Annotated in this window: 55 protein-coding genes and 1 riboswitch (2 of these 56 only partly in view); of the genes, 11 read left to right on the plus strand and 44 right to left on the minus strand. The window is 65.8% G+C overall.

What is annotated here, in order from left to right:
• The 4 genes in view from thiE to JYG32_RS12765 are tightly spaced (at most 38 nt apart) and all read right to left on the minus strand, a layout consistent with a single transcriptional unit that may run on beyond the window.
• On the minus strand, positions 1-504 hold the 5' end (the start) of the coding sequence (thiE, locus tag JYG32_RS12750) for a thiamine phosphate synthase (protein ID WP_213263741.1). The gene continues 621 nt to the left of window position 1, outside the view; the window shows 504 of its 1,125 coding nt (coding positions 1-504); the start codon lies at positions 502-504; the stop codon falls past the left edge of the window.
• A complete protein-coding gene (locus JYG32_RS12755; RefSeq protein ID WP_034183640.1) occupies positions 501-1,316 on the minus strand; it encodes a thiazole synthase in 816 nt (271 codons plus the stop codon). Before JYG32_RS12755 ends, thiE begins: the two co-directional genes overlap by 4 nt.
• A gap of 38 nt (positions 1,317-1,354) precedes the next feature.
• Positions 1,355-1,552 (minus strand): sulfur carrier protein ThiS, encoded by a 198-nt coding sequence (gene thiS, locus JYG32_RS12760; protein WP_027783340.1) that lies wholly within the window; start codon positions 1,550-1,552, stop codon positions 1,355-1,357.
• Positions 1,553-1,584: 32 nt separating this feature from the next.
• Positions 1,585-2,721 carry an FAD-dependent oxidoreductase gene (locus JYG32_RS12765; RefSeq protein WP_213263742.1) on the minus strand — a complete coding sequence of 379 codons (1,137 nt, stop codon included), beginning with the start codon at positions 2,719-2,721 and terminating at the stop codon, positions 1,585-1,587.
• Between the two features lie 234 nt (positions 2,722-2,955).
• Positions 2,956-3,078: riboswitch (TPP riboswitch) on the minus strand.
• A gap of 270 nt (positions 3,079-3,348) precedes the next feature.
• Between JYG32_RS12765 and JYG32_RS12770 the strand changes: the two genes are divergently transcribed.
• The 4 genes from JYG32_RS12770 (at position 3,349) to JYG32_RS12785 (ending at position 8,614) form a co-directional block, all read left to right on the plus strand.
• Complete coding sequence (locus tag JYG32_RS12770) at positions 3,349-5,121, plus strand: ABC transporter ATP-binding protein/permease (RefSeq protein ID WP_213263743.1); 1,773 nt, start codon at positions 3,349-3,351, stop codon at positions 5,119-5,121.
• Positions 5,118-5,885, plus strand: coding sequence for an SDR family NAD(P)-dependent oxidoreductase (locus JYG32_RS12775; protein ID WP_213263744.1), 768 nt, complete (start codon positions 5,118-5,120; stop codon positions 5,883-5,885). The genes JYG32_RS12770 and JYG32_RS12775 overlap by 4 nt, the downstream gene beginning before the upstream one ends.
• A 157-nt stretch (positions 5,886-6,042) precedes the next feature.
• Positions 6,043-7,305, plus strand: coding sequence for an MFS transporter (locus JYG32_RS12780; RefSeq protein WP_174380579.1), 1,263 nt, complete (start codon positions 6,043-6,045; stop codon positions 7,303-7,305).
• 25 nt (positions 7,306-7,330) lie between these two features.
• Complete coding sequence (locus JYG32_RS12785) at positions 7,331-8,614, plus strand: D-amino acid dehydrogenase (RefSeq protein ID WP_213263745.1); 1,284 nt, start codon at positions 7,331-7,333, stop codon at positions 8,612-8,614.
• Positions 8,615-8,699: 85 nt separating this feature from the next.
• Here JYG32_RS12785 and thpR read toward each other — a convergent pair whose 3' ends face one another.
• Complete coding sequence (gene thpR / locus JYG32_RS12790) at positions 8,700-9,266, minus strand: RNA 2',3'-cyclic phosphodiesterase (RefSeq protein ID WP_213263746.1); 567 nt, start codon at positions 9,264-9,266, stop codon at positions 8,700-8,702.
• Entirely contained in the window at positions 9,263-10,753 is a 1,491-nt protein-coding gene (locus JYG32_RS12795) for an alanine/glycine:cation symporter family protein (protein ID WP_213263747.1), read from the minus strand. Before JYG32_RS12795 ends, thpR begins: the two co-directional genes overlap by 4 nt.
• A 539-nt stretch (positions 10,754-11,292) precedes the next feature.
• Between JYG32_RS12795 and JYG32_RS12800 the strand changes: the two genes are divergently transcribed.
• Positions 11,293-12,426 carry a lipid II-degrading bacteriocin gene (locus tag JYG32_RS12800; protein ID WP_213263748.1) on the plus strand — a complete coding sequence of 378 codons (1,134 nt, stop codon included), beginning with the start codon at positions 11,293-11,295 and terminating at the stop codon, positions 12,424-12,426.
• A gap of 77 nt (positions 12,427-12,503) precedes the next feature.
• Entirely contained in the window at positions 12,504-12,887 is a 384-nt protein-coding gene (locus JYG32_RS12805) for a hypothetical protein (RefSeq protein WP_213263749.1), read from the plus strand.
• Between the two features lie 69 nt (positions 12,888-12,956).
• Here the strand turns inward: JYG32_RS12805 and JYG32_RS12810 are convergent, their stop codons facing one another.
• From JYG32_RS12810 to JYG32_RS12820, 3 genes are all read right to left on the minus strand, one after another.
• The gene (locus JYG32_RS12810; protein ID WP_174380573.1) at positions 12,957-14,423 is read right to left on the minus strand and encodes a glutamate synthase subunit beta; all 1,467 of its coding nucleotides are present in this window, start codon (positions 14,421-14,423) and stop codon (positions 12,957-12,959) included.
• Between the two features lie 85 nt (positions 14,424-14,508).
• Entirely contained in the window at positions 14,509-19,212 is a 4,704-nt protein-coding gene (locus JYG32_RS12815) for a glutamate synthase-related protein (RefSeq protein ID WP_213263750.1), read from the minus strand.
• 289 nt (positions 19,213-19,501) lie between these two features.
• Positions 19,502-20,215 carry a transposase gene (locus JYG32_RS12820; RefSeq protein ID WP_027783329.1) on the minus strand — a complete coding sequence of 238 codons (714 nt, stop codon included), beginning with the start codon at positions 20,213-20,215 and terminating at the stop codon, positions 19,502-19,504.
• 193 nt (positions 20,216-20,408) lie between these two features.
• On the opposite strand from JYG32_RS12820, the gene JYG32_RS12825 reads away from it, so the two are divergent.
• Positions 20,409-21,140: an OmpW/AlkL family protein gene (locus JYG32_RS12825; RefSeq protein ID WP_174380571.1), complete on the plus strand. Its 732-nt coding sequence runs from the start codon at positions 20,409-20,411 to the stop codon at positions 21,138-21,140.
• A gap of 164 nt (positions 21,141-21,304) precedes the next feature.
• Here the strand turns inward: JYG32_RS12825 and ugpQ are convergent, their stop codons facing one another.
• The 12 genes from ugpQ to JYG32_RS12885 all read right to left on the minus strand — a co-directional run bounded on the left by ugpQ (position 21,305) and on the right by JYG32_RS12885 (position 33,445).
• A complete protein-coding gene (ugpQ, locus tag JYG32_RS12830; protein ID WP_213263751.1) occupies positions 21,305-22,069 on the minus strand; it encodes a glycerophosphodiester phosphodiesterase in 765 nt (254 codons plus the stop codon).
• A gap of 27 nt (positions 22,070-22,096) precedes the next feature.
• Positions 22,097-23,182: a sn-glycerol-3-phosphate import ATP-binding protein UgpC gene (locus tag JYG32_RS12835; RefSeq protein WP_213263752.1), complete on the minus strand. Its 1,086-nt coding sequence runs from the start codon at positions 23,180-23,182 to the stop codon at positions 22,097-22,099.
• Between the two features lie 32 nt (positions 23,183-23,214).
• Positions 23,215-24,060 (minus strand): sn-glycerol-3-phosphate ABC transporter permease UgpE, encoded by an 846-nt coding sequence (ugpE, locus tag JYG32_RS12840; protein WP_213263753.1) that lies wholly within the window; start codon positions 24,058-24,060, stop codon positions 23,215-23,217.
• A complete protein-coding gene (gene ugpA, locus JYG32_RS12845) occupies positions 24,057-24,941 on the minus strand; it encodes a sn-glycerol-3-phosphate ABC transporter permease UgpA (protein ID WP_213263754.1) in 885 nt (294 codons plus the stop codon). Before ugpA ends, ugpE begins: the two co-directional genes overlap by 4 nt.
• Positions 24,942-25,037: 96 nt before the next feature.
• Complete coding sequence (ugpB, locus tag JYG32_RS12850; RefSeq protein WP_174380566.1) at positions 25,038-26,372, minus strand: sn-glycerol-3-phosphate ABC transporter substrate-binding protein UgpB; 1,335 nt, start codon at positions 26,370-26,372, stop codon at positions 25,038-25,040.
• Positions 26,373-26,462: 90 nt separating this feature from the next.
• Complete coding sequence (locus JYG32_RS12855; RefSeq protein ID WP_213263755.1) at positions 26,463-27,671, minus strand: deoxyguanosinetriphosphate triphosphohydrolase; 1,209 nt, start codon at positions 27,669-27,671, stop codon at positions 26,463-26,465.
• A gap of 41 nt (positions 27,672-27,712) precedes the next feature.
• Positions 27,713-28,792, minus strand: coding sequence for a 3-dehydroquinate synthase (gene aroB, locus JYG32_RS12860; protein WP_213263756.1), 1,080 nt, complete (start codon positions 28,790-28,792; stop codon positions 27,713-27,715).
• The gene (gene aroK, locus JYG32_RS12865; protein WP_174380585.1) at positions 28,789-29,343 is read right to left on the minus strand and encodes a shikimate kinase AroK; all 555 of its coding nucleotides are present in this window, start codon (positions 29,341-29,343) and stop codon (positions 28,789-28,791) included. Before aroK ends, aroB begins: the two co-directional genes overlap by 4 nt.
• A gap of 40 nt (positions 29,344-29,383) precedes the next feature.
• The gene (gene pilQ, locus JYG32_RS12870; RefSeq protein WP_213263757.1) at positions 29,384-31,018 is read right to left on the minus strand and encodes a type IV pilus secretin PilQ; all 1,635 of its coding nucleotides are present in this window, start codon (positions 31,016-31,018) and stop codon (positions 29,384-29,386) included.
• A complete protein-coding gene (locus JYG32_RS12875; protein ID WP_213263758.1) occupies positions 31,015-31,881 on the minus strand; it encodes a pilus assembly protein in 867 nt (288 codons plus the stop codon). The genes pilQ and JYG32_RS12875 overlap by 4 nt, the downstream gene beginning before the upstream one ends.
• The gene (locus JYG32_RS12880; protein ID WP_249744631.1) at positions 31,878-32,522 is read right to left on the minus strand and encodes a fimbrial protein; all 645 of its coding nucleotides are present in this window, start codon (positions 32,520-32,522) and stop codon (positions 31,878-31,880) included. The genes JYG32_RS12875 and JYG32_RS12880 overlap by 4 nt, the downstream gene beginning before the upstream one ends.
• Complete coding sequence (locus JYG32_RS12885; RefSeq protein ID WP_213263759.1) at positions 32,522-33,445, minus strand: competence protein ComA; 924 nt, start codon at positions 33,443-33,445, stop codon at positions 32,522-32,524. Before JYG32_RS12885 ends, JYG32_RS12880 begins: the two co-directional genes overlap by 1 nt.
• Before the next feature lie 226 nt (positions 33,446-33,671).
• Between JYG32_RS12885 and JYG32_RS12890 the strand changes: the two genes are divergently transcribed.
• Positions 33,672-36,059: a penicillin-binding protein 1A gene (locus tag JYG32_RS12890; RefSeq protein ID WP_433960826.1), complete on the plus strand. Its 2,388-nt coding sequence runs from the start codon at positions 33,672-33,674 to the stop codon at positions 36,057-36,059.
• An 83-nt stretch (positions 36,060-36,142) separates the two neighbouring features.
• Here the strand turns inward: JYG32_RS12890 and cyaY are convergent, their stop codons facing one another.
• Positions 36,143-36,469, minus strand: coding sequence for an iron donor protein CyaY (gene cyaY / locus JYG32_RS12895; protein WP_174380556.1), 327 nt, complete (start codon positions 36,467-36,469; stop codon positions 36,143-36,145).
• A 36-nt stretch (positions 36,470-36,505) separates the two neighbouring features.
• Here cyaY and lptM point away from each other — a divergent pair, with 36 nt between their 5' ends.
• Positions 36,506-36,784 carry an LPS translocon maturation chaperone LptM gene (gene lptM / locus JYG32_RS12900; RefSeq protein ID WP_174380554.1) on the plus strand — a complete coding sequence of 93 codons (279 nt, stop codon included), beginning with the start codon at positions 36,506-36,508 and terminating at the stop codon, positions 36,782-36,784.
• Positions 36,785-36,866: 82 nt separating this feature from the next.
• Here lptM and msrQ read toward each other — a convergent pair whose 3' ends face one another.
• The 5 genes from msrQ to JYG32_RS12925 form a co-directional block, all read right to left on the minus strand.
• The gene (gene msrQ, locus JYG32_RS12905) at positions 36,867-37,553 is read right to left on the minus strand and encodes a protein-methionine-sulfoxide reductase heme-binding subunit MsrQ (RefSeq protein ID WP_213263760.1); all 687 of its coding nucleotides are present in this window, start codon (positions 37,551-37,553) and stop codon (positions 36,867-36,869) included.
• Positions 37,554-37,573: 20 nt separating this feature from the next.
• Positions 37,574-38,569 carry a protein-methionine-sulfoxide reductase catalytic subunit MsrP gene (gene msrP, locus JYG32_RS12910; RefSeq protein ID WP_213263761.1) on the minus strand — a complete coding sequence of 332 codons (996 nt, stop codon included), beginning with the start codon at positions 38,567-38,569 and terminating at the stop codon, positions 37,574-37,576.
• Between the two features lie 159 nt (positions 38,570-38,728).
• The gene (gene ccsB / locus JYG32_RS12915; protein WP_213263762.1) at positions 38,729-39,919 is read right to left on the minus strand and encodes a c-type cytochrome biogenesis protein CcsB; all 1,191 of its coding nucleotides are present in this window, start codon (positions 39,917-39,919) and stop codon (positions 38,729-38,731) included.
• A gap of 4 nt (positions 39,920-39,923) precedes the next feature.
• On the minus strand, positions 39,924-42,140 hold the full coding sequence (locus JYG32_RS12920; protein ID WP_213263763.1) for a cytochrome c biogenesis protein ResB: 2,217 nt from the start codon (positions 42,138-42,140) through the stop codon (positions 39,924-39,926).
• Between the two features lie 122 nt (positions 42,141-42,262).
• Positions 42,263-42,916 carry a c-type cytochrome gene (locus JYG32_RS12925; RefSeq protein ID WP_089444803.1) on the minus strand — a complete coding sequence of 218 codons (654 nt, stop codon included), beginning with the start codon at positions 42,914-42,916 and terminating at the stop codon, positions 42,263-42,265.
• 214 nt (positions 42,917-43,130) lie between these two features.
• Here JYG32_RS12925 and yihA point away from each other — a divergent pair, with 214 nt between their 5' ends.
• The gene (gene yihA, locus JYG32_RS12930) at positions 43,131-43,790 is read left to right on the plus strand and encodes a ribosome biogenesis GTP-binding protein YihA/YsxC (RefSeq protein ID WP_047899588.1); all 660 of its coding nucleotides are present in this window, start codon (positions 43,131-43,133) and stop codon (positions 43,788-43,790) included.
• A 254-nt stretch (positions 43,791-44,044) separates the two neighbouring features.
• The gene (gene hemB / locus JYG32_RS12935; RefSeq protein WP_034209736.1) at positions 44,045-45,043 is read left to right on the plus strand and encodes a porphobilinogen synthase; all 999 of its coding nucleotides are present in this window, start codon (positions 44,045-44,047) and stop codon (positions 45,041-45,043) included.
• Positions 45,044-45,199: 156 nt separating this feature from the next.
• On the opposite strand, the gene dsbD is transcribed toward hemB, so the two are convergent.
• The 17 genes from dsbD to rpsN form a co-directional block, all read right to left on the minus strand.
• Positions 45,200-47,041 (minus strand): protein-disulfide reductase DsbD, encoded by a 1,842-nt coding sequence (dsbD, locus tag JYG32_RS12940; protein ID WP_213263764.1) that lies wholly within the window; start codon positions 47,039-47,041, stop codon positions 45,200-45,202.
• Positions 47,042-47,045: 4 nt separating this feature from the next.
• On the minus strand, positions 47,046-47,372 hold the full coding sequence (gene cutA / locus JYG32_RS12945; protein WP_213263765.1) for a divalent-cation tolerance protein CutA: 327 nt from the start codon (positions 47,370-47,372) through the stop codon (positions 47,046-47,048).
• Between the two features lie 202 nt (positions 47,373-47,574).
• On the minus strand, positions 47,575-47,970 hold the full coding sequence (gene rplQ / locus JYG32_RS12950; protein ID WP_006477175.1) for a 50S ribosomal protein L17: 396 nt from the start codon (positions 47,968-47,970) through the stop codon (positions 47,575-47,577).
• A 137-nt stretch (positions 47,971-48,107) separates the two neighbouring features.
• A complete protein-coding gene (locus JYG32_RS12955) occupies positions 48,108-49,085 on the minus strand; it encodes a DNA-directed RNA polymerase subunit alpha (RefSeq protein WP_006477176.1) in 978 nt (325 codons plus the stop codon).
• A gap of 124 nt (positions 49,086-49,209) precedes the next feature.
• Complete coding sequence (gene rpsD / locus JYG32_RS12960; protein WP_124501696.1) at positions 49,210-49,833, minus strand: 30S ribosomal protein S4; 624 nt, start codon at positions 49,831-49,833, stop codon at positions 49,210-49,212.
• A gap of 154 nt (positions 49,834-49,987) precedes the next feature.
• Positions 49,988-50,389 (minus strand): 30S ribosomal protein S11, encoded by a 402-nt coding sequence (gene rpsK, locus JYG32_RS12965; RefSeq protein WP_004197937.1) that lies wholly within the window; start codon positions 50,387-50,389, stop codon positions 49,988-49,990.
• A gap of 28 nt (positions 50,390-50,417) precedes the next feature.
• Positions 50,418-50,783, minus strand: coding sequence for a 30S ribosomal protein S13 (gene rpsM / locus JYG32_RS12970; protein WP_047899584.1), 366 nt, complete (start codon positions 50,781-50,783; stop codon positions 50,418-50,420).
• 38 nt (positions 50,784-50,821) lie between these two features.
• Positions 50,822-50,938: a 50S ribosomal protein L36 gene (gene rpmJ, locus JYG32_RS12975; RefSeq protein ID WP_004199844.1), complete on the minus strand. Its 117-nt coding sequence runs from the start codon at positions 50,936-50,938 to the stop codon at positions 50,822-50,824.
• 20 nt (positions 50,939-50,958) lie between these two features.
• Positions 50,959-51,177 (minus strand): translation initiation factor IF-1, encoded by a 219-nt coding sequence (gene infA, locus JYG32_RS12980; RefSeq protein WP_004521905.1) that lies wholly within the window; start codon positions 51,175-51,177, stop codon positions 50,959-50,961.
• A gap of 8 nt (positions 51,178-51,185) precedes the next feature.
• On the minus strand, positions 51,186-52,535 hold the full coding sequence (gene secY, locus JYG32_RS12985) for a preprotein translocase subunit SecY (protein ID WP_174380542.1): 1,350 nt from the start codon (positions 52,533-52,535) through the stop codon (positions 51,186-51,188).
• Between the two features lie 42 nt (positions 52,536-52,577).
• Positions 52,578-53,012 (minus strand): 50S ribosomal protein L15, encoded by a 435-nt coding sequence (gene rplO / locus JYG32_RS12990; RefSeq protein WP_059759907.1) that lies wholly within the window; start codon positions 53,010-53,012, stop codon positions 52,578-52,580.
• Positions 53,013-53,038: 26 nt separating this feature from the next.
• The gene (gene rpmD / locus JYG32_RS12995) at positions 53,039-53,221 is read right to left on the minus strand and encodes a 50S ribosomal protein L30 (protein ID WP_006400644.1); all 183 of its coding nucleotides are present in this window, start codon (positions 53,219-53,221) and stop codon (positions 53,039-53,041) included.
• A 15-nt stretch (positions 53,222-53,236) separates the two neighbouring features.
• Positions 53,237-53,755 carry a 30S ribosomal protein S5 gene (gene rpsE / locus JYG32_RS13000; RefSeq protein WP_006482895.1) on the minus strand — a complete coding sequence of 173 codons (519 nt, stop codon included), beginning with the start codon at positions 53,753-53,755 and terminating at the stop codon, positions 53,237-53,239.
• 14 nt (positions 53,756-53,769) lie between these two features.
• Positions 53,770-54,135 carry a 50S ribosomal protein L18 gene (gene rplR / locus JYG32_RS13005; protein ID WP_006477183.1) on the minus strand — a complete coding sequence of 122 codons (366 nt, stop codon included), beginning with the start codon at positions 54,133-54,135 and terminating at the stop codon, positions 53,770-53,772.
• A 12-nt stretch (positions 54,136-54,147) separates the two neighbouring features.
• Positions 54,148-54,678: a 50S ribosomal protein L6 gene (gene rplF, locus JYG32_RS13010; protein ID WP_006477184.1), complete on the minus strand. Its 531-nt coding sequence runs from the start codon at positions 54,676-54,678 to the stop codon at positions 54,148-54,150.
• 18 nt (positions 54,679-54,696) lie between these two features.
• Entirely contained in the window at positions 54,697-55,092 is a 396-nt protein-coding gene (rpsH, locus tag JYG32_RS13015) for a 30S ribosomal protein S8 (protein ID WP_034183605.1), read from the minus strand.
• Between the two features lie 14 nt (positions 55,093-55,106).
• A protein-coding gene (gene rpsN / locus JYG32_RS13020) for a 30S ribosomal protein S14 (protein WP_006482884.1) crosses the window boundary here: on the minus strand, positions 55,107-55,360 show its 3' portion. It continues 52 nt past the right edge of the window; 254 of the gene's 306 nt are visible here — the last part of the coding sequence; its start codon lies off the right edge, out of view; the stop codon is at positions 55,107-55,109.

Here is a 55,360-nt window from a genome sequence, read left to right on the forward strand (position 1 = left end):
GCATGGCGCGAACGCGGGCTCGGGCGCGGCCGGCAGCCCGGCGACGCGCGGAAACCGCGTGGCATCGACCGGCCATGCGTCGTCCGCGCGCGTCTCGTCGCCGTCGCACCATGCCAGCGCGAGCACCAGCGCGTCGACCGGCGCGAAACCGCAATCGAGGAAGGCGGCGAGCGCCGCGATCCAGTCGTCCGCGAGCGGATGCGCGGCTTCGAGCGCGTAGCGCGCGCCCGCCGCATGCAGCACCGCGCCCTGCTCGTCGAATTCGATCGCGACCGCGTCCGGCGAAGCCGGCCGCGACGCGGCCGACGCGCGCGCCAGCGCGGTACGGTCGCCGGCCGAGACGATCAGCACGTCGCCGTCGGCCGGCGCGTCGGGCGCCGCCACGCAGAGCCGCCACGGCGCCGCGCCGCCCGGCCAGTCGCCGAGCCGTGCGCGAATCCGCTCGGCCGCTTCGGCCAGTTCGTCGGCCGGCGGCCAGAACGTATCGGCGAAGCGCGCGCTCATGCGCCGCCCCCGTCCTGGTGCCAGAACGGCATCCCGACGACCGGCGTGCTCGCGTGCGCGGTCTCGCGCGCGTCCATCGGCCCGGCGAGATACGCGGCGCGGCCGGCCTCGACGCCCTGCGCAAAGGCGCGCGCCATGATCTCCGGATGCGTGGCCTGCGATACGGCCGTGTTCAGCAGCACGCCGTCGAAGCCCCATTCCATCACCTGGCACGCGTGCGACGGCACGCCGAGCCCCGCATCGACGATCAGCGGCACATCGGGCAACCGTTCGCGCAGCACGCGCAAGCCGTACGGGTTCACGACGCCCTTGCCCGTGCCGATCGGCGCGCCCCACGGCATCAGCGCCTCGCAGCCGACATCGAGCAGGCGCCGGCCGATCACGAGATCCTCGGTGCAGTACGGCAGCACCTTGAAACCGTCCTTCACCAGTTGCGCGGCGGCCTCGATCAGCCCGACCGGGTCGGGCTGCAGCGTGTAGTCGTCGCCGATCAGCTCGAGCTTGATCCAGTCGGTGCCGAATACCTCGCGCGCCATGTGCGCGGTCGTCACGGCCTCCGCGACGGTCTGGCAGCCGGCCGTGTTCGGCAGCAGCGGCACCGCGTGGCGCTTGAGCAGGTCGAAGAAGCCGGCTTCGGCCGTGCCGCCCGTCATCTGGCGGCGCAGGGCGACCGTCACCATCCCGGGGCGCGACGCGGCGATCGAATCGGACAGCGACTGCAGCGACGGATAGCGCGACGTGCCGAGCAGCACGCGGCTTGCGAAGGTTTCGCCGTACAGCGTCAGCGCGTCGGCGGATGTGAGGGACGTCATGTCGTTTTCCTGGAAGAGCGGGGACGAACCGGCGGCGCTCAGCCGCCCGCGACGGGGTGCACGACGTCGAGCTTGTCGCCCGCCGCGAGCGCGCGCGCCGCATGCTGCGTGCGCGCGACGAAGTTGCCGTTCAGCGCGACCGCGTACGGCGGACGCGCGCCGTACGCGGCGAGCGCGTCGGCCACCGTCGCGCCGTCGGGCAGCGTCAGGGTCTGTTGGTTGATCTGGATATCCATGAGGCTTCGTCGGATTCGGTCGGCGGCACGCGTCAGGCCGGCTGGCGCGCGTCGTTGCGGTGATGAAGGAGCGTCGGCCAGCGCGCGGTGTCACGCCACGCGGCGAACGCGTCGGCATCGCCGAACGCGCCGCCGAGCGCGGCTTCTGCGAACGCGACCGCTGCGTGCGCGACTTCCGGCGCGATCATGAAGCCGTGCCGGTACAGGCCGTTGACGGCGAGCGTCGACGCGCCGTCCCAGATCACCGCCGGGCGATGATCGGGCAGCGTCGGCCGGCACTGCGCATTGAGTTCGAGGATGCGCGCCTCGCCGAACGCCGGATGCACGGAGAACGCCGCGCTCAGCAGTTCGAGCGCCGAGCGCACGCTGACGGGCGACATGTCCTCGCCCTCCACCTCGGTCGCGCCGATCACATAAAGATCGTCCTGCTTCGGCGCGATGTACAGCGGATAGCGCGGATGCAGCAGCCGCACGGGCCGTGTGAGCCCGATGCCGGGCGCATGCACGCGTGCGACTTCGCCGCGGATGCCGCGCAGCGCGGGCAGCACAGGTTTCGCGCCGAGCCCGCGGCAGTCGATCGTGAAATGCGCGTCGGGCAGGTTCGCATCGTCGATCGCGACGTGCCAGTGCGCGTCGACGCCGCGTTCGGCGAGGCCCGTCGCGAGCGCGCGCAGTGCCTGGCGGTTGTCGAGCTGGCCTTCGCGCGGCAGCAGCAGCCCGCGCGCAAAGCGGCCCGCGAGCGCAGGCTCGGCCGCGTCGACCTGCGCGCCGGCGAGCGTGACGAAGCCGCCGTCGAACAGTTCGGCCGGCGCGTTCGCGCGCACGCGCCGCTCGAACAGCGGCGCCTCCGCGCGGTCCGCGTGATGCCAGACGACGAGCGTGCCGTGATGCTGGAAGAACACGGGTTCGGGCAGCTCGGCGAGCCATTGCGGCCAGCGCGCGAGCGACGCGGCGCCGAGCTCGGTGATCAGCAGCTCCGCGCTCGCCGCTTCCGCGAGCGGCGCGAGCATCGCGGCCGCGATCCACGCGGCCGACTGCTCGCCGTCCGGGCCGCCGCGCTCGTAGAGCGCGACCCGATGCCCGTCGCCCGCGAGCCGCCATGCGATCAGTCGGCCGACGAGGCCGCCGCCGAGCACCGCGAAATCGGGCCGTGAATCCTGGACGTTCATCGCGCACCCTCCTCGCGAGCCGCGCGAGCGCACGCGACTAACGTCGACGCGCACGCGCCGTCCCGTGCGAACGCACGCGACATCGGGCCGGGAGCCATGCAAAAGACTGAAGATTGTGCGGTCATCATTCCTTCCGTAACGCGCAATGCGCGTACCCAAAAGGACGAAACCGGCAGCAAAGGCCGGCCGGGCGGGACTCGGGCGCTGACCATGTGGGATGGCAGCCAGCGCGGCCCGGCGGGATCAGAAACTTCCCTCGCCGGTATTACCCGGATCGGGTGCGAAGGGTCTTTCTCAGCCTCGCCGCGCCGCCTGGAACATCTGCCGGCCGCGCACGAAGCACCCCTGTTTCGTCGTCGGCCATTAGACCATAAAAGCGGAAAGCGCCGCAAACTGTCCCCCTTGCGGCAAATTCGCCGTCGCGCTTCGCCGCTCTGGCACAATGCCCGCAGGCCGGCCGCACGAGCGGCCGGTTGCCGCGTCACCGCCGGCCCTTAAGTGCCGTTTAAGATGCGCGGGCGACCATCCGGACGCCCGCCGTCAGTCGGCGCCGCGCCCCGGCATGCCGTATCGCGGCGCGCGCCCGGCTTCGCCCGGCCCGCGCGCCGGCTACTCATCAGGAAGCACATGACCCAATCGATCGATCCCGTCCGCTCCGCCGCCTCCGACGCGCCGCAGGACGAGCGCCCGGTATCCGCATGGAGCCTCATCAAGCCCTACTGGGTATCGTCCGAATGGAAATTCGCGTGGGGCCTGCTGGTCACGATCATCGCGATCAACCTCTGCGTGGTCTGGATCAACGTCCGGCTGAACAAGTGGAACGCCGAGTTCTACAACGCGCTGCAGTCGAAGGACGTCCACGACTTCCCGGGCCTGATTATGCAGTTTTCGGCGCTCGCCTTCGCGTTCATCATCCTCGGAGTGTATGGGCTCTATTTGCGCCAGATGCTCGGATTTCGCTGGCGACAATGGATTACCGAACGATTCCTTACAGAATGGCTAAGCGATCGTGCGTTCTACCGGATCGAGCGTGACCGCCTTGCCGATAACCCGGACCAGCGAATTGCCGACGACCTTGCGTCGCTCACGACAACGACGCTGGCATTGTCACTCGACCTGTTGTCAACGGTCGTCACGCTTGTGTCGTTTATCACGATCCTATGGTCACTCGGTGGCGCACTCACGTTCGCGCTCGGCGGGTCGCCCATCACAATTCCTGGCTACATGGTCTGGGCCGCGGCGCTTTATGCTGTCGCGGGCTCGCTTCTGGCGCAAAAGTTCGGCCACCCCCTCGTGTCGATCAATTACCAACAACAGCGTGTGGAAGCAGATCTCCGTTTCGGTTTGATTCGCGTACGCGAAAACGCCGAGCAGATCGCCTTTTACGACGGTGAAGCGACTGAGAACGAAAACGCGAAAAATCTCTTCAAGCGTGTCCGCGACAACTGGTGGCGAGTGATGAAGTACACGAAGCGCCTATCGTTCGTCACGTATTTCTATGGACAGATCGCGATCATTTTCCCGCTCATTGTTGCTGCGCCCCGCTACTTTTCGGGTGCGCTAACGCTCGGCGTACTGATGCAGGTTTCATCCGCATTCAACACGGTCAGTGACTCGTTCTCGTGGTTCATCAACAGCTATCGATCGCTCGTCGAATGGCGCGCCACCGTCAACCGTCTGCGCGAATTCAAGCGCGTGATGGGCACGTCGCACCTGAAGGAAAGCATGTCGCCCGCGACCGAGCACGGCGGCATCAACCTGCACTACGTCGATGCGGCGAAGCTGTCGACGTCGTCGCTCAAGCTCGCGCTGCCGAACGGCAATGCGCTCGCGAACATCGGCAACGTCACGATCGAGCCGGGTTCGCGCTGGCTCGTGATCGGCAAGTCGGGTTCCGGCAAGAGCACGTTCATGCGCGCGCTCGCGGGGTTGTGGCCGTTCGGCGACGGCGCGATCGACGCGCCGGTCGGCGCGCGGATGATGTTCGTGCCGCAGACGAGCTATTTGCCGATCGGCACGCTGAAGGCCGCGCTCACCTATCCGGCGACACCCGATACATTCAGCGACGACGCGTGCCGCGACGCGCTGCGCGCATGCCGCCTCGAGGATTACGTCGAGCGCCTCGACGAAACCGCGCACTGGACGCGCGTGCTGTCGCCGGGCGAGCAGCAGCGTCTTGCCGGCGCACGCGTGCTGCTGCACAAGCCCGACTTCCTGTTCCTCGACGAAGCCACCAGCGCGCTCGACACCGACAACGAGGCACGCCTCTACCACCTGTTCGCCGAACGACTGCCGAAGGCCGCGATCGTCAGCATCGCGCACCGCGAGTCGCTGGCCGCGTTCCACGTCGGCACGATCAACATCGAGCGCGTGAACGTCAGCGACAAGGTCGCGGCGTGAATGCACGCGCCGCGCGCATCGCGCTGATCACCGGCGCAGGCTCGGGGATCGGCGCGGCACTCGCGCGGCGGCTCGCGGCGCCCGGCATCGCGCTGGCGCTGCACGCGCGCGGCGCGGACGACGTGGCGCGGGCGCGGCTCGCCGACGTCGCACGCGCCTGCACGGCAGCCGGCGCGCAATGCATCACGCTCACCGGCGACCTCGCCGCGCCGGGCGTCGCAGCCACGCTCGTCGATGCAACCGCCACGCGCTTCGGCGGGCTCGACCAGCTCGTCGCGAACGCCGGCTTCGCCGCGCGGCAAGCCTTTTCCGATCTTTCCGCGGACGCGCTCGCGTCCGCCTTCGCGGCGATGCCCGGCGCGTTCTCCGCGCTCGCGCGCCGCGCGCGACCGCTGCTCGACGCGTCGGCCGCGCCGCGAATCGTCGCGGTCAGTTCGTTCGTCGCGCACCGCTACCGCGCCGATGCGCCGTTCGCGGCCACCGCCGCCGCGAAGGCCGCGCTCGAATCGCTGGTGCGCACCGCGGCTGCCGAATTCGCCGCGCGCGGCATCACCGTCAACGCGGTCGCGCCCGGCTTCACGCGCAAGGATCACGGGCCGAGCGCCGGCAACGCCGCCGCATGGGCACAGGCCGAACAGGCGACGCCGCTCGGCCGGATCGCCGAACCCGACGACGTCGCCGCATTGATCGCCTTCCTGCTGTCGGACGCGGCGCGGCAGATCACCGGCCAGGTCATCCATGTCGACGGCGGCCTGACGCTCTGACGCGGCATCGACCGCCGCGCCCCTCCCCTGCGTCTCGGTCGAACACGCGCCTTCCCGCAAGAACCTGCATCGGCCTTTTTGGCCGCTCGCATCGCGACCGTAGAATAACCGCCACGCGGCAGCGCGATACGAGACAAGCCAAGAGGGGGCGGCAAGCATGCAGGCATTCCAGTGGTTCAACGAATTGTCGTCGCGCGAGCGCAAGACGCTGTATGCCGGATTCGGCGGCTACGCGGTCGATGCGTTCGACTTCATGATCTACTCGTTCCTGATCCCGACGCTGATCGCCACATGGGGGATGACGAAGAGCGAGGCCGGGATGATCGCGACGAGTTCGCTGATCTCGTCGGCAGTCGGCGGCTGGGTCGCCGGCATCCTCGCCGACCGCTACGGCCGCGTGCGCGTGCTGCAGTGGACGATCGCGACGTTCGCGCTGTTTACGTGCCTGTCCGGTTTCACGCATTCGTTCTGGCAGTTGCTCGCGACGCGCACGCTGCAGGGCTTCGGCTTCGGCGGCGAATGGTCGGTCGTGACGATCATGATGGCCGAGACGATCCGGTCGCCCGAGCATCGCGCGAAGGCCGTCGGCACCGTGCAGAGCAGCTGGTCGTTCGGCTGGGCCGCGGCCGCGATCCTCTACTGGGCGTTCTTCGCGCTGCTGCCCGAGCAGGTCGCATGGCGCGCGTGCTTCTGGATCGGCATCGTGCCCGCGCTGTGGATCCTGTACATCCGCCGCAACGTCAGCGATCCCGATATCTACACGGCCACGCGCCGCGCGCGCGACGAAGGCCGCGTGTCGGGCCACTTCCTCGAGATCTTCTCGCCGCCGCACCTGCGCGCGACGCTGTTCGGCAGCGCGCTATGCACCGGGATGCTCGGCGGCTACTACGCGATCACGACATGGCTGCCCACCTACCTGAAAACCGTTCGCCACCTGTCCGTGTTCAACACGAGCGGCTATCTCGTCGTGCTGATCGTCGGCTCGTTCGTCGGCTACGTGGTCGGCGCGATCCTGTCCGACCGGCTCGGCCGCCGCGCGTCGTTCATCCTGTTCGCGATCGGCTCGTTCTCGCTCGGGATGGCATACACGATGCTGCCGATCACCGATACCGCGATGCTGCTGCTCGGCTTCCCGCTCGGCATCGTCGTGCAAGGGATCTTCGCCGGCGTCGGCGCGTACCTGTCGGAGCTGTATCCGGGCGCGATCCGCGGCTCGGGCCAGGGCTTCTGCTACAACCTCGGCCGCGGGCTCGGCTCGTTCTTCCCGATCCTCGTCGGCTCGCTGTCGCAGTCGATGTCGCTCGTGAAGGCGATCGGCCTCGTCGCGGGCAGCGGCTACCTGCTCGTGATCGTCGCCGCGCTCGTGCTGCCGGAAACGCGCGGCAAGTCGCTCGTCGACGATCCGGCCGTCGCGTCGTGAGCGCCCTCTTCGTTCCGGAAACCGCATGCACGTGATCGTTCTCGGCGCCGGCGTGATCGGCGTCACCACCGCGTGGCACCTGCGCGAAGCAGGCTGCGACGTCACCGTGATCGAACGCGAGGCCGATGTCGCGCAAGCGACGAGCCTCGGCAACGCGGGCGTGATCGCGCCCGGCTACGTGACGCCGTGGGCCGCGCCGGGGATGCCCGGCAAGATTCTCAAGTACCTGTTCAAGCCCGCTTCGCCGCTGATCTTCCGGCCGACGCTCGATGCCGCGCAATGGCGCTGGATCGCGCGCTGGCTGCGCGAATGCGAGTTCGAGCGGTTCCGCGTGAACAAGCAGCGGATGCAGCGCATCGCGTATTACAGCCGCGCGTGCCTGCATGCGTTTCGCGACCGCTATCCGTTCGACTACGGCGCGAGCCGCGGCTACCTGCAACTGTTGCGTGGCGCGTTCGACGTCGAGATGGTGCAGCCCGCGCTGAAGGTGCTGCGCGATGCCGGCATCGCGTTTCGCGAACTCGACGCGGTCGGCTGCACGGCGATCGAGCCGGGCCTGCGCTGGGCGCGGCAGGCGCCTGTCGGCGGCATCTACCTGCCCGACGACGAAGCCGGCGACTGCGCGCTCTTCACGCGCAAACTGCGGGCGCTGTGCGAAGCGAACGGCGTGACGTTCCGTTTTCGCACCGAAATCCGCGCGCTCGACGTCGCTAGCAGCAGGGTACGCGGCGTGCGAATCGATTCACCAGACGAAGGCGCCGCCGCACGACGTGACGCTCCGCTCGCCGCCGACGCGATCGTCGTCGCGCTCGGCGTCGACAGCGCCGCCCTGCTGCGGCCTCACGGCATCGACGTGCCGCTGTATCCGGTGAAAGGCTATTCGGCGACCCTCGCGGTCGTCGACGATGCAAAGGCGCCGCGCGCCGCGCTGATGGACGAATCGCTGAAGACGGCGATCACGCGCTTCGGCCCGACCCTGCGCGTCGCGGGCACCGCGGAACTCGGCAACCGGCACGCGGCGCTGCGGCAGCAGGCGCTCGATACGCTGATGAAGGTGCTCGACGACTGGTTCCCGCACGCGGCCGATCGCGCGTCGGCGCGCTTCTGGGTCGGCCGCCGGCCGATGACGCCCGACGGGCCGCCGCTCCTTGGCGCGAGCGGAATCGACGGACTCTGGCTCAACGTCGGGCACGGCTCGACGGGCTGGGCGATGTCGATGGGTTCGGGAAAGGTGGTGGCGGATCTCGTTACCGGACGCGAGCCGGAGATCGACCTGTCGGGCCTGACGCTCGCGCGCTACGACCGGTAGGCTCGGCGCCGGGCGACACCGTCGGCGCGATGCTCTGGCGCAATACGCGCAGCGCGCGGTCATCGCGATGCATCGCGAGTGCCGCTTACCGCGCCGCCCGGCCTTCCGCCCAGGCAATCGGCGCCGATACGATCGGCCGATGCGACACGCCCTCGTGCGACAGCCGGCTTTCGAACAGCGTCAACGCTTCGATGCGCAGCACGACCGGCCGCGCGGGCGCGCCGCCGTGCGCGGGCTGCCCGACCGCATCGCGCGGTAGCCGCGCGAGCGTCACGTGCGGCCGAAACGGCCGCCGGTCGACCGGCACGCCGAGCTTACCCGGCAGCGCCGCCAGCCCCGTATTCAGCGAGACGCAGGCGGGATCGGCCTCGAGTTCCGCGACGATCAACCTCGCACGCGGCAGGCTCGGCCACCACGCGATCCGCTCGACCGGCAGCAGCGGCAGCGCATGCGCGGCTGCGAGCGCGGGCAGGTGCGAGGCCAGCGCGTCGCACCGTTCCCGTTCGATCGCGCCGATGAACGCGAGTGTCATATGCAGTTGCGCGGGCAGCGTGCGCCGCGCACCGCGGGTGACCGGCAACGCGTGCAGCGCGTCGCGCGACGCCGCATCGGGTATCAGCGCGACGAACGCACGGAGCCGGTCGCCGTTCATGACTCGCTCACCGCGGCACGCGGCGCGCTCGCCGTCTCGGCCGAAACCGGACGCTGCGGCAGCGGGCCGTGCTCGCCCCACACGTCGGCCGGCAGCACGCGCGCGAGCTCCGGGATCGTGTTGCGCGTGAACACCGGATCGGCGATACCTGCCGCGCGCTGGCGGCGATAGTCGACCCACGCGGCGTGCGCATACTTGCCGAGCGCGAGGATCGCGATCAGGTTGACGATCGCCATCAGCCCCATGCTCGTATCGGCCATCGCCCACACGAGCGGCAGTTGCCCGACGCTGCCGAACATCACCATCCCGAGCACCGCGACGCGGAACAGCGGCAGCACGCCGCGCCGCTTCGTGATGAATTCGACGTTGCCTTCCGCATACGCGTAGTTGCCGATCACCGACGAGAACGCGAGGAAGAAAATCGCGACCGCCATGTAGATGCCGCCCCAGTCGCCGACGTGGCTCGAGATCGCGCGCTGCGTGAGCGCTGCGCCTTCCATGCCGGTGCCGAGCTCGTACTGGCCCGACAGCAGGATCACGAACGCGGTCGCGCTGCAGATCACGATCGTGTCGACGAACACGCCGAGCATCTGGATCAGCCCCTGCGTGACGGGATGCCGCGTGCTCGCGGTCGCGGCCGCGTTCGGCGCGCTGCCCATCCCTGCTTCGTTCGAGAACAGCCCGCGCTTCACGCCGATCGCGATCGCCTGGCTGACCGCATAGCCCGTCAGGCCGCCCGCCGCCTGCTCGAGGCCGAACGCACTCTTCACGATCAGCACGATCATACCGGGCACCAATGCGATGTGCGTCGCGACCGCGTAGACCGCGAGCGCGAGGTAGCCGATCGCCATCAGCGGCACGATCACCTGCGCGACCGTCGCGATGCGGCGGATGCCGCCGAAGATGATCGGCGCGCTCAGCAGCACGAGACCGAGGCCGACCGTCTCGCGGCTCCAGCCGAACGACGTATGGAACGCATCCGCGATCGCGTTCGCCTGTACCGCGTTGAACACGAAGCCGAACGCAAGGATCAGCGACAGCGAAAACAGCACGCCGAAGCCGCGCGAGCGCAGGCCGGCCTGGATGTAGTACGCGGGGCCGCCGCGATAGCTGCCGTCCGGGTGCGACACCTTGAAGATCTGCGCGAGCGTCGCCTCGACGAACGCGGACGACATCCCGACCAGCGCCGTCATCCACATCCAGAAGATCGCACCCGGCCCGCCGACCGTCAGCGCGACCGCGACGCCGGCGATGTTGCCGGTGCCCACGCGGCTCGCGAGCCCGGTCGCGAATGCCTGGAACGACGAGATGCTGCCCGGCTCGCCCTTGCTGCCGACCAGTTTCATGCTGAGGAACAGCGCCTTCAACTGGATCATCCGGAACCGCAACGTAAACCACGCACCGGCGCCGAGCAGCAGCGCGATCAGCACGTAGTTCCACAACACGCCATTGACGGCGTCGATCAGCCCATGCGCGAATGCTTCCATCCAGAGTCCTTGTAAATAGGGTCAGTCATATGCAGTCACCGCGAACGCGGCCTGAGGGGCGACATGATATGACAGTTTCCAAGAATAATTACAAAATGAAAGGATTCGGCATCATGACAAATCAAGGGGCCGATCTCTCCTGATCAGATGCGTCAACACGCCCCCGTCACCTTAGACAATCTCCCGTGACTGTTTGACACATTGCTCAGTCAACAGGACACGCAGAGAAAAGTGTTTCCGCATTTCGACTTTTCTCGGCCCTTACCCGGACGATACACAGCGGTAGCCGATCGGTAGACCGACCACGCGTCCTCAGCATCCCCACATCCAGAGCCGGCGCCCGGCTAGTTCCGAGACAAGGAAGCGCGGTCGCATGCTCTCGGGAATCTCTTTTGATTGCGCTTCGTAGAAGCGTTCCGGATGACTCCCCCACGAGTACGTGCCGGACAAACTCCTTGCACACAGCATAAAAAAATATAACCGTCTCATTCTCAGGCATGCGAATCAATCATCTAAATCAACACTGCACGGGATATGAAATGACGAAGCATAACCCTTTGAAACAGACAAGCCACGCCTCTGAAGAACAACAACAGCCTTTGATGCGACGACGTCTTCTGGTCGCGTCAACCGTGCTCCCGTTTGGCACGCTGCTGAAGCATGCGACGGCCATGGCTCAGAACAACGTCCTCCCGCCCATCGAGATCACTGCACCGAGGCCGCCCGACTTTAATTTTGGCGATTTCGGTATCAAGGTAAACGAAATTCCCGGCGCCAACCCCGGCGCCGGAATGCCGGCACCTTCGATTTGCTTCAATCAGTATTGCACATCGAACTTCATGTTGCTTTTTGCAAACACGGGCAACATGATCCGCGCCACCGAGATGTTTCTCAAACATCTCCAAGTCTTCGGGGGCAACGACACAAAATTCTGGCGTAATCAATTAATGCTGGTGGGCGGCTTCACTCCTTGGCTGGCCATCGGTGGCTACAAATATTTGCCCGGCGCCAATCAATACGGATTCAATTTCGAACCAGGAACATATGCCAACATCACTGCGCTATTCGGCATCTATATCGGACAATCAAGCGGCATCCAGCCAACGAGCACATTCGCGTCGTACGGCAATCCGCTGATGTTCGTCGAAGCACTCAATCATTGGATACACGGAGACGGAACTCAACGAACCGTCCATATTGAATCACTCAACTTGAAGATGAGCATCCTCGATTTCTCGGAAATATCGAGAGCCATTGAAAATCCCGGATATGGCCCCGGCATCTACTCGTTCGACACCGGTTTCAGCACCAACATCTTCAATCACGGGACAAAGGATCTCTGGAGTGCCGCAGTCTTCGGGCGAGTATCCGGCAGGGTACGTGGCACGCTTGAAATGCTGGAGGACGATACATATCGATTCGTCGGTTACTACTCACTCAATCCCGACAAGTTCGATGCAGATCCTTCAAACCGGCCATTTCTGCAGGAGGCTGCGACGACGATCCTGTCCAAGCTCGGCGCCACCCTGGGACATAAGGACTATCAAATCAACTTTTTCGGTGAAAAAAGTCTTACGTTCTCTGGCCAACGACCTGTCAAGAATGCAGGCACACGCCCCCCGCAGGCAGTCCATAGGCCGTCGTTCGGTGGACTGATGCGACCGACTCGCTAGCAGGCCCCCGAGAGGCTCCGGAAATTCGACTGCCCGGGTCAACCCCGCATTTTGTTCATACCCACATTGAGCGCCTCATGATTTCCAGAGTCATACGCGGAATCCTCCGGCTAGTTCTCTGGCTAGTTATCGCAGCGATCGGCACCTATGCGCTACTGTTCGTCGTCGTTGCGACTTCCCGATATGAGCGGACCGAAGGCAGTTGCCCTGACATGTCTCTCGATACGCTACGAAACAAGGTCCTGCTACGTCTCGAGGAACAAGGAATACCGCTGGACAGCATCCGGTTCGACGGTGCGCCGCAGTATCACGCGTGGAAACTGGGCATGTGGGAATTCCCGCTGCTCATTGACGAAACCAGATACATCGCGATGATCGACTGCAACGAACAGCTTTCAAGCTATTGGCAAGTCAAAGATCAGCCAGTCGACAAAACCGGACAAGCTCACGATCGCCGATAACTTCACAAAAAAAACCGGGCGCCCTTTCGGACGCCCGGCTCTCATCGAAACCCGCTCGCGCTATTCAGCTCAGCGCGGCAGTTCCGTATGCCCCATCAGGTACGCATCGACCGAGCGTGCGCACTGGCGGCCTTCGCGGATCGCCCACACCACGAGCGACTGGCCGCGACGCATGTCGCCCGCCGCGAACACCTTGTCGACCGACGTGTAGTACGAACGATCGCCTTCGGTCGCCGCACGCGCATTGCCGCGCGCGTCTTTCGCGACGCCGAACGCGTCGAGCACGGGCGCTGCCGGCTGCGTGAAACCCATCGCGAGCAGCACGAGATCGGCCTTCATCTCGAATTCGGAGCCCGGCACTTCCTGCATCTTGCCGTCCTTCCACTCGACGCGCACCGCGATCAGCTTCTCGACCTTGCCGTTCTTGCCTTCGAGACGCTTCGTCGCGACCGCCCAGTCGCGCTCGCAGCCTTCCTCGTGCGACGACGACGTGCGCAGCTTGATCGGCCAGTACGGCCACACGAGCGGCTTGTGTTCCTCTTCCGGCGGCTGCGGCAGCAGTTCGAACTGCGTGACCTGCTTTGCGCCGTGACGGTTCGATGTGCCGACGCAGTCCGAACCCGTATCGCCGCCGCCGATCACGATCACGTGCTTGCCCTTCGCGAGCAACTGGTCGACGAGCTTGTCGCCCGCGTTCACGCGGTTCTGCTGCGGCAGGAAGTCCATCGCGAAATGGACGCCGGCGAGCTCGCGGCCCGGCACCGGCAAATCGCGCGGCGTTTCCGAACCGCCCGCGATCACGACCGCGTCGAATTCTTCCTTCAGCGTGTCCGGCGAAACGGTTTCCTTCGCGAGGCTGCCGATCGATTCGGGCAGCGGATCCTTGCCGATGAACACGCTGGTGCGGAACGTCACGCCTTCCGCTTCCATCTGGCGCATGCGGCGGTCGATCAGCCACTTCTCGAGCTTGAAGTCGGGGATCCCGTAACGCAGCAGGCCGCCGACCCGGTCGTTCTTCTCGAACACCGTCACGTCGTGGCCCGCGCGCGCGAGCTGCTGCGCGGCGGCGAGGCCCGCGGGGCCCGAACCGACGACCGCGACCTTCTTGCCCGTCTTGTACTCGGCCGGCAGCGGCTTCACCCAGCCTTCCGCCCAGGCCTTGTCGATGATCGCGTGCTCGATCGACTTGATGCCGACCGGGTCGTCGTTGATCCCGAGCGTGCACGCGGCCTCGCACGGCGCCGGGCAGATGCGGCCGGTGAATTCCGGGAAGTTGTTGGTCGAGTGCAGGACTTCGATCGCCTGCTGCCAGTCCTGGCGGTAAACGAGATCGTTGAAGTCCGGAATGATGTTGTTGACCGGGCAGCCGTTGTTGCAGAACGGGATGCCGCAATCCATGCAGCGCGCGCCCTGGACCTTCGCGTCCGCGTCGGTCAGTGCCGCGACGAATTCCTTGTAGTGCTTCACGCGCGTGAGCGGTGCTTCGTACGCCTCGTGGCGGCGTTCGAACTCCAGAAAACCGGTTGCCTTGCCCATAAGGTGCTCTTCTGTTCGGTGTATCGGGTGGGGGAGCCGCGCGCGGCAGTCATGCGCGCGCGGCATTCGCTATGTCGTTCGTCGCTCAGGCGGCCAGCACTTCCTTCGCCGCCTTCTTCGCACCGATCTCGCCCAGCGCGCGCTTGTATTCGTGCGGGAACACCTTCACGAACTGGCGGCGCGCCGCGTCCCAGTTTTCCAGCAGCGACTTCGCGCGCGGCGAACCCGTGAACTGGAAATGACGCTCGACGAGCCCCTTGAGCAGCGCTTCGTCCGTCGTGCCCGCGTGCCAGAGCGCGCGGTCGACCGTACGCTCCTGCTCGGCCTGCTGCAGCACCGGCTCGAGCGCGACCATCGCCTTGTTGCACTTCGCCGCGAACGTGCCTTCCGGATCGTAGATGTACGCGAGGCCGCCCGACATGCCGGCCGCGAAGTTGCGCCCCGTCTCGCCGAGCACGACGACCGTGCCGCCCGTCATGTATTCGCAGCCGTGGTCGCCCGTGCCTTCGACGACCGCCGTCGCGCCCGAGTTGCGCACGCAGAAGCGCTCGCCCGCGACGCCGCGGAAGAACGATTCGCCTTCGATCGCGCCGTACATCACCGTGTTGCCGCAGATGATGTTTTCCTCGGACTTGCCGCGGAAGTCGTTGGTCGGGCGGATGATGATCCGGCCGCCCGACAGGCCCTTGCCGACGTAGTCGTTGCCGTCGCCGACGAGGTCGAGCGTCACGCCCTTCGCGAGGAACGCGCCGAAGCTCTGGCCGGCCGTGCCCTTCAACTGGATGTGCACCGCGTCGTCCGCCAGGCCGTCGTGGCCGTGCTTCTTCGCGATCACGCCCGACAGCATCGCGCCGACCGTGCGGTTCACGTTGCGCACCGGCTGGATGAACGACACATGCTCACCGTTCTCGATCGCGGCCTTTGCCTTCTCGATCAGCACGTGGTCGAGCGCGCGCTCGAGGCCATGATCCTGCACGTCGACGTGACGCGGCGCGACGTCCTCGCACTCTTCCGGCTGGTAGAACACGCGCGAGAAGTCGAGGCCCTTCGCCTTCCAGTGCTCGATGCCCTTGCGCGTATCGAGCAGGTCGGCGCGGCCGATCAGGTCGTCGAACTTCGCGATGCCGAGCTGCGCCATGATCTCGCGCACTTCCTCGGCGACGAAGAAGAAGTAGTTCACGACGTGCTCGGGCTGGCCCTTGAACTTCGCACGCAGCACCGGATCCTGCGTCGCGACGCCGACCGGGCACGTGTTCAGGTGGCACTTGCGCATCATGATGCAGCCTTCGACGACGAGCGGCGCCGTCGCGAAGCCGAATTCGTCCGCGCCGAGCAGCGCACCGATCACGACGTCGCGGCCCGTCTTCATCTGGCCGTCGGCCTGCACGCGGATACGGCCGCGCAGGCGGTTCAGCACCAGCGTCTGCTGCGTTTCGGCGAGGCCGAGTTCCCACGGCGTGCCCGCGTGCTTGACCGACGACAGCGGCGATGCGCCCGTGCCGCCGTCATGGCCGGCGATCACGACGTGATCGGCCTTCGCCTTCGCGACACCGGCCGCGACCGTGCCGACGCCCACTTCGGACACCAGCTTCACCGAGATGCTCGAGCTCGGGTTCACGTTCTTCAGGTCGTGGATCAGTTGCGCCAGATCCTCGATCGAATAGATGTCGTGGTGCGGCGGCGGCGAGATCAGGCCGACGCCCGGCACCGAGTAACGCAGCTTGCCGATGTACTCCGACACCTTGTGGCCCGGCAACTGGCCGCCTTCGCCCGGCTTCGCGCCCTGCGCCATCTTGATCTGGATCTGGTCGGCCGAAGCGAGGTACTCGGCGGTGACGCCGAAGCGGCCCGACGCGACCTGCTTGATCTTCGAGCGCAGCGAATCGCCGTCCTTCAGCGCAATGTCGCTGACGATCTCGTCGCCGATCACCGACTTCAGCGTCTCGCCGGCCTTGATCGGAATGCCGCGCAGTTCGTTGCGATAGCGCTTTTCGTCCTCGCCGCCTTCGCCGGTGTTCGACTTGCCGCCGATCCGGTTCATCGCAATCGCGAGCGTCGCGTGCGCTTCGGTGCTGATCGAACCGAGCGACATCGCGCCCGTCGCAAAGCGCTTGACGATGTCCTTCGCCGATTCGACGTCGTCGATCGGGATCGCCTTGGTCGGCTCGACCTTGAACTCGAACAGGCCGCGGAACGTCATGTGACGCTTGGTCTGGTCGTTGATCAGGTGCGCGTATTCCTTGTACGTCTGGTACGAGTTGCTGCGCGTCGCGTGCTGGAGCTTCGCGATCGAATCCGGCGTCCACATGTGGTCTTCGCCGCGCACGCGGTACGCGTACTCGCCGCCCGCGTCGAGCATGTCGCGCAGGACCGGGCTGTCGCCGAACGCATCGCGGTGCAGGCGGATCGCCTCTTCCGCGACTTCGAACAGGCCGATGCCGCCGACCTTCGACGCCGTGCCCTTGAAGTACTTCTCGACGAGGTCGCTCGACAGGCCGAGCGCTTCGAAGATCTGCGCGCCCGTGTACGACATGTACGTCGAGATGCCCATCTTCGACATCACCTTCTGCAGGCCCTTGCCGACCGCCTTCGTGAAGTTGTAGACGGCCTTCTCCGGCGACAGGTCGCCCGGCAGGCCCTCGGCCATCTTCGCGAGCGTTTCCATCGCGAGGTACGGGTGCACGGCTTCCGCGCCGTAGCCCGCGAGCAGCGCGAAGTGGTGCGTTTCACGCGCGGAGCCCGTCTCGACGACGAGGCCCGTGCTCGTGCGCAGCCCTTGCTGGACGAGGTGCGTATGGATCGCCGACGTGGCGAGCAGCGCCGGAATCGCGACGTGCTCGGCGTCCGTCTTGCGGTCCGACACGATCAGCATGTTGTAGCCCGACTTGACCGCGTCGACGGCTTCCGCGCACAGCGACGCGAGGCGCGCCTCGATGCCTTCCTTGCCCCACGCGACCGGGTAGCAGATGTTCAGCTCGTACGCGCTGAACTTGCCGCCCGTGTACTGGTCGATCGCGCGGATCTTCGCGATGTCCTTGAAGTCGAGCACCGGCTGCGACACTTCGAGACGCATCGGCGGGTTGATGTTGTTCGTGTCGAGCAGGTTCGGCTTCGGGCCGACGAACGACACGAGCGACATCACCATGTTCTCGCGGATCGGGTCGATCGGCGGGTTTGTGACCTGCGCGAACAGTTGCTTGAAGTAGTGATAGAGCGTCTTGTTCTTGTTCGACATCACCGCGAGCGGCGAGTCGTTGCCCATCGAACCGACGGCCTCTTCGCCCTGCTGCGCCATCGGCGCCATCAGGAACTTCAGGTCTTCCTGCGTATAGCCGAACGCCTGCTGGCGGTCGAGCAGCGCGGCGCCCTGCGTGCGGCCGGCCGCGACTTCCTCGGCCTTCGGCTCGATCTCGTCGAGCTTGATGCGCACGGCGTCGATCCAGCTCTTGTACGGCTTCGCGTTCGCGAGGTTGTCCTTCAGTTCCTTGTCGTCGATGATGCGGCCGTGTTCCATGTCGATCAGGAACATCTTGCCCGGCTGCAGGCGCCACTTCTTGACGATCTTCGATTCGGGGATCGGCAGCGTGCCGGCTTCCGACGCCATGATGACGAGGTCGTCGTCCGTGACGATGTAGCGCGCCGGGCGCAGGCCGTTACGGTCGAGCGTCGCGCCGATCTGGCGGCCGTCGGTGAACGCGATCGCGGCAGGGCCGTCCCACGGCTCCATCATCGCGGCGTGGTATTCGTAGAACGCGCGGCGGTTCTCGTCCATCAGCGTGTGCTGTTCCCACGCTTCCGGGATCATCATCATCACCGCGTGCACGAGCGGGTAGCCGGCCATCACCAGCAGTTCGAGACAGTTGTCGAACGAAGCGGTGTCCGACTGGCCCGGGTAGATCAGCGGCCACAGTTTCGGCAGGTCGTCGGCGAGCACGTGCGACGCGATCGCGCCGGTACGTGCGTTCAGCCAGTTCACGTTGCCCTTCACGGTGTTGATCTCGCCGTTGTGCGCAATCATCCGGTACGGGTGAGCCAGCTCCCATGCCGGGAACGTGTTGGTCGAGAAGCGCTGGTGCACGAGCGCGAGCGCCGACACGACGCGCGGGTCCTGCAGGTCGCGGTAGTACACGCCGACCTGGCCGGCCAGCAGCAGCCCCTTGTAGACGACCGTGCGCGCCGACATCGACGGCACGAAGTACTCCTTGCCGTGCTTGAGCTTCAGCGCCTGGATGCGGTGGCTCGCCGTCTTGCGGATCACGTACAGCTTCCGCTCGAGCGCGTCTGTCACCATGATGTCCTTGCCGCGGCCGATGAAGATCTGGCGGATCAGCGGCTCGCTCGCCTTCACGGTCGGCGAAATCGGCATCGCATGGTCGACCGGCACGTCGCGCCAGCCGAGCACGACCTGGCCCTCGGCCTTCACCGTACGCTCGAGCTCCTGCTCGCACGCGAGACGCGATGCGTTTTCCTTCGGCAGGAAGATCATCCCGACCCCATATTCGCCGGAAGGCGGCAGCATCACGCCCTGCTTCGACATTTCCTCGCGATAGAACGCGTCCGGAATCTGGATCAGGATGCCCGCGCCGTCGCCCATCAACGGATCGGCGCCGACCGCGCCGCGGTGATCGAGGTTTTCGAGGATCTTCAGACCCTGCTGAATGATCTCGTGGCTCTTCTTGCCCTTGATGTGAGCGACAAAGCCGACGCCGCAGGCGTCGTGTTCGTTTTGCGGGTCGTACAGACCTTGTGCGGCGGGCACCGCGGCGAGCGGCTGCTGGTGGTCGTTCATGGGGACACCGTCGTAAAGGGGGCCTGGAGGGCCGTTGAACCGTTTTTTGTTGCCGTCGATCCCGCTCCCGACGGGAGACGGCGCGGCCGACAGTGGGCGGGCATGCTTCGCCCGGGCCACCGGAATTCGGAATATACGCGACGAATCAAAGGAATAGCAACAAAAACCGCTTGATCGAACCCCAATTAAAACAATGCTTCGATCTGGTGCCATTTTATTGGGGTCGCATCATTTTGGTGCAAAAAGAAGCGGCGCCCGCAGCGCCGCCTCCTCGACCGCCGTTCCCGCACTACTGCTGGATCGGCGGCGTGTTCTCGCGCACCTTTCTGGGGCGTCCGCGCGGCAGCGGCGATACGCGGCGGTTCGCGGTACGCGCCGCCCACTCGCGGTAGTTCTCGCCGCCGAGCACCCAGCCCTTGAGCGTTGCCTGCTGCAACTGGTCGGCCTGTCGCTCGTCGAGCGGCTGCTCGCACAGCTCCTTGTACGCACGCTGGCGGTCGAACGGCGTGTTGCCGAGCGCCCAGTAGAGCGGATGGTCGGTGATCAGGCTGTCGACGGTGAGCCCGACGTGATGCCGGTAGCTCGACCAGCGATAGGCTTCGGGCGTCGCGACGAGCTGCGAGCGCACCGGGCTCATCTCGACCACGCGGCTCGCGAGCAGGAAATAGCGCTCGCCTTCGATCACGGTCGCGCGATAGCGGCCTTCCCACAGGGTGCCGCGCCGCGAATAGCGCCGGTTGAAATGCGCGACGTAGCGGCGGCCGACTGCCTGCATCGCCTTCGGCAGGCTCGCCTCGTCGCTCGGCGTCACGAGGAGTTGCACCTGGCGCGGCAGCAGCACATAGGCATGCACCGACAGGTGGTGATCGCGCGCGGCGGCCTTCAGGCAGTCGATGAAGAGTTCGTAGTCCTGGTCGTCGACGAACGCGGGTTGCTGATCCAGGCCGCGCAGTATCACGTGCTGCGGCTGGTCGGGAACGTAGAGTCGTGCTAACCGTGCCATGCTGAATGTCCGTTTGAACGCGTTAGGAAATACCCGGGGGTCCGAAAGTGCGCACCTGCGTAGAATGCCTGCCCTGTCGGTGCCCGGATGCGTACGGTCGTACTAATCCTAGGGTGAAAACTCTAACTTACGAGCTTGTTTGGTTTTAAACGCAGTCGTCATAATGAGCACGCCTTAGATCGGAGGAGACACAATGAAACGAAAACTGGCCATTACGGGGGCTGCAGCGCTCGCATTCACGTTCGCGGGCGGTACGGCACATGCACAATCCGCAGGTGATTTCTACGTCAGCACCGGCTGGCTGCACCTCGCGCCGCAGGACAGCAGCGACCCGTTGTTCCTGTATCGCGTCGGCGGCACGCCCATCAACCAATCGATTCCCAACACGGGCGCCGGCATCAACGACGCCGATACGCTCGGGCTCGCAGCTGGCTACTTCGTCACCGACCACATCTCCACCGAGCTCGTCATGGGGATACCGCCGAAGTTCGACATTACCGGCAAGGGTCAGTTCGAAAAGTTCGGCGTACTCGGCCGTGCGTACCAGTGGAGCCCCGCCGTGTTGCTTCGCTACCACTTCAACGACGCCAACGCGAAGTTCCGTCCGTATGTCGGCGTCGGCGCGACGTATGTCTGGTTCACCGGCGCAAAGATCACGAACAGCAGCTTCGAGAACGGCGTGCTCGGCGGTCCGACCAGCGCTACGACCAGCAACCAGTGGGCGCCCGTGTTCAACGCCGGCTTCACGTACAACTTCACGAAACACTGGTTCGCGGGCCTGTCGCTCTCGTACATCCCGGTCAGCGTGACCGCGACCTTCACGACGGCCCGCCGGACGCCGGTCGGCACCCTGACCGAAACGTCGAAAGCGAAGATCTCCCTCAACCCGATCGTGACCTACCTGAACGTCGGTTACCGCTTCTAAGCGTAGTCGAATATTTGGGGAATGGTTAATCCTGCTGCAATTTGTAGCGGATTTTTCGTGACGTAACGTCTCCACGATGTAAAACGCCCCGGCGGGAATCCCGTCGGGGCGTCGTTTTTTTGTCTCAGGGTCTTCCCGCACCCGCCGTCGCGCGGGACCGGCCGCTACGCGATGTCGTCCAGCGCATCGGGGCCGATCAGGTCGATCCGGTCCGTGCAGACCGCGTCGACGCCCCAGCGGGCGAGTTCGCGCGCCCGTTCGAGGTCGTTCACCGTGTACACCAGGATGCGCAGCCCGGCCGCCTTGATCGCCCGCACGAGCGGTTCGTCGAGCCTTTTGTGGTCCGCATGCAACGATACGCAGCCAAGCGCACCGACGACCTGCGCATGCCAGTCGTCCGGCACGGCCTCGTAGAGCATCCCGCGCGGCAGCGCCGGCACGGTCGCGCGCGCCTGTTGCAGCGCATCGAACGAGAACGACGACAGCAGCGGCGGGACCGCCGCACCACGCCAGTACGCGGCCGCGTCCGATGCCACGCGCTGCCCTGTCTCGCGCTCGCGCCCCGGGCACGGCTTGATCTCGACATTCGCGGCCAGGCCGTGGGCGATGCAGCGCGCCGCCGCCGCCTCGAGTGTCGGCATCCGCTCGCCCGCGAAGCGCGCGTCGAGCCACACGCCCGCGTCGAGCGCGGCCAGCGCCGCATAACGCATGCCCGCCGCCGCCCCCTGGCCGTTCGACGTCCGGTCGACCGTGTCGTCGTGCAGCAGGAACGTCACGTCGTCGGCCGACAGCTTCGCGTCGAACTCGACCATCCGGTGTCCGCGCCGCGCGCCCTCGTCAAGCGCGGCGAGCGTGTTCTCCGGCGCGAGCGTGCCGCCGCCGCGATGGGCGACGACGCGCGGATAGGGCCAGTCGGTACGGGAAGTCATCGTCGGTCTCTCGGCAAGTGCGCAGGTTCAACCGGCACGCTTGCCGGTCTCGGGATCGAAGAAATGCAGCCGGTGCGCGGGCAGCGCAGCCGCCAGCGCCGTGCCGCGCGCGGGACGATCCGCGTGCGGCAGGCGCACCGCGACGTCGTGATTGCCCCAGCGGCCGTGCACGAGATTGTCCGCGCCGAGCAGTTCACACGAGTCGACGGGCAGCGTCGCCTGCGCGACGCCCGGCTGCGGCGTCATGTGTTCGGGACGCACGCCGAGTACCCAGTCGCGCCCGGTGGCGATCGCCGTGCCGATGCCGGGCGCACCGGCGACCGGCAGCGCGGGGCCGCCGCCCGTGACCGTGAAGGTCGCGCCGTCGTCCGACAGCCGGCCGTGCATCAGGTTCATCGCGGGCGAGCCGATGAAGCCCGCGACGAACACCGTCGCCGGCTTCTCGTACACGTCGACCGGCGCGCCGATCTGCTCCGCGTAGCCTCGGTTCATCACGATCACGCGCTGCGCGAGCGTCATCGCCTCGATCTGGTCGTGCGTCACGTAGACGCTCGTCGTCGCGAGCCGCGCATGCAGCCGCTGGATCTCGAGCCGCATCTGCACGCGCAGCTTCGCGTCGAGGTTCGACAACGGTTCGTCAAAGAGGAACACCGACGGCTCGCGCACGATCGCGCGCCCCATCGCGACGCGCTGCCGCTGGCCGCCCGACAACTCGCGCGGCCGCCGTGCGAGCAATGGATCGAGCTCGAGGATCTTCGCGGCCGCAGCCACCCGCGAATCGATCGTCGCACGTTCGATGCCGCGGATCTTCAACCCGTAGCCCATGTTCTGCGCGACCGTCATGTGCGGGTACAGCGCATAGTTCTGGAACACCATCGCGATGTCGCGATCCTTCGGCTCCAGCGCGTTGACGACCCGGTCGCCGATCGCGATTTCGCCGTCCGTCACGGACTCGAGCCCCGCGATCATCCGCAGCAACGTCGACTTGCCGCAGCCCGACGGGCCGACCAGCACGATGAATTCGCCGTCCGCGATCTCCACGTCGATGCCATGCAGCACGTGCTGCTTGCCGTCGTAGGATTTCCTGACGCCCTTCAAGCTCAGCGCAGCCATACTTGGTCCTTCTCCCGGTTGCCGTCCGTTATTTATTTCTCGGAATCGACGAGGCCGCGCACGAACCAGCGCTGCATCGCCAGCACGACGACGAGCGGCGGGATCATCGCCAGCAGCGTCGCCGCCATCACGTATTGCCATTCGGTCGCGGCGTCGCCGCTCGCGATCATCGTCTTGATGCCCACCACCGCCGTCGACAGCGACGCCTCCGTCGTGATCAGGATCGGCCACAGATACTGGTTCCAGCCGTAGATGAACGTGATCACGAACAGCGCCGCGATGCTCGTCTTCGACAGCGGCAGCACGACGTCCCAGAAGAAGCGCAGCGGCCCCGCGCCGTCGATGCGCGCGGCGTCCATCAGCTCGTCGGGCAGCGTCATGAAGAACTGGCGGAACAGGAACGTCGCGGTCGCCGACGCGATCAGCGGCAGCGTCAGCCCCGCATACGTGTTCGTCAGGTGCAGCGTCGACACGACCTGCACGGTCGGGAAGATCCGCACTTCGACCGGCAGCATCAGCGTGACGAAGATCAGCCAGAACGCCGTGTTGCGGAACGGGAAGCGGAAGTAGACGATCGCGTACGCGGACAGGATCGACATCGCGATCTTGCCGACCGCGATGCCGAGTGCCATCGCGAAGCTGTTCACGAGCAAGCGGCCGAACGGCGCCGTCGTGCCGCCGCTGCCGTGCCCCCAGATGTACGCGATGTTCTCGAACAGGTGCGTGCTCGGCACGAGCGACAGCGGCACCGCGAACACTTCCTGCGCGTTCATCGTCGCCGCACAGAACGCGACGTAGACGGGAAACACGATCAGCACGACGCCCGCGATCAGCACCGCGTGGCAGAACAGGTCGAAGCCCTTGCGATTTTCGATCATGCGTATTGCACCCTGCGTTCGACGAAGCGGAACTGGATCACCGTGAGCCCGACGACGATGATCATCAGCACGACCGACTGCGCGCCCGAGCTGCCGATGTCGAGCCCCTGGAAGCCCTCCGCGAAGATCTTGTAGATCAGCGTCTTCGTGCTCTGCGCCGGGCCGCCCCCGGTGGCCGCGTCGATCACCGGGAACGTGTCGAAGAACGCGTAGACGAGGTTCACGACCAGCAGGAAGAAACTCGTCGGCGACAGCAGCGGCAGCACGATGTTGACGAAACGCCGCACCGGCCCCGCGCCGTCGATCGCCGCCGCCTCGATCAGCGAGCGCGGGATCGCCTGCAGGCCCGCATAGAAGAACAGGAAGTTGTAGCTCACCTGCTTCCACACCGATGCGAGCACGACGAGAAACATCGCCTGCCCGCCGTTCAGCGCGTGGTTCCAGACGATGCCACCCTTCGCGAGCGCATAGGTGATCAGGCCGATGCTCGGGTTGAACAGGAACGCCCACAGCACGGCCGCGATCGTCGGTGCGACGGCGTACGGCCAGATCAGCAGCGTGCGGTACGCGCGCGCGCCGCGGATCACGCGGTCGGCGCACGCGGCGAGCAGCAGCGACACGACGAGCCCGCTCACCGTGACGAGCGAGCTGAACACGAGTGTCGTGCGAAACGAATCGAGATACAGCGGATCGGCGAACAGGCGCGTGAAGTTCGCGAAACCGACGAATTCGCTCGACGTGCCGAACGCGTCCTGCATCTGCGTCGACTGCCACAGCGCGACGCCGGCCGGCCACAGGAAGAACACGGAGGTGATCGCGAGCTGCGGCGCGATCAGCAGGTACGGCACCAGGCTCGTACCGAAGCGGGAACGGGATTGCATCGCGGATATCCGGTCAGGCGAAACGGAAAGGAAACCGCGCCGCCGGACCGCACGCGCGCATGCGCGGCGCGGCCGGCGGCACGAAGCGATGCGTGCTCAGCCGCCCGACTTCTCGAAGCGGCGCAGCAGCTCGTCGCCGCGCGAGGCCGCCGAATCGAGTGCGTCCTTCGGCGACTTCTTCTGCGCCCAGACCTGTTCGAACTCCTCGTCGACGATCGTGCGGATCTGCGGCATGTTGCCCAGACGCAGCCCCTTCGTGTAAGGCAGCGGCGGCTTGTTCAGCATCTGCTTGATCGCGGTTTCGGCGCTCGGGTTCTTCGCGTAGAAGCCCTGTTCGCGCGTGAGGTCGTACGCGGCGGTCGTCACCGGCAGGTAGCCCGTGTCCTGGTGCCACTTCGCGGCGACGGCCGGCGACGCGAGGTACGCGAGGAATTTCGCGACGCCCTTGTAGGTCGCCGGATCCTTGCCGGCCAGCACCCACAGGCTCGCGCCGCCGATGATCGCGTTCTGCGGCGCGCCCTTCACGCTCGCGTCGTACGGCATCATGCCCGTGCCGTAGCTGAACTTCGCGAATTTCTGCACGTTCGCGAGCGCGCCCGACGACGTCGTCATGATCCCGCAGTCGCCGCTGTAGAACTTCGCCGACGCTTCATCCTTGCGGCCCGCGTACGTGAACGTGCCGTCCTTCGCCATCTGCTGCAGGAACGAGACGTGCGCGATCTGCTGCGGCTTGTTGAATTCGAGCGCGGCATCGGTGCCGTCGAAACCGTTGTTGCGACTCGCGAACGGCAGCCCGTGCCATGCGCTGTAGTTCTCGAGCTGGATCCAGCCCTGCCAGCCGGTCGTGAAGCCGCACGCCATCCCCGACTTGCGCAGCTTCTCGGCATCGGCCTTCACGTCGGCCCACGTCTTCGGCGGCTGGTTCGGGTCGAGCCCGGCCTTCTTGAACGCGTCCTTGTTGTAGTACAGCACCGGCGTCGAGCTGTTGAACGGCATCGACACGAGATGGCCCGTCTTCGCATCGCTGTAGTAGCTCGAGATGGTCGGCACGAACGCCTTTTCGTCGAGCGGCACGCCGGCCTGCTTGAACACGTCGTAGACGGGCACGACGGCCTTCTTCGCCTGCATCATCGTGGCCGTGCCGACTTCATAGACCTGCAGGATCGCCGGCGCGTTGCCGCTGCGATAGGCGGCGATACCGGCCGCGAGCGCCTGGTCGTAGGTGCCCTTGAAGACCGGCACGATCTTGTAGTCGCTCTGCGACGCGTTGAACTGCTCGGCAATCGCGTTGACCCGCTCGCCGAGCGCGGCCTCCATCGCATGCCAGAACTGGATCTCCGTCGCGGCGAACGCCACGTGCTGTACACCGAACATCAGCGCGCCGCCGAGCGCGATCGAACGAACCATGGTCCCCGCAGGCTTCTTCTTCATCGACCTCTCTCCTATGAAAACGTTACCAACAGCGTGTGCAACATTCCCATCGCCATTGAACCGGCGAAGTCTAGTGATCGTTTGTGACAGTCAGTTGTCGCTGACGACGAACAGGCGCTGATATTCCTTCAGCGCGAAGCGGTCGGTCATTCCGGCGATGTAGTGCGCGACGAGACGCGGCTGCTGCGCTGCATCGTCCGACTGGTACGGCGGCGGCAGCAGCCGCGGATCGTCGATGAACGCGTCGAACAGCCCCGTGACGACGCGCTGCGCCTTGCTCGCCATGCGCATCACCTTGTAGTGGCGATACAGGTTCTTGAAGAGGAAACGCTTGAGGGCGGCCGCCTGCGCGGCGACCGTCGCGCTGTGCGACACGAGCGGCGGCGCGGCACGCACGTCGTCGAGCGACGCGGGTGCAGCGCGCGCGAGATTACGCGTCGTCTCGTCGATCAGGTCGACGATCAGCGTGTTGATGATGCGGCGCACCGTCTCGTGCACGAGACGGCGGCCTTCGAGGTGTGGGAATTCAGCGAGCGCCGCCTCGTAGTGGCGCTGCCACAGCTCGACTTCCGCGAGTTGCTCGATCGTGATCAGGCCGGAACGCAGGCCGTCGTCGACGTCGTGGTTGTTGTAGGCAATTTCGTCCGCGATGTTCGCGATCTGCGCTTCGAGCGACGGCTGGTGGCCCTGCAGGAAGCGCTCGCCGAGCGCGCCGAGCTTGCGCGCATTCTCGCGCGAGCAGTGCTTCAGAATGCCTTCGCGCGTCTCGAAGCACAGGTTCAGCCCGTTGAACGCGCCGTAGTGCTCCTCGAGATCGTCGACAACGGCAAGGCTCTGCAGGTTGTGCTCGAAGCCGCCGTGGTCGCGCATGCACGCATTCAGCGCGTCCTGGCCGGCATGGCCGAACGGCGTATGGCCGAGATCGTGCGCGAGCGAGATCGCTTCGACGAGATCCTCGTTCAGGCGCAGGTTGCGCGCGACCGAGCGCGCGATCTGCGCGACTTCGAGGCTGTGCGTGAGGCGCGTGCGGAACAGGTCGCCTTCGTGATTGACGAAGACCTGCGTCTTGTATTCGAGCCGGCGAAACGCGGTCGAATGGACGATACGATCGCGGTCGCGCTGGAACTCGGTGCGCGCCGCCGGCGGCGTTTCCGGATGGTGGCGGCCGCGCGACTGCGACGCGTGTGCGGCATACGGAGCGAGATGGGCTTCCAGCGCCGCCAGCGTCGGCGGTTCGGCAACCGGCGCAGCGGATGCGCGGCCGGCTTCGGGCAGTGTGCTGCTGGATGTCTCGCTCACGTCTCCTCCATGTCAGGGGCGCCGGGGCATCCGGGCCGCCGTTACCGGGCCGTCTGCGCCAGTGTAGCGAACACGGCTTCGTCCGGCGCCTGCGTGATCAGCGTATCGCCGAATCGCTTCAGCAGGATGAACTTGATCGCGCCGGCCTCGGCCTTCTTGTCGACGCGCATCAGGTCCATGTAGCGCGCGTCGCCGAGCGCGGGCCCGCGGGTCGGCAGGTGCGCGGCCGCGATCACCGCGTCGAGGCGCTGCCGCGACGCTTCGTCGAGCAGGCCGAGCCGCACCGACAGGTCGCCGGCCATCACCATCCCGCAGCCGACCGCCTCGCCGTGCAGCCACTCGCCGTAGCCGAGCCCGGCTTCGATCGCATGGCCGAACGTGTGGCCGAAGTTCAGGATCGCGCGCAGGCCGCCTTCGCGTTCGTCAGCCGCGACCACGCTCGCCTTGATCTCGCACGAACGCTTCACGGCGTGCGCGAGCGCAGCCGGCTCGCGACGGTTCAGCGCATCGACGTTCGCCTCGATCCAGTCGAAGAATTTCGCATCGGCGATCGCGCCGGTCTTGATGATCTCGGCAACGCCGGCCGCCAGTTCGCGGTCGGGCAGCGTCGTCAGCGCGCCGATGTCCGCGATCACGGCTTGCGGCTGGTAGAACGCGCCGATCATGTTCTTGCCGAGCGGGTGGTTGATGCCCGTCTTGCCGCCGACCGACGAATCGACCTGCGACAGCAGCGTCGTCGGCACCTGGATGAATGGCACGCCGCGCATGTAGCATGCGGCGGCAAAGCCCGTCATGTCGCCGACCACACCGCCGCCGAGCGCAACGAGCGTCGTCTTGCGATCCGCGCGCTCGGTCAGCAGGCCGTCGAAGATCAGGTTCAGCGTTTCCCAGTTCTTGTATGCCTCGCCGTCCGGCAGCACGACCGTCGACACGCGTTTGCCGAGCGGCGCGAGCGCCGCGCGCAGCGCGTCGCCGTAGAGCGGATCGACCGTCGTGTTCGTGACGATCGTGACGGACGAACCCTTGATGTGAGGCGCGAACAGCTCGGCGCGGCCGATCAGGCCGGCGCCAATGTGAATCGGATAGGCGCGGTCGCCCAGATCGACGTTGACAGTAATCATGCTTGTAGCGGCTTGGCGATGACGCCCGCCAGTTCGAGTTGCATCAGCACCATGTTGACGAGACCGTTGACCGACGGACGGCCGGTCTCGATGACGAAATCCGCGCATTCGCGGTACAGCGGGTCGCGCACTTCGTACAGCGCTTCGAGACGCCCCTTCGGATCTTCGGTCTGCAGCAGCGGGCGGTTCTTGTCCTTGCGCGTGCGCAGCCACAGATCGTGCGGATTGGCACGCAGATAGACGACGATGCCATTGCTTTTCAGGCAATCGCGATTTTCCGGACGCAGCACCGCGCCGCCGCCCGTCGCGAGCACGATGTTCTCGCGCTGCGTGAGCTCGGTGATCACCTGCGTTTCGCGATCGCGAAACCCGGCCTCGCCCTCCAGCTCGAAGATCACCGGAATGCGCGCGCCCGTGCGGGCCTCGATTTCGTGGTCGGAGTCGAAGAACGTCCTGTCGAGACGACGCGCGACCGCACGGCCCACGGTGGTCTTACCCGCTCCCATAAGGCCGACGAAAAATACGTTTGCATGTGGGTCCCGCGCTTGCAACGGCTTCCTCTGCTTCAATCTTGCTGGTGTGTGGCGCAGCTTACTGGCAAAGCGGCTGCCTTGTCGAGCCTGCGCCGGCGGCTTCCGGCCCCGTTTTATCGGCATCGACGTCGCCCGCGCCGCGCGCATCGCAGCGCGCATCGACGACGGTCGGCGTGATGAAGACGACCAGTTCGTTGCGCTGGTCGCGCTGCGCGCGGTGCCGGAAAAGCGCGCCCAGAAACGGTATTTTGCCCAAGAGCGGCACGCGCGTCACATCGTTCCGGTTCAGTTGCTCATAGATCCCGCCGATCGCGACCGTCCCGCCGTCCTCGACCTCGACGCGCGTCTGCACGTGCTTCGTATGAATCGCCGGGCCGGCCGCCGTCGGCTCGCCGACGCTGTCCTTCGTCACGTCCAGGTCGAGCACCACGCGCCCGTCGGGCGTGATCTGCGGCTCGACCTCGAGCTTCAGCGTCGCGCGGCGGAACTGCACGCCGCTCATGCCGTTGCCGACCTTGGCCTGGTACGGCAGCTCCGAACCCTGCTCGACGATGGCCTTGACGCGATCGGCGGTCACCACGCGCGGACGCGAAACGATCTGGCCCCGTCCTTGCGCCTCGAGCGCGCTCAGTTCGACATCGAGGACGCGGCTGAGCGGCGCGGCGAACAGCGTGAAGCCGGCGGTCGCCGCGTCGAAGCCGCCTAGCGGCCGCGCAGCCAGGTCGAGCGCGTTGCGCGTGTCCGTCGTGAACGCGGTGCCGTCGCCCGACGGCGGCCGCCCCTGCGCACGCAGCGCGACGCGTGCGCCGAGATTGCGCGAGAAACCCTGCTCGCCCTCGACGATGCGCGCCTCGATCCGGACCTGCCGCGACGGCCGGTCGATCGCGTCGATCAGGCCCGCGATCTGCGCGATACGCGGTTCAAGATCGGTGACGAACAGCAGGTTCGTGCGCGGATCGGCCGCCGCGGCGCCGCGCTTCGACAGCAGGCGCTGGCCGGTCGCGCCGGCCAGCAGCCGTTGCACATCCTGCGCGCGCGGGTAGTGCAACGCGAACGTACGGCTCGCGAGCGGCTCCAGATCGGCGGCCCGCGCGTGCATTTCGAAGCGCTCGCGTTCGCGCGCGGCCAGTTCGGCCGCCGGCGTGACCCGGATCACGTTGCCGCGCCGCGACATCGCGAGCCCGTGCGTATCGAGCAGCGTGTCGAATGCATCGCGCCAGCGGACATTATTCAGACGTAACGTGACGGTGCCGCGCACCTGCTCGCCGACGACGATATTGAGCCCCGTGAACCGCGCGAACGCATCGAACGCGGCCGCGAGACCGACGCCCTGCAGATTCAGCGAGATCCGCCGTGCGTCGTCGGCATCGCCCGGTTGCCGTGACGCGTCGTCGCTCATCCGGGCTGGCGGCGCCAACGGGATCGGCGGCCCCTCCAACCGGGGAGCCGAAGCGGCGGTTTCCGCCTGACGCGCCGCGTGAGCCGCCGGATCGAACGGCTGCGGGCCGACCTCCGCCGAGACGGCCTCATCCACACCATCGACCAAGCCTCCGGGCAGCGGCAGGTGCGGCACCGGTGCATCCATCACCGCTGCTGGCCACACGGCCGGCAGCGGTGGCAATGACGCGCTTGCCCCGGTGCCCGCCAGTCCGGCACAGACGACGGCGAGTGCCCAACGCCCGTACTTGGTCATGGCCGGCCTCCGTCGTCGAGGGCCAGCCGGTGCGCCCCGTCCACCGTCGCGAGCGTCACGGCGGCGGGCTCGACACGCACCACGCGTGCGGCGCCGAGCGCTTCGCCAGGCGCCACGGTGGTGAACGTGCCATCGCCGTCGTCGAATAGCGCGAGACCGGCGCGCGCGTCGCGAATCGTACCGGCCAGGCGCGCCGCCTGACCGTCCGCTGTGGACGGACCAGCCGCGCCGAACGGATCGTCGATGAGCTGAGCGGCAGGAACAGCTACCGTGCCATCAACACCCGTTGCCGCCGGCAACGCCGGAAACACGTCGACGGACATTTCCACCCGCGCCACCTGCAACCCTCGCTCGACACGCAGCGCCGACGGCACCGCCAGTACCGGGAAGCCCGCCAGTCCGCCGACCATGTGCAACAACGCGCGAAAGCCGCCATCCGCGACTATGCGCACCGTGCGTCGGCCGTTCGGCGCCGCACCGTCAGCGTGCTGCGGTTCGATCGATACGCCACGCAGCCCGCTCGACGCGGCGAGATCGGCCAGTTCCAGCATCAGCGCGGCCCATTCCGGCACAGGCGACAAGCGGTCGTCGCGCGCAGGCGCCGGACGTGCGTCGCGCCGTTGCCCGGCGGCCGCAAGCACGCGCTGTGCGTCGGCCTCTCGCACCTGCGCCGCTGCCAGCAACGTGCGACTGTGCGCGAGCCCGCTCCAGTCGGCGGCATTCGCCAGATGAATGCCGCCCGCCAGCACGATCGCGAACGCCAGCACGCAGCCGGTGGCATGGGCAGCTTCGGGCGACACGCGCCGCATGCCGCCCAGCCACGCTTCGCCGCGCGGCGCAGGCCGATGCACGATTGCCGTCATGCGCCACCTCCCGACGCTTGCCGTGACGGCATCGCATCGTGCCAGCGCAGTTGGACCGAGAACCGGAACGGCATCCCCGTCGAGGCGACCGGTGCATCCGAAGCAGGCTTCAACGCGTCGATATCGAATCGCCAGTCGCGCTGCTCGCGCGCCATCCCGGCGAGCCACCGCGCGGCCGCCCGGTAACTCGTGGCGTGTGCATCGAGCACGGCGCCGGACGGCGTCGTCCGCAGCGCGTCGAGCCGGACCATGTCGTCGCGCACCCGCGCCAGTGTCGCCAGCAGCGCTGCGACGCGCCGGTAAGGCGCGGCAAGCTCGGTTGCCCGCGCACCCCGCTGCGCGATGACGGCGGCTGCACTGGCGGCGCGCGTCGCGGCGTTCACCCGCGGCTGCAACTGCCGCAACCGCGTCTCCACGCTGGCACGCTCGGCGTCCGCGCGCCAGCGCAACCCCATGGCAGCGCCCGTCCACAGGCCGGCGCCGAGCACGCCGAGCACGATTGCCGTCCCGCACTGCGCGGCCCGGCGACGTCGCAACGCCTGCGCCAGCCGCTCGCGGTACGGCAGCAGGTTGAAGCCGCCGAGCCCCGCACGATCGACCGGAGCCGGCCCGGACACGCTTGCCGGCATGCGGCCGGCCATCATTCCCACACCCCGCGCAACGCCAGCCCGAACGCAACGGCGAATGCCGGGCCGCCCGGCCTGCCGACGGGCGGGCACGGCTGCCCATCCCAGCCGGTGCAGTCGAACGGCACCGCAATCGCGCCGAGCACGTCGCCAATCTCGGCGACGGATGTCCCGAAGCGGGCGATGCACCGCTCGCCCCCGGCCACGAGTACGCAACGCACGGCTCCGAGCGCGCGCTGGCGCAGTGCGTCGGAGAACGCGTCCGGCACCGCGCCTGACAGCGCAAGCACCTGCGCGGCCAACGCACCGTCGACCCGCCACGCACATACGCCCGACTCGCTGAACCAGAGCGCAGCATAGGGACCGTGCGCGTCGAGCTCGAACTGCGCGGCATAACGCAACGCGCGCAGTGCGGCCGCCGACTCGCCGTCGACGGCCGTCAGGTCGACACCGGCCTGGGCGGCCACGTCGATCCGCCGTTCGAGCAGTGCCAGCGGGGCCACCGCAACCGCGATCTCGCCAGACTGCGCGCCGCCGTCCTGCCGCCAGTCGAACGCGAGGCTGTCCGGCGCCAGCCCCGAAATACGCTCGGCCGCCTGCCGCGCGGCGTCCTCGACGTCGTCGCGCCCGGCCAGGTCGAGCGTCGCGGTGCGTATCTCGTCATCGCACAGCGCCATCACGCCACACGCCTCGCACCGCACACCCGCCGCAGACAGCCGCGACACGGCTGCCGCCAGCGAGCGCGCGACCGCCGCCCAGCGCGCGTCTTCCGGCCCGCCCGCCAGCCCGACCGGCTCCCGCTCGAGCCCCTCGACGCGCACATCGGCAACGCGGCCGCGCCGGCTCAGCACGACCACCCTCACCTCGTCCGCACCGACGTCGATTCCCGTCGACCCGTGCCTGCCCTGCGCAAACCGCGCCACCCATCGTCCCGCCATCCTGGCCTCCCGCGATCGTCGCGGCCCACGCCGCATTTCCGAGACCTGATTCTGCAAAGCGGCGCGTTCGGCCGACAGTCGGCCGAACGGCCAGCATCGGCTCGGAGCGGCCGCGCGCGGGCTATGCTGACGACATGGCAACCCGCGGCTTTCCGGCGGGCAGCCCCCGCGTCAGGACCGGTCTTACCGGGCAGCTATAATCGCGAGACTGTTTTCCGGTATGCCTATGCAATCCACGACTCCTACGTCCCCGCCTCCCGCCCCGGAGCCGAAAAAGCGGCCCTGGTGGCAAAAAGTCCTGCTCGGCTTTGCCGCGATGTGCGTGGCCCTCGTCGTGGCCGGCGGCCTCGTGCTCGGCTACGCGCTCGTCGTCGCCTGGCCGAACATGCCGTCGCTCGACGCGCTGACCGACTATCGCCCGAAGGTGCCGCTGCGCATCTATACGTCCGATCACGTGCTGATCGGCGAATTCGGCGAGGAGCGCCGCGACGTCGTCCATTTCAAGGACGTGCCCGACTCGCTGAAGAAGGCGATCCTCGCGATCGAGGACGCACGCTTCTACGATCACGGCGGCGTCGACCTCACCGGCATCGTCCGCGCCGGCTTCGTCGCGCTGACGAACGGCCATGCGTCGCAGGGCGCGAGCACGATCACGATGCAGGTCGCGCGCAACTTCTTCCTGTCGAGCGAGAAGACCTACACGCGCAAGATCTACGAGATGCTGCTCGCGTACCGGATCGAGCGCGCGCTGACGAAGGATCAGATTCTCGAGGTCTACATGAATCAGATCTATCTCGGCCAGCGAGCATACGGCTTCGCGAGCGCCGCGCGGGTCTATTTCGGCAAGGACCTGAAGGACATCACGCTCGCGGAAGCGGCGATGCTCGCGGGGCTGCCGAAGGCGCCGTCCGCGTATAACCCGGTCGTGAATCCGAAGCGCGCGAAGGTGCGCCAGGAATACATCCTGCAGCGGATGCTCGAGCTGAACTTCATCACGCGCGCGCAGTACGACGAGGCCGTCGCGCAGCCGCTCGTCGTCAAGGGCCCGGGCCGCGATTTCAGCGTGCACGCCGAGTACGTCGCGGAAATGGTCAGACAGATGATGTACGCGCAGTACCGCGAGGAAACCTACACGCGCGGCTTCAACGTCGTCACGACGATCGATTCCGCGGACCAGCAGGTCGCGTACACCGCGCTGCGCAAGGGCATCATGGATTACGAGCGCCGGCACGGGTATCGCGGGCCGGAAGGCTTCATCGAGCTGCCGGCCGGTGCGGACGACCGCGAACAGGCGATCGACGACGCGCTGCTCGAGCACCCCGACAACGGCGAACTGATTGCCGCGGTCGTCACGGCCGCAAACCCGCGCCAGATCACGATTGCATTCATCGACGGCAGCACTGCGACGGTCGAAGGCGACAACCTGCGGTTCGCGTCGGGCGCACTGTCGGCCAATGCACAGCCGAACCGCCGCATCCGCCCCGGTGCGATCGTCCGCGTCGTGAAGAACGACTCCGGCACATGGTCGATCACGCAGTTGCCGCAGGTCGAAGGCGCGTTCCTGTCGATCATCCCGCAGGACGGCGCGATCCGCTCGCTCGTCGGCGGCTTCGACTACAACAAGAACAAGTTCAACCACGTCACGCAGGCGTGGCGGCAGCCGGGTTCGTCGTTCAAGCCGTTCATCTACTCGGCGTCGCTCGACAAGGGCCTCGGGCCGGCAACCGTGATCAACGACGGTCCGCTGTACTTCAGCGCCGCCGAAACGGGCGGCCAGCCGTGGGAGCCGAAGAACTACGGCGGCGGCTTCGAAGGCCCGATGTCGATGCGCACCGCGCTGCAGCGCTCGCGCAACCTCGTGTCGATCCGGATCCTGAACCATATCGGCACGAAGTACGCGCAGCAGTACATCACGCGCTTCGGCTTCGACGCCGACCGCCATCCGGCCTACCTGCCGATGGCGCTCGGCGCGGGCCAGGTCACGCCGCTGCAGATGGCCGGCGCGTACTCGGTCTTCGCGAACGGCGGCTACCGCGTCAATCCGTACCTGATCGCCGAAGTCACCGATCCGAACGGCGCGATCGTCGCGCGCGCGCAGCCGCTCGTCGCCGAGCAGAACGCGCCGCGCGCGATCGACGCGCGCAACGCATACGTGATGAACAGCCTGCTGCAGAGCGTCGCGCAGCGCGGCACGGGCGCGCGGACCAACATCCTGAAGCGCACCGACCTCGCAGGCAAGACCGGCACGACGAACGATTCGCACGACGCGTGGTTCGCCGGCTACCAGCACTCGCTCGCCGCGATCGCGTGGATCGGCTACGACAATCCGCGCAGCCTCGGCGATCGCGAAACCGGCGGCGGCCTGTCGCTGCCGGTCTGGATCGACTACATGGGTGCGGCGCTGAAGGGCGTGCCGGAGTTCAAGCCGACGGTGCCGGACGGTGTCGAGTCGCTCGGCAGCGAGCTGTACTTCACCGGGTTCACGCCGGGGCACGGCTTCGTGTCGACGGTCGGCGTGCCGCAGGCACCGGCCGCGCAGAACGTCGACGAGCCGGTGCCGCACGTCGACGAGCAGGAAAAGCAGGACATCATGAACCTGTTCCGCGGCCACTGACACGCGGCCCCCGGACATGAAAAAAGCGCCCCGCGGGGCGCTTTTTCTTTTGGTCCGACGTTCGGGGCCCGTCGCCCCGGCCGTCACGCGCTGAACGTGATCGGCAGGCCGGCCTGCTGCGTCGCGTATTCGGTGAGCGCAGCGTAGAACTCGGTGCCCGTGCGCGTATCGCGCCATTCGCCGTCAATGAAACGGTAGTGGAATCCGCCCGCCTTCGCGGCGATCCACACTTCCTTCATCGGCGGCTGCAGGTTGACGATGATCTTCGAGCCGTTCTCGAACGTCAGCGTCAGGACACTGCCGTTGCGCTCCAGATCGATGTCGTGGTCGCCGTCGTTCGCGGCATCGACGGTACGCTCGACGGCCGTCAGCACGGCCTCGGCACGGGTCAGGTATTCGGTATCGGACATGCTAAACTCTATCGGTTCAATTGTTCAGGGACGATCATGCGAGTCGTTTTCCGGATGAGCGCGATTGTAGCGGCTTTGGCGATTCTTGCCGGCTGCGGTCAAAGCGGCGCACTCTATCTGCCCACCGTGCCCCCGCTGCCCAAGCCGATCCAGCAGCAGGACACACCGCCGTCGGACGTGAAGCCGACCGATGAAAACGCGTCATCCGACAGTGTGCCCGATTCGTCCGGCACACCACTCACGCTGTCGCCCGAGCTGTCGAGCGGCGCAGCGAATATGCCCGCACCGGCGTCGGGCCCGGCCGTCGCGCAGTAACGACGCGACGCCGCCCGCGCGGCTCGCGAAACAAGGCGATGACTTCCCGGTCATCGCCTTTTGTTTTTTTCAGGCCGGGCCGTTACGCGCGCACGCGCCGCCATCCCCATGCGACCAGCCGCCAGCCGAGCAGCGCGGCGACGATCGCCGCGTAAAGCTTCGGCTGCGCGAGATTGTGCTTGCCGGCCCTCATCCACCAGAAGTGCAGCACGCCGAACAGCGCGATCGCGTAGATCGCGCGGTGCAGCGTCGCCCAGTGGCGGCCGAGCCGGCGCACCATCGCGCGCGGCGACGTCGCGGCGAGCGGGATCAGCAGCACGAACGCGACAAAGCCGACCGTGATGAACGGGCGCTTGCCGACGTCCTTCAGGATCGCGACGACGTCGAACCACTTGTCGAACCACAGGTAGGTCGTGAAGTGCAGCGTCGCGTAAAAGAACGCGAACAGCCCGGTCATCCGGCGAAAGCGCAGCAGCGTCGCGGAGCCGGTCATGCGCCGGAGCGGCGTAACGGCAAGCGTGATGCACAACATCACGAGCGTCCACAGGCCGGTCGAACGCGTGATGAATTCGATCGGGTTCGCGCCGAGCCGGTCGGTCAGCCCGAACAGCACGAGACGCACAAGCGGGTAGAGGCCGGCCGCGAAAACCAGCACCTTGGCCGGCACGAGCCAGCGCGGCGCGCCGGTGCGAACCGCACCGGCCCGGGCCGCGCGTGCGGTCGGTCCGGAGCCGGCTGCGCGCGCGGGCGTCAGCATCGAAGGAGGCATGTCGTTTCTCACCGTCGCGCTCAGAAGTTCTTTTTCAGGTCCATGCCCTGATACATCGACGCGACCAGGTCGCCGTAGCCGTTGAACATCAGTGTCTTGCGCTTCGGCGTAAAGAAGCCGTCCTCGCCGATGCGCCTCTCGGTTGCCTGGCTCCAGCGCGGATGATCGACGTTCGGATTCACGTTCGAATAAAAGCCGTATTCGTTCGATGCGTACGTGTTCCAGCTCGTCTTCGGCTGCTGGTCGACGAAGCGGATCTTCACGAGCGACTTCGCGCTCTTGAAGCCGTACTTCCACGGCACGACGATTCGCACCGGCGCGCCGTTCTGGTTCGGCAGCACCTGCCCGTAAACGCCCATCGTCAGCAGCGTCAGCGGATTCATCGCCTCGTCCATCCGCAGCCCTTCGGAATACGGCCAGTCGAGCACGGGTGTCGAGAGGCCCGGCATCTGCGACGGATCGGCCAGCGTGATGAACTGCACGTATTTCGCGTTGCCGGTCGGCTGCACGCGCTTGATCAACTCGGACAGCGGCACGCCGACCCACGGAATCACCATCGACCACCCTTCGACGCAGCGCAACCGGTACACACGCTCCTCGAGTGGTGCGAGCTTCAGCAGTTCGTCGAGATCGAACACCTTCGGGTGCTGCACCTCGCCCTCGACACTCACGCGCCACGGGCGTGGTCGCAGCGTGCCGGCGTTCTGCGCCGGGTCGCTCTTGTCGGTGCCGAATTCATAGAAGTTGTTGTAGGACGTGATGTCCTTGAACGGCGTCACCTTGTCGGCCGCGACGAACTTCGGGTTCGTTTTTGCCGCGAGCTTCGCCGCCCGCACGTCGGGCGACGCATACGCGGCTAATGCCGCGCCGCTGCCGCCGAGCAGCCCGCCCGCCGCCGCGAGGCCGGCCGCCTGCAAGACGCGTCGCCGGTTCTCGAACACCGCGCGCGGCGTGACCTCGCTGGACGCAATATCACCGCCGGTCAGTAGGTTCCGCAAAGGGCGCTTGATCCACATCGTGCTGCTCCTCCTGCATGCGCCGCGCGCACGCGTCATGAGCGTTCGACCCGACCCGTCATGCGTCGTTCGACGCCCGGATCGCCCGCCCGTTACAAACGAAAACCGCCGGGCACGCAGTGCACCGGCGGTCTTGTAGTCGGACGAGCGGCGGAAATCTTACAGCTTGCCGTAGCTGTGCAGCCCGGACAGGAACATGTTGACGCCGAGGAACGCGAAGGTCGTCACGAGCAGGCCCGTGAGTGCCCACCACGCGGCAACCGCGCCGCGCAGGCCCTTCATCAGCCGCATGTGCAGCCACGCCGCGTAGTTCAGCCACACGATCAGCGCCCAGGTTTCCTTCGGGTCCCAGCTCCAGTAGCCGCCCCATGCCTCGGCCGCCCACAGCGCGCCGAGGATCGTCGCGATCGTGAAGAACGCGAAACCGACCGCGATCGACTTGTACATCACGTCGTCGAGCACCTCGAGCGTCGGCAGGCGATCGGCGAGCACGCCGCGCTCCTTCATCAGGTACGCGACCGACACCATCGCCGACAGCGCGAAGCTGCCGTAGCCGATGAAGTTCGCCGGCACGTGGATCTTCATCCACCAGCTCTGCAGCGCGGGCACCAGCGGCTGGATCTGCTGCGCATCGCGCGCGACCGAGTACCACATCAGGAAGCCGACCGCCGCGCTGATGACCAGCAGCACGAACGCGCCGAGCGAGCGCGTGCCGTAGTGGCCTTCGTAATACAGATAGAGCAGCGCGGTGATCAGGCTGAACAGGACGAACACCTCGTAGAGGTTCGATACGGGGATATGCCCGACGTCGGCGCCGATCAGGTAGGACTCGTACCAGCGCACCATCAGCCCCGTGAAGCCCATCAGCACGGCGACCCACGTGAGCTTCTGGCCGATCGCGGCGCCCGTTTCCGAGCGCGCGAGCAAGCCGATCCAGTAGAAGATCGTCGCGAGCACGAACAGCGCGCTCATCCACAGGATCGCCGACTGGCTCGACAGGAAGTACTTGAGGAAGAACGCCGAATCGGCGCGCGCGAGATCGCCCTGGTAGATCTGGATCGACAGCAGCGACAGCACGGCGATCGACGCCATCATCAGCCGCGCGGGCTTCCAGCGCCAGCCGAGCGCGATGAGCGCCGGCACGGTGCCGATCATCACCGCCTTGTCGTAGTAATCCATGTGCGCGTTGTAGTGCACGAGCGCATAGCCCGCGCCCACCACGAGCGCCAGTGCGAACAGCCAGTCGATCAGCGACAGGCGCGCGAGGAACGGACGGTCGTCGAACAGCGGCGCCGAAACCGGGGCCTGGGCCGACGCCCGAGGGGAGGAGGAAACTTGCGTGAGATCCATGATGTTACCGGGTGGAATTCTCGGAATCCGAACCGCCGCCGGCAGGCGAGCGGGCCGTCGATGCCGCACCGGCGGGCGCGGCGTCGCGAGGTGCGGCGCGCAAGGCGACGCCGGCCGCGTCGCGCGTCTGCACGAATTCTTTCTCGAAATCGAAGGTCCTGCGGGCCGTGGACATCGCCATCACCACGTCGACGCCCGAGCTGGCATCCTTGAGCCAGAACCAGAGGCGCCGTTCGCGCACGTAGAACATCGAGAAGATGCCGGCGACCAGCAGCAGGCTGCCAAGATACACCAGATTCTTGCCGGGTGCGCGCGTCAACTGAAATACCGAAGCTTGCACCTGCTTGAATGAGTCAAGCTGCAGATAGACGGGCGATCCATACAGAAAGCTGTCGGATAGCGCATTGATCGCGTTCTGCACGAAGCGGATCGTGTCGGTGCCCTGCTGGGCAGCCGGCTGGCCGGCGCGCTCGCGCGAGATCTGCCAGACCTCCCACATCGAGCCCTCGAGCATCCGCAGCAACAGGCTCGCGGCCTTCTCCTGCTCGGCCTTCGGCACCGAGCGGTCGATGAACGTCGCCACGGCCTGGAAGCCGCCGATCGGCTGGCCGTCGGCGCCGCGGCCGCCGCTGTCGTCGCTTGCAGCAAACAGGGTCAGCACCTTCGATGCGCTGTCCTGCAGGCGGCCGCGCAGCGATGCGTCGGAGCCCGGCAGCGAACGCCGCGCGAAGCGCGCGGCGGCTTCGGTACGCACGGCCGGATCCTCGAGCGCGGCGCGCAGGTGCATCCATTCGCCGATCGAATCCTGGCCGTCGGCCGGAATCCGCATGTAGCGGAACGGATCATTCGGGCTCGCGCGCACGCCGGCGAGGAACACGCGCTCGCCGTTCATGTCGACGGGCAGCATGTAGTTGTTGAATTCGCGCGCCTGGCCGTCCTTGCCGCGGATCTTGTACTGCACGGACGGGCCGATGTTGTGGAGCTGCATCGGCTTCGACGTCTTCGCGCCGGAGCCGAGCCGTTCGTCGAACGCCTCCTTCAGCGACGCCGTCTTCGCGACGCCGCGCACGTCCGGCTTGCCGTTCGCGTCGGCCATGTTCTCGACGTTGATCGCGCGGAAATCGGCGAACTCGATCGTGTCGCCGTCGGCGCCCGGCATTTGCAGCGGCGCCGAACTGCCGATCGTGCCGTGCACGGGGAAGGTCTTCGCGTTGCCGCCCGTCATCGGGTAGGCCGTCATCTGCATCTGCGAGCCGCCGTCCTGGAAGCTCGACTGGTAGATCGACACGCCCTTGTACGTGAACGGCTTGTTGACCTCGACGCGCGCCGGGATCTTCTGGCCGGTCTCGCGATCGATCACGACGATGTCGCTCGCGAACAGCTTCGGCATGCCCGTCGTGTAGTAGTCGACGATGAACTTGTTGAGCTGGATCGAGAACGGCAGGTCCTGGATCAGCGAGCCGCTCGGCTGGTTCAGGATCGCGGTCGATACGAACTGGCCCTCGGGCACCCACGCATAACCGCGGAACGTCGGGTTCGACGCGGACAGGCGATGGTCGGGCGAGATATCGCTGATCGTCGCGCTCGTGTTGACCGGGCTCTTGCCGAACATCCACATCTGGAATTTGATCGGCAGGTTGCTGTCGAGCAGGCCGCCGATACAGATCACGACGATCGCGACGTGGGCGGAGATGTAGCCCCACTTGGTCATCGCACCGCGCTTCGCGGAGATCAGCGTTGCGCCGTCGGTTTCACGCACGACATGCTTGTAGCCGGCCTTGGTGACGAACGTGGCGAGCGTCGCCGCAACGGTCGCACGCGTGCCGGAAGGCGTGTACTCGGCCTTGTGATGGAATGCGCGCAGGCTGCCCTCGCGGACCTTGTCCTTCCAGCTCTTCGCATCGGCGAGCATCTTCGGCGCGTTGCGGATCACGCACAGCGAGATCGACACGACGAGGAAGATCAGGATCAGCATGAACCACCACGCGCTGTACACGTTGTACAGGCCGAGCGAGCGGAAGATGTCCGCCCAGAACGGCCCGAACTGGTTCACGTAGTTCGGATACGGATCGTCCTGGGTCAGGACCGTGCCGATGATGCTCGCGATCGACAGCACCACCAGCAGCGCAATCGCGAAGCGCATCGAGCTCAGCAGCTCGACCGCGCGCTTCGGCGCACCCTGACCCGACTTCGACTGCAACCCCGACGTGGTAACGCTCATTCAAACTCCGACTGACAACAAAAAAGGGTAAGGCGGCCGCAACGGCGCGGCGCCCCACCCTTTTCTTGTTCTGACTCCGGCCGCCCTTCGGGCGCCCGGTCATTCCATCCGCGACCGGCCGCTCAACGCAGGCCCGCGATGTAATCCGCGACGGCCTTGATCTCGTTGTCCGACAGACGCGTCGCGATCTGATGCATCGCCTCGTTGTTGTTGCGCGCGCCGGCACCCTGCTGGAACGCGGTCAACTGCGCGACCGTGTAGTCGGCCCACTGCCCCGACAGACGCGGGTACTGGACCGGGATTCCCTGCCCCGTCGGCCCGTGGCAACTCGCGCAGGCGGGCACGCCCTTCTCCGCGATGCCGCCGCGATAGATCTTCTGGCCGATCGGCACGGTCGCCGCATCGCGTGCGGTACCGAGCTTCGTCGTCTGCGACCCGTAGTACGCGGCGACGTTGCGCATGTCATCCGCGCTCAGCGCACTCGCGAATCCGACCATCACCGCGTTGGTACGCCCCGGCCCCTTCGCGCCCGGCTGCGTCTTGAAGTCGTTCAACTGCTTGACCAGATATTCGGGATGCTGCCCGGCAAGCTTCGGGAAACTGCCCGACGCGCTATTGCCGTCGGCGCCGTGGCACGACGCGCAGACCTGCCCGGCAATCGCCTTGCCGCGGTCGAGATCCGGCTTTGCCGCATCCGCCGCGTTTGCCTCCGCTACGAAACCTACGAACCCTGCTGCAACCTGAAGCACCATCAGAGACTTGCACAGTCGATTCATTCGCACACCCTGTTTCGTCTTGTGGGAATTTGAGGTTCTGCAAAAAACGACGGCGACCAGTCTACCGCAGAAGCCACATAAAAGCGCGAGGCAGGCGCCCGGCGACCTTCGGTAAAACCGTCGTATTGTACAATATCGTGTTGAAAGCTCCCGCGCCTATCGGGGCTACCCCGCCTCCACCAAGCGGCTCGCGCCGCCCGTCCTTCCGGTTCCCATGGCCTTTCTGCTCCATCAAGCCCGCTTCTACACGACCGTCAACCATCTGCGCGACCTGCCGCCGACGGTTCAGCCGGAAATCGCGTTCGCGGGCCGCTCGAATGCCGGCAAGTCGACGGCGATCAACGTGCTGTGCAACCAGAAGCGGCTGGCCTTCGCGTCGAAGACGCCCGGCCGCACGCAGCATATCAACTACTTCTCCGTCGGCCCGGCCGCCGAACCCGTCGCGAACCTCGTCGACCTGCCCGGCTACGGCTACGCGGAAGTGCCGGGCGCCGCGAAGGCGCACTGGGAGATGCTGCTGTCGTCGTACCTCGCGACCCGCTCGCAGCTCTGCGGCCTGATCCTGATGATGGATTCGCGCCGTCCGCTGACCGACCTCGATCGCCGCATGATCGAGTGGTTCACGCCGACCGGCAAGCCGATCCACACGCTGCTGACGAAGTGCGACAAATTGACGCGACAGGAAAGCATCAACGCGCTACGGACCACGCAAAAGGGGCTGGATGCGTATCGCGATCAGGGCGTCCAGGGCAAGCTGACGGTCCAGTTGTTCTCCGCGCTGAAGCGCACGGGGCTCGACGACGCGCATGAGCTGATCGAGAGCTGGTTGCGACCGTCCGTCGCCGACGAAAAAAGCGAGCCTGTAGCACAATGATCGGGCAACGCGCGGCCGGGATCGGCAGCGCGCACCTGACGGCGCCTGTGGATTCGGCCGGCTCATAAAAAAACCCGCCGGTTAACGGCGGGTCAAACAGCCTAATCGAAAAACGACAGGCACCCGCTCAGGGAGGAGAAGCGGGGAGCTGCACGCGACGCGTGCCGCTCGATCGCTATCATATACCAACGCTCCCGAAAATGACCTAAGGGTTCCGTAAGGTCCTTACTGCCCTGATTTCTGCCCAATCGCCCATGAGCTTCCATCCGCTTCATCGTCCGCGCCGGATGCGCCGCGACGACTTCTCCCGGCGCCTGATGCGCGAAAACCGCCTGACCACCGACGACCTGATCTATCCGGTGTTCGTCGTCGAAGGCACCAACGAACGGCAGCCGGTGCCGTCGATGCCCGGCGTCGAGCGCGTGTCCGTCGATCTGCTGATGCATGTCGCCGAGCAATGCGTCGAACTTGGCGTGCCCGTGCTGTCGCTGTTCCCGGCCATCGAACCGTCGCTGAAAACGCCTGACGGCCGTGAGGCTGCCAATCCGGAAGGCCTGATCCCGCGGGCGGTGCGCGAGCTGAAGAAGCGCTTCCCCGAGCTCGGCGTGCTGACCGACGTCGCCCTCGATCCGTACACGAGCCACGGCCAGGACGGCGTGCTCGACGAGAACGGCTACGTGATCAACGACGACACGATCGAGATTCTGGTCGATCAGGCGCGCGCCCAGGCTGAAGCCGGCGTCGACATCGTCGCGCCGTCGGACATGATGGACGGCCGCATCGGCGCCGTCCGCGAGATGCTGGAAAGCGACGGCCATATCCATACGCGCATCATGGCCTATTCGGCCAAGTTCGCGTCGGCGTTCTACGGCCCGTTCCGCGACGCGGTCGGCTCGGCGTCCAACCTGGGCAAGGGCAACAAGATGACCTACCAGATGGATCCGGCGAACAGCGATGAAGCGCTGCGCGAAGTGCGCCTCGACATCGACGAAGGCGCCGACATGGTGATGGTCAAGCCCGGCATGCCGTACCTCGACATCGTGCGCCGCGTGAAGGACGAGTTCCGCTTCCCGACCTACGTGTACCAGGTGAGCGGCGAATACGCGATGCTGAAGGCCGCCGCGATGAACGGCTGGCTCGACCACGACAAGGTCGTGCTCGAATCGCTGCTCGCGTTCAAGCGCGCGGGCGCCGACGGCGTGCTCACGTACTTCGCGCTCGACGCCGCGCGTCTGCTGAAAGCGCAACGCTGATCGCGCGCCGGCAGGCAAAAAAAACGGCGGGACACCTCGGTGTTCCGCCGTTTTTTTGTTTGCCGTCGATTGCGGCCGCCTGTCGACGTCGAGTCGTCAGCTCATGCCGCGCGAGCGCCCCGGCGCGCCACCGGCACGCAGGCGGCGGGCCCACCGTCATACCGTCGGGACAGCGGCCCGATCGAGGCTGCGCAGGAACGTCTCGGCTGCCTGATAGCCGATCACGCGCCCGATTTCTTTGCCGCTGCGATCGAAGAAGATGATGCCCGGCGGCCCGAACAGGTTGAAGCGCTTGAGCAGCGCCTGGTCGTCCGGGTTGTTCGCGGTGACGTCCGCACGCACGAGGTGAAGCTGCGCGAGCCGCGCCTGCACGCGCGGGTCGGTAAACGTCAGATGCTCCATCTCCTTGCAGCTCACGCACCAGTCGGCGTAGAAGTCGAGCATTACGGGCTGGCCCGACGTCTTCAACAGCGTGTCGAGTTCGCCACTGGAGCGCACCGATGCGAATGCGGGACCGTCCTGCGCGGCAGCCGTGCCGGCCGCCGCCGCGGTACCGCTCGACGCAACCGGACGCGCTGCCAGTACGGCCAGCGGCTTGACAGGATCGGTCGACCCCGCGGCCAGGCCGACGAGCAGCGTCGCCGCCCAGATTGCGAGCGCGGCGCCCACGCCGCGGCCCAGGCGGCGCCAGATCGACACGGCGCCGGCATTCGGCGTGAACAGCCCGAGCGCCGCGGCCGCGATCAGCAGCCACAACGCGGCGAGCACCATCTTCAGACCGCCCGCAAGCACGGGCCACACGATCCACAGCGCGGCCGCGAGCAGCACGATGCCGAAGAACACCTTCACGCCGTCCATCCATGCGCCCGCGCGCGGCAGCACCGTCCCGGCACCGACGCCGACGACGAGCAGCGGCACGCCGAGCCCCAGTCCCATTGCGAACAGCGCCGCACCGCCGAGCAGCGCATTGCCGGTATGCGCGATGAAGGCGAGCACCGCGAACAGCGGCGCCGTCATGCATGCGCCGACAACCAGCGCCGACAATGCGCCCATCGCCGCGACCGCGACGAAGTGGCCGCCCTGGCGCGCGCTCGATGCCTCGGCCGCGCCGTTCTGCCAGCGCTCGGGGAGCGCAATGTCCTTGCCCGAAATCAGCGACACGGCGAACGCAGTAAGCAGCACGCCGAACGCACCGAGCACCCACGGGTTCTGCAGCCACGCGCCGAGACTCTGGCCGACCAGCGCGGCGGCGATGCCGAGCGCCGTATAGACCAGCGCCATGCCGACCACGTAGGTCAGCGACAGCGCGAAGCCGCGCGCATGCGTCGCGCGCGTGCCCTGGCCGATGATGATCGCTGACACGATCGGAATCATCGGGTACGAACAGGGCAGGAGGCTCAGCACGACGCCCGCGACGAAGTACAGTGCGATGATCGTGAAGAACCCGTGCCCTTCGAGCAGCGACTGCGCGAAATCGGCGCTCGTGACCTTGTCGAACCAACTGCCCGCGGCAGCCGTATCGCCGGACGACGCTGCGGCAGCGCCGAGCGCGGCGCCGCCGACCTTCACGACGTGCTCCGCCGGCGGATAGCAGATCCCTTCGTCCGCGCACCCCTGCGACGTCACCGCGAGCTCGAACGGTCCCGACGCCTGCTTGACCGGCACGTGCACCACGACTTCATCACGATAGGTCTCGACGTTCTTCTGGAACGTCTGGTCGAACTTCACGTGGCCGGCGGGCAATTGGGGCTCGCCGAGCGTCGCCTGCCCGGTCTTCACCGCGAACGCGAACCGCTCGCGGTACAGGTAATAGCCGTTGGCGACCTTGAAGCGGACGTCCACCTGTCCCGGCGATTCGCTCGCGCTGAACTTGAACGCAACCGACGGATCGAGGAAATCGTCGGCCGCGCGCGCGACGGACAGGCCGCCCAGCACGAGCACGAACGACAACAGGACTGCAAGAAACCGCAGCGCGCGCACGCGCACGGGAAGCGCCATACCGTTAAACCTGAAATAGACGTTGAGTTTCGCTGGTCACCCACTGACTGTACGCGGCCGATGCCGTCGTCTGCCACGAGACGATTTCGGGCGTCTCGTACGGATGATGCGCGAGAATAAATCGCTCCAGTTCGAGCGCCCGCACCGGGCTCGTCTTGAACAGCAACTGGATCTCGTCGGCCGTTTCGACCTTGCCCTGCCAGTGATAGCGCGACTTGATCGCACCGAGCTCCGACACGCACGCGGCAAGCCGAGCGTCGAGTGCGCCGTCGGCGAGCGCCGTGGCCGTCGCCGCATCGGGTACCGTCGTCAGCATCAGCACCACTATCATCCGCGCCCTCCTGGCTGGTCTACCGGCTCCTGCCGACGCGGATTGCCCACCCAGGGCCCGCGCCGGCTTCCTCGTATCGTAGCGCAGCCGGCGCAACGCTGCCGGTGCCGGCCTGCGACAATCGATCGCAGCCGGCGTCTCAAAAACAAAAAGGGCCAAGCAATCGCTCGGCCCCTTTCAGATACTGCTGCGTACCGGAAGCTTATTCAGCTTCTTGCACGTTTTCCGTTTCGTCGACTTCCGGACGGTCGAGCAGTTCGACCAGTGCCATCGGTGCGTTGTCGCCCACGCGGAAGCCGAACTTCAGCACGCGCAGGTAGCCGCCCGGACGGTTCGCGAAACGCGGACCGAGCACGTCGAACAGCTTCGCGACCGAGTCACGATCGCGCAGGCGGTTGAATGCCAGGCGACGGTTTGCCAGCGACGGCTTCTTGCCGAGCGTGATCAGCGGCTCGACGACTTTCCGGAGTTCCTTCGCCTTCGGCAGCGTCGTCTTGATGACTTCGTGCTCGATCAGCGAGTTGGACATGTTACGGAGCATAGCCAGACGGTGGCTGCTCGTGCGGTTCAGTTTCCGCAGACCATGACGATGGCGCATTTCAGTTTCCTTGATTCAAAGTTTTGGTCCAGCTCTTCTATCGCACCTCGAAGGGTGCACGGGCCGGTAACGAAAAAAGCAAGATGCGGATTTTAAAGGAAAATCCGCATCTTTGCCAACTGCAGCAACAACCGGGCTTACTTGTCGAGACCAGCCGGCGGCCAGTTCTCGAGCTTCATGCCCAGCGTGAGACCGCGCGAAGCGAGCACTTCCTTGATCTCGTTGAGCGACTTGCGACCGAGGTTCGGCGTCTTCAGCAGCTCGTTTTCCGTGCGCTGGATCAGGTCGCCGATGTAGTAGATGTTCTCGGCCTTCAGGCAGTTCGCCGAACGAACCGTCAGCTCGAGATCGTCCACCGGACGCAGCAGGATCGGATCGATCTGCGGCGCACGCGACGGTGCCTCGGCAGCCGTTTCCGTACCTTCCAGCGCCGCGAACACGGACAACTGGTCGACCAGGATGCGGGCCGATTGACGGATCGCTTCTTCCGGCGTGATCACGCCGCTCGTCTCGATGTTCATCACGAGCTTGTCGAGGTCGGTACGCTGCTCGACACGTGCGCTTTCGACAGCGTAGCTCACGCGGCGAACCGGCGAGAACGATGCGTCGAGGACGATGCGGCCGATGATCTTGGCCGTGTCTTCGCCGTAGCGACGGACGTTGCCGGGCACATAGCCGCGACCCTTCTCGATCTTGATCTGAACGTCGAGCTTGCCGCCCTTCGACAGGTGCGCGATCACGTGATTCGGGTTGATGACTTCACAATCGTGAGCCAGCTCGATATCGCCGGCCGTGACGACGCCTTCGCCTTCCTTGCGCAGCGTAACCGTCACTTCGTCACGGTTATGCAGCTTGAACACCACGCCCTTCAGGTTCAGCAGCAGGTTGACGACGTCTTCTTGCACGCCATCAAGCGTCGAGTACTCGTGCACCACGCCCGCGATCGTGACTTCGGTCGGCGCGTAGCCAACCATCGACGACAGCAGCACGCGGCGAAGCGCATTGCCCAAGGTATGGCCGTAACCGCGCTCGAACGGTTCCATGACCACCCGCGCGTGGTTCTCGCCCAGCGATTCCACGGCGATGATCTTGGGTTTCAGCAAACTGGTTTGCATGGGTTTTCCTTTTCAATACCCTCGGCTCGTTACACCGATAAGGCTGACCGGTAACAACCAGAAAATAAACAGCCGAGGCCCCTCCTTGCGTAACGCAATCGGGGTACCTCGGCCGTCAATCGGATTAACGCGAATACAATTCGACGATCAGGCTTTCGTTGATGTCGCCTGCGATGTCGACGCGTTCCGGCATTTGCTTGAACGTGCCTTCGAACTTCTTCGCATCGACTGCAACCCAGCTCGGCATGCCGCCTTGCTCGGCCAGCGACAGCGCTTCGACGATACGCGCTTGCTTCTTCGCCTTTTCGCGGATCGCAACGACGTCACCCGCCTTCACTTGCTGCGACGGGACGTTCGCGACGACGCCGTTCACCGTGATCGACTTGTGGCTCACGAGCTGACGCGCTTCAGCGCGGGTCGAGCCGAAGCCCATGCGATACACGACGTTGTCGAGGCGCGACTCGAGCAGTTGCAGCAGGTTTTCACCGGTGTTGCCCTTGCGGCGATCGGCTTCGGCGAAGTAGCGGCGGAACTGACGCTCCAGCACGCCGTAGATACGCTTGACCTTCTGCTTTTCGCGCAGCTGCGTACCGTAGTCGGACGTACGTGCGCCCGAGGTACGGCCGTGCTGACCCGGCTTGCTGTCGAGCTTGCACTTGTCGGCGAGCGAGCGGCGCGCGCTCTTCAGGAACAGGTCGGTGCCTTCACGGCGGGACAGCTTGGCTTTGGGGCCGATATAACGTGCCACTTTGCATTCCTTTATCAATCAGTCACGCGGATCGAAATCCGCGCTAGTCCGCTCCCTTTGGGGCGAACGGTGGGCTTAGTCAATCAAAAAAGCAACGCCCGTCGACGCTACGCGGCGACAGGCAATGCGCTAGCACGTACGTGCCAGCACATCCTTAGATACGACGACGCTTCGGCGGGCGGCAGCCGTTGTGCGGAATCGGGGTGACGTCCGAAATCGCGGTGATCTTGATGCCGAGGCCGTGCAGTGCGCGCACTGCCGACTCGCGACCCGGGCCCGGGCCCTTGATCCGCACTTCCAGATTCTTCACGCCGTATTCCATCGCGACGCGGCCAGCCGACTCGGCTGCGACCTGGGCGGCGAACGGCGTCGATTTGCGCGAGCCCTTGAAGCCCTGGCCGCCCGACGTCGCCCATGCCAGTGCATTGCCTTGGCGATCGGTGATCGTGATGATCGTGTTGTTGAACGACGCGTGAACGTGAACCACGCCTTCAGCGACGTTCTTCTTAACCTTCTTGCGAACGCGTTGCGCCGCGGTATTCGAAGCCTTAGCCATTACGTTTTCCTGTAACTGTCAGTTCCGCTTACTTCTTCAGCGCTTGCGCTGCACGACGCGGACCCTTGCGAGTACGTGCGTTCGTACGCGTACGCTGACCGCGCATCGGCAGGCCCTTGCGATGACGGACGCCACGGTAGCAACCGAGGTCCATCAGGCGCTTGATGTTCATCGTCACTTCACGGCGCAGATCGCCTTCGACGACAAACTTGCCCACTTCTTCACGCAGCTTTTCGAGATCTGCGTCGGTCAGGTCCTTGACCTTCTTCGAGAATTCCACGCCAGCTGCCGCGCAGATGCTGCGCGAGCGCGTGCGGCCGACACCGAAGATTGCCGTCAGGCCAATCTCGGTATGCTGGTGATTCGGGATGTTAACCCCTGCGATACGAGCCATTGTTTTTCCTCAAACAAAAAGCGCAAACAAACGCGCGGTCAGCCTTGGCGCTGCTTGTGGCGCGGATCCGAGCTGCAGATCACGCGAACGACGCCCTTGCGCTTGATGATCTTGCAATTGCGGCAAATGCGCTTAACCGATGCCATCACTTTCATGATAATACCCTTTTTTCAAATCACTTCGCCCGGAACACGATCCGCGCACGAGACAGATCGTAAGGCGTCAACTCAACCGTCACCTTGTCGCCGGGAAGAATGCGGATGTAGTGCATCCGCATCTTTCCGGAAATATGCCCCAACACGACATGGCCGTTTTCCAGCTTCACACGGAAGGTCGCATTCGGGAGGTTTTCGATCACCTCACCTTGCATCTGGATTACATCGTCTTTGGCCATAGTCCTTATTAACGCATTGGGATGTTGCCGCCCTTGAAGTTAGCCTTCTTGAGCAGTGACTCATACTGTTGCGACATAACGTACGACTGCACCTGCGCCATAAAGTCCATCGTGACGACGACAATGATCAGCAGCGACGTTCCACCAAAATAAAACGGCACGTTCCAGCGCAGCACCAGGAATTCCGGCAGCAGACACACGAAGACGATGTAGATCGCACCGGCCAGCGTCAGACGCGTGAGGATGCGGTCGATATATCGTGCGGTCTGATCGCCCGGACGGATGCCCGGAACAAACGCGCCGCTCTTCTTCAGGTTGTCCGCGGTTTCCCTGCTGTTGAACACCAGTGCGGTGTAGAAGAAGCAGAAAAACACGATCGCCAGCGTGTACAGCAGCACATAGACCGGCTGGCCCGGCTTCAGCGCTTCCGCAACGTTATGCAACGTATTGGAAATCCAGCTTCCCGTCGGCTGACCGGTACTGAACCAGCCGAGAATCGTTGCCGGGAACAGGATGATCGACGATGCGAAGATCGGCGGAATCACGCCCGACATGTTCAGCTTCAGCGGCAGGTGCGACGACTGCCCACCGTAGATCTTGTTACCGACCTGGCGCTTCGCGTAGTTCACGAGGATCTTGCGCTGACCGCGTTCGATGAACACGACCAGGTAAGTCACCGCGGCGATCAGAACGACGATGATGATCGCCGAGAACGGCCCCATCGAACCCGTTTTCACCAGTTCGAGCAACCCACCGACGGCATTCGGGAACCCTGCTGCGATCCCGCCGAAGATGATGATCGAGATGCCGTTGCCCAGACCACGCTCGGTAATCTGCTCGCCGAGCCACATCAGGAACATCGTGCCGGTAACCAGCGTCACGACCGTCGTCAGACGGAACAGCATGCCGGGATCGGTGACGAGGCCCGGCTGGTTTTCCAGCGCAGCCGCGATACCGAAAGCCTGGAAGGTCGCGAGCACCACGGTGAAATACCGCGTGTACTGCGTGATCTTCCGTTGCCCTGCCTGCCCTTCCTTCTTCAGCGCCTCGAGCTGCGGCGAGACGATCGCCAGCAACTGCATGATGATCGACGCCGAGATGTACGGCATGATCCCCAGCGCAAAGATCGTGAAGCGGGAAAGCGCGCCCCCCGAGAACATGTTGAACATGCCCAGGATGCCGCCCGCCTGGCTCTGGAACAGCTTGGCCAGTTGATCCGGATCGATGCCCGGCACGGGAATGTGCGCGCCGATGCGATAGACGATCAGCGCCAGGAGCAGGAACATCGCTCGCCGACGCAGATCGCCGAATTTCGCCGTGCTTCGACCGGGTTTTGCAAGACTCGGGCTGTTAGCCAAGTACCTTCTCCGATGAATGCAAGTGACGACGCGCTACGCGTGTCACTCGGCGAACGAACCGCCAGCCGCTTCGATCGCAGCGCGCGCACCCTTGGTGGCACCGAGACCCTTCACGACGATCTTGCGCTTCAGTTCGCCCGTCGCGATGATCTTTGCGCTCTTCGTCAGCTCGCCGACCAGGCCGGCTTGCTTCAGTGCGAGCAGATCGACTTCATCGACCGGCAGCTTCTCGAGGTCGCCCAGGCGCACTTCACCGACGAATTCCTTCGTCAGCGACGTGAAGCCGCGCTTCGGCAGACGACGTTGCAGCGGCATCTGACCGCCTTCGAAACCGACTTTGTGAAAGCCGCCCGAACGCGATTTCTGACCCTTGTGACCACGGCCAGCCGTCTTGCCGAGGCCCGAACCGATGCCACGACCGACGCGACGCTTGGCGTGCTTGGCGCCAGCGGCCGGCTTCAGGTTATTCAATTCCATATCAACTCCTTGATCCGTAGGGCCGCTTACGCGATGACCTTAACGAGGTACGAGACCTTGTTGATCATGCCGCGGACCGCCGGCGTGTCCTGCAGCTCGCTGACCGAGTTGAGTCGGCGCAGGCCCAGGCCACGCACGGTCGCGCGGTGCGATTCGCGGGTCCCGATCAGGCTCTTAACGAGCTGAACCTTGACAGTTTTTTCAGACATGGTGACCACCCGGGCTTAGCCCAAAATTTCTTCGACGGACTTGCCGCGCTTCGCCGCGATGTCTGCCGGGGTGGACTGCTTGCGCAGGCCGTCCAGCGTGGCGCGAACGAGGTTGTACGGGTTCGTCGAACCGTGGCTCTTCGCCACAACGTTCTGAACGCCCATCACGTCGAACACTGCGCGCATCGGGCCGCCGGCGATCACGCCCGTACCTGCCTTCGCCGGAGCGAGGAGGACGGCCGAGGCGCCGTGCTTGCCATGCACTTCGTGCTGCAGCGTGCCGTTCTTGAGCGGCACCTTGAACATGTTGCGGCGAGCTTGTTCCATTGCCTTCTGGACAGCGACCGGCACTTCCTTCGCCTTGCCCTTGCCCATACCGATGCGGCCATCACCATCGCCGACCACGGTCAGTGCGGCGAAGCCGAGAATACGGCCACCCTTCACGACCTTGGTCACGCGGTTGACCGAAATCATCTTTTCACGAAGGCCGTCGTCGCGCTCGTCAGCCTGAACTTTCGCTTGCATCTTTGCCATGACGAATTCCTTCCTTAGAACTTGAGCCCAGCTTCGCGAGCTGCCTCAGCCAGCGCTTTCACGCGGCCGTGGTAGCGGAAGCCCGAGCGGTCGAAGGCGACGGATTCGATGCCGGCGGCCTTTGCCTTCTCGGCAATACGCTTGCCGATCAGCGTCGCGGCGTTAACGTTACCGCCCTTGCCCGACTTGTCGGCGAGCTCGGCGCGCACTTCTGCCTCGAGCGTCGACGCGCTGGCGAGCACCTTGGTGCCGCACGGCGAGAACACTTGAGCGTAGATGTGCGTGTTCGTGCGATGCACGGCGAGACGCGCGACCTGCAGCTCAGCGATCTTGATACGCGTCTGGCGAGCGCGGCGCAGGCGAGATTGAGTCTTATCCATGATTGCGCACCCTTACTTCTTCTTCGTTTCTTTGAGGATCACAACCTCGTCGGCATAGCGCACGCCCTTGCCCTTGTAGGGCTCCGGCGGACGGTAACCGCGAACTTCCGCAGCTACTTGACCGACTTGTTGCTTGTTGATCCCCTTGATCACGATTTCGGTTTGCGTCGGGGTTTCAGCCTTGACGCCTTCCGGCATCTGGTGCACCACCGGGTGCGAGAAACCCAGCGACAGGTTCAGCTTGTCGCCTTGCGCTTGCGCACGATAACCGACGCCAACCAGCGTCAGCTTGCGCTCGAAACCCTTGGTCACGCCGTGCACGGCATTCGCGATAATCGCGCGCATCGTGCCCGACAGTGCATTTGCTTCGCGGCTTTCGTCCACCGGCGACAGGTTCAGCGTGCCGTCGTTGTTCGCCACGTTCACGAGCGGATTGATCGCTTGCGTGATGGTGCCCAGCGGGCCCTTGACGGTGATTGCACCGTCGGCCAGCTTGACTTCCGCGCCTTGCAGCGCGATCGGGCTCTTACCTACTCGAGACATGTTTCTCTCTCCTCGGCTTTAAGCGACGTAGCAGATGACTTCGCCGCCGACGCCGGTAGCGCGCGCCTTGCGGTCGGTCATCACGCCCTTCGGCGTCGACACGATTGCCACGCCGAGGCCATTCATGACCTGCGGAATGTCGTTACGGCCGCGGTAGACGCGCAGGCCAGGCTTCGACACGCGCTCGAGGCGTTCGATGACCGGACGGCCAGCGTAGTACTTCAGCGCGATGTTCAGTTCTGCCTTCGCGCCTTCAGCCTTCACCGCGAAATCGTCGATATAACCTTCGTCCTTCAGGACTTGCGCGATTGCAACCTTGACCTTCGACGAGGGCATCGCGACCGATACCTTCTCGACCATCTGCGCGTTGCGGATGCGAGTCAGCATATCGGCGATAGGATCACTCATGCTCATTTACGTTTCTCCTATTACCAGCTCGCCTTGGTCAGGCCAGGAATCTCGCCACGGAATGCGATTTCACGAATCTTGTTACGCGCGAGGCCGAATTTACGGAACGTGCCACGCGGACGGCCCGTGATCGCGCAGCGGTTACGCTGGCGGGTCGGGTTTGCGTTGCGGGGCAGTTGCTGCAGCTCCAGGCGTGCTTCGTAGCGCTCTTCTTCCGACTTGCTTTGGTCTTCGACGATCGCCTTCAGCGCTTCGCGCTTTGCTGCGAACTTCG

The sequence above is a fragment of the Burkholderia pyrrocinia genome (assembly GCF_018417535.1).
GTDB classification, from domain to species: domain Bacteria; phylum Pseudomonadota; class Gammaproteobacteria; order Burkholderiales; family Burkholderiaceae; genus Burkholderia; species Burkholderia pyrrocinia_E.

What these genes read in the sequence shown, in the direction of transcription:
- JYG32_RS12755 (WP_034183640.1), bottom strand. Translation starts at nt 1,316, where the DNA reads ATGACGTCCCTCACATCCGCCGACGCGCTGACGCTGTACGGCGAAACC.
- thiS (WP_027783340.1), bottom strand. Translation starts at nt 1,552, where the DNA reads ATGGATATCCAGATCAACCAACAGACCCTGACGCTGCCCGACGGCGCG.
- JYG32_RS12765 (WP_213263742.1), bottom strand. Translation starts at nt 2,721, where the DNA reads ATGAACGTCCAGGATTCACGGCCCGATTTCGCGGTGCTCGGCGGCGGC.
- JYG32_RS12770 (WP_213263743.1), top strand. Translation starts at nt 3,349, where the DNA reads ATGACCCAATCGATCGATCCCGTCCGCTCCGCCGCCTCCGACGCGCCG.
- JYG32_RS12780 (WP_174380579.1), top strand. Translation starts at nt 6,043, where the DNA reads ATGCAGGCATTCCAGTGGTTCAACGAATTGTCGTCGCGCGAGCGCAAG.
- JYG32_RS12785 (WP_213263745.1), top strand. Translation starts at nt 7,331, where the DNA reads ATGCACGTGATCGTTCTCGGCGCCGGCGTGATCGGCGTCACCACCGCG.
- thpR (WP_213263746.1), bottom strand. Translation starts at nt 9,266, where the DNA reads ATGAACGGCGACCGGCTCCGTGCGTTCGTCGCGCTGATACCCGATGCG.
- JYG32_RS12795 (WP_213263747.1), bottom strand. Translation starts at nt 10,753, where the DNA reads ATGGAAGCATTCGCGCATGGGCTGATCGACGCCGTCAATGGCGTGTTG.
- JYG32_RS12800 (WP_213263748.1), top strand. Translation starts at nt 11,293, where the DNA reads ATGACGAAGCATAACCCTTTGAAACAGACAAGCCACGCCTCTGAAGAA.
- JYG32_RS12805 (WP_213263749.1), top strand. Translation starts at nt 12,504, where the DNA reads ATGATTTCCAGAGTCATACGCGGAATCCTCCGGCTAGTTCTCTGGCTA.
- JYG32_RS12810 (WP_174380573.1), bottom strand. Translation starts at nt 14,423, where the DNA reads ATGGGCAAGGCAACCGGTTTTCTGGAGTTCGAACGCCGCCACGAGGCG.
- JYG32_RS12815 (WP_213263750.1), bottom strand. Translation starts at nt 19,212, where the DNA reads ATGAACGACCACCAGCAGCCGCTCGCCGCGGTGCCCGCCGCACAAGGT.
- JYG32_RS12820 (WP_027783329.1), bottom strand. Translation starts at nt 20,215, where the DNA reads ATGGCACGGTTAGCACGACTCTACGTTCCCGACCAGCCGCAGCACGTG.
- JYG32_RS12825 (WP_174380571.1), top strand. Translation starts at nt 20,409, where the DNA reads ATGAAACGAAAACTGGCCATTACGGGGGCTGCAGCGCTCGCATTCACG.
- ugpQ (WP_213263751.1), bottom strand. Translation starts at nt 22,069, where the DNA reads ATGACTTCCCGTACCGACTGGCCCTATCCGCGCGTCGTCGCCCATCGC.
- JYG32_RS12835 (WP_213263752.1), bottom strand. Translation starts at nt 23,182, where the DNA reads ATGGCTGCGCTGAGCTTGAAGGGCGTCAGGAAATCCTACGACGGCAAG.
- ugpE (WP_213263753.1), bottom strand. Translation starts at nt 24,060, where the DNA reads ATGATCGAAAATCGCAAGGGCTTCGACCTGTTCTGCCACGCGGTGCTG.
- ugpA (WP_213263754.1), bottom strand. Translation starts at nt 24,941, where the DNA reads ATGCAATCCCGTTCCCGCTTCGGTACGAGCCTGGTGCCGTACCTGCTG.
- ugpB (WP_174380566.1), bottom strand. Translation starts at nt 26,372, where the DNA reads ATGAAGAAGAAGCCTGCGGGGACCATGGTTCGTTCGATCGCGCTCGGC.
- aroB (WP_213263756.1), bottom strand. Translation starts at nt 28,792, where the DNA reads ATGATTACTGTCAACGTCGATCTGGGCGACCGCGCCTATCCGATTCAC.
- pilQ (WP_213263757.1), bottom strand. Translation starts at nt 31,018, where the DNA reads ATGACCAAGTACGGGCGTTGGGCACTCGCCGTCGTCTGTGCCGGACTG.
- JYG32_RS12875 (WP_213263758.1), bottom strand. Translation starts at nt 31,881, where the DNA reads ATGACGGCAATCGTGCATCGGCCTGCGCCGCGCGGCGAAGCGTGGCTG.
- JYG32_RS12880 (WP_249744631.1), bottom strand. Translation starts at nt 32,522, where the DNA reads ATGGCCGGCCGCATGCCGGCAAGCGTGTCCGGGCCGGCTCCGGTCGAT.
- JYG32_RS12885 (WP_213263759.1), bottom strand. Translation starts at nt 33,445, where the DNA reads ATGGCGGGACGATGGGTGGCGCGGTTTGCGCAGGGCAGGCACGGGTCG.
- JYG32_RS12890 (WP_433960826.1), top strand. Translation starts at nt 33,672, where the DNA reads ATGCAATCCACGACTCCTACGTCCCCGCCTCCCGCCCCGGAGCCGAAA.
- cyaY (WP_174380556.1), bottom strand. Translation starts at nt 36,469, where the DNA reads ATGTCCGATACCGAATACCTGACCCGTGCCGAGGCCGTGCTGACGGCC.
- lptM (WP_174380554.1), top strand. Translation starts at nt 36,506, where the DNA reads ATGCGAGTCGTTTTCCGGATGAGCGCGATTGTAGCGGCTTTGGCGATT.
- msrQ (WP_213263760.1), bottom strand. Translation starts at nt 37,553, where the DNA reads ATGCCTCCTTCGATGCTGACGCCCGCGCGCGCAGCCGGCTCCGGACCG.
- msrP (WP_213263761.1), bottom strand. Translation starts at nt 38,569, where the DNA reads ATGTGGATCAAGCGCCCTTTGCGGAACCTACTGACCGGCGGTGATATT.
- ccsB (WP_213263762.1), bottom strand. Translation starts at nt 39,919, where the DNA reads ATGGATCTCACGCAAGTTTCCTCCTCCCCTCGGGCGTCGGCCCAGGCC.
- JYG32_RS12920 (WP_213263763.1), bottom strand. Translation starts at nt 42,140, where the DNA reads ATGAGCGTTACCACGTCGGGGTTGCAGTCGAAGTCGGGTCAGGGTGCG.
- JYG32_RS12925 (WP_089444803.1), bottom strand. Translation starts at nt 42,916, where the DNA reads ATGAATCGACTGTGCAAGTCTCTGATGGTGCTTCAGGTTGCAGCAGGG.
- yihA (WP_047899588.1), top strand. Translation starts at nt 43,131, where the DNA reads ATGGCCTTTCTGCTCCATCAAGCCCGCTTCTACACGACCGTCAACCAT.
- hemB (WP_034209736.1), top strand. Translation starts at nt 44,045, where the DNA reads ATGAGCTTCCATCCGCTTCATCGTCCGCGCCGGATGCGCCGCGACGAC.
- dsbD (WP_213263764.1), bottom strand. Translation starts at nt 47,041, where the DNA reads ATGGCGCTTCCCGTGCGCGTGCGCGCGCTGCGGTTTCTTGCAGTCCTG.
- cutA (WP_213263765.1), bottom strand. Translation starts at nt 47,372, where the DNA reads ATGATAGTGGTGCTGATGCTGACGACGGTACCCGATGCGGCGACGGCC.
- rplQ (WP_006477175.1), bottom strand. Translation starts at nt 47,970, where the DNA reads ATGCGCCATCGTCATGGTCTGCGGAAACTGAACCGCACGAGCAGCCAC.
- JYG32_RS12955 (WP_006477176.1), bottom strand. Translation starts at nt 49,085, where the DNA reads ATGCAAACCAGTTTGCTGAAACCCAAGATCATCGCCGTGGAATCGCTG.
- rpsK (WP_004197937.1), bottom strand. Translation starts at nt 50,389, where the DNA reads ATGGCTAAGGCTTCGAATACCGCGGCGCAACGCGTTCGCAAGAAGGTT.
- rpsM (WP_047899584.1), bottom strand. Translation starts at nt 50,783, where the DNA reads ATGGCTCGTATCGCAGGGGTTAACATCCCGAATCACCAGCATACCGAG.
- rpmJ (WP_004199844.1), bottom strand. Translation starts at nt 50,938, where the DNA reads ATGAAAGTGATGGCATCGGTTAAGCGCATTTGCCGCAATTGCAAGATC.
- infA (WP_004521905.1), bottom strand. Translation starts at nt 51,177, where the DNA reads ATGGCCAAAGACGATGTAATCCAGATGCAAGGTGAGGTGATCGAAAAC.
- rplO (WP_059759907.1), bottom strand. Translation starts at nt 53,012, where the DNA reads ATGGAATTGAATAACCTGAAGCCGGCCGCTGGCGCCAAGCACGCCAAG.
- rpmD (WP_006400644.1), bottom strand. Translation starts at nt 53,221, where the DNA reads ATGTCTGAAAAAACTGTCAAGGTTCAGCTCGTTAAGAGCCTGATCGGG.
- rpsE (WP_006482895.1), bottom strand. Translation starts at nt 53,755, where the DNA reads ATGGCAAAGATGCAAGCGAAAGTTCAGGCTGACGAGCGCGACGACGGC.
- rplR (WP_006477183.1), bottom strand. Translation starts at nt 54,135, where the DNA reads ATGGATAAGACTCAATCTCGCCTGCGCCGCGCTCGCCAGACGCGTATC.
- rplF (WP_006477184.1), bottom strand. Translation starts at nt 54,678, where the DNA reads ATGTCTCGAGTAGGTAAGAGCCCGATCGCGCTGCAAGGCGCGGAAGTC.
- rpsH (WP_034183605.1), bottom strand. Translation starts at nt 55,092, where the DNA reads ATGAGCATGAGTGATCCTATCGCCGATATGCTGACTCGCATCCGCAAC.